Source organism: Pedobacter frigidisoli, from assembly GCF_004331675.1.
Classification (GTDB): domain Bacteria; phylum Bacteroidota; class Bacteroidia; order Sphingobacteriales; family Sphingobacteriaceae; genus Pedobacter; species Pedobacter frigidisoli.
This window is the reverse complement of the sequence record NZ_SJSN01000009.1, coordinates 115,343-173,013: the sequence shown is the minus strand read 5'-3', so window position 1 is coordinate 173,013 and position 57,671 is coordinate 115,343. Positions and strand designations below refer to the sequence as shown.

Below are 57,671 nucleotides of genomic sequence, written 5' to 3'. Positions count from 1 at the left end.
CCCTCTAAGACAAGCAACAAGTAAACTCCCTTTTAACTCTGGAAAAGCATTTCCCTTGTAAAATGTTGCTTCAGCTGGGCCAATAGATGGCGTATATTCTAAAAATGGTTTAACCATGCCATGTTTAGTCTCTTGATGATGGATAACTGGCCAGCCATAATTTGATCCTTTTTCAATAACATTCAGTTCATCGCCACCGGTTGGCCCATGTTCTGTTGCGTAAAGTTTATTAGTAAAAGGCTCGAAAGCCAAGCCTTGTGGGTTTCTGTGGCCGTAAGACCAAATCTCCTTTTTTGCGGTGTCGTTTTCTATAAATGGATTGTCCTTTGGAATGCTACCATCATCATTAATTCTTAAAATCTTACCATTGTACGTTTTTAAGTCTTGGGCAAGTATAGGCTGATCCGCATCTCCAGTGGAAATGTAAAGTTTCTTATCTGGACCGAAAACTAACCTACAACCTGTATGGTTTCTCGCCCCAGGAATCCCTTGTATTAAGGTTTTTGGGTTGATTAAGTTATCTTTCTCATAAAGATATTGAACCACTCTTAGTCTGATCTTATTATTTTCTCCGTAATTCTGAGCAATATAAATTAAATGATTCTTGATAAAGTTAGGATGCAAAACCGTGCCCAATAATCCAGTTTTTGATTCAGCTTTTATATCATTCACTTTAAGAACAGGTCTTTCGCTCAGTTTTCCATTTCTTATAAGCCTAACCTCGCCAGTGCGCTCGGTAAAAAGCATCGTTTTATCTGGCAAAAATGTAATTTGCCAAGGAACAATTAGATTGGCAGCAAGCGTGTCAATTTTAAAGAAAACCTCTTTACCATACATATTCTTTTTTCTGTAATTGAAGCCACTCAAAAATGCGAATCCTAATACTAAAGCTAGGCTAGCCAAATGGTTTATTCTCATATTCACTGGGATATCGTTAAATCGTTTTACTAAATAAATATAAAAATTATTGGATATAGTTGGTATGCTTTTGTATGGCTATTTAATTACCAAGATCGTTCCGTCATTCTTGAGCTTGTAGTAATATTGCTTTCCTTGTTTGCAATCTAAAATCTCAATATTAGATACCTCACCTTGTTTGCCTGTATCATCTTTTATTTCATCGCCTTCTTTAACATTCTCAAGATCTTGCATGGAACTTTTTTTGGTTAGCTTTTTCATATTAGGGTAGATTATATAGACCGAACACCTTAGTTTACAGATGGTTTTAACTAATTTCGCTCAACTCAATGGTTAATATCATAAAGATTCGGTATTCTAAATCAACTAAATTTGATTGTAAATCTATTTTTTACATATGAATGTCTATTTGAACAATTTTATCAATTTATTTTAAGCTATTTTTATATCGTCTTTTATCCTGATAACATTATGATTGGAGTAATTACAGCTTACAATAAGCAAAGAGGTTTTGGTTTAATTTCGCAAGATTTAGTGATAGAAAGTATATACTTTGATATTATAGATCTAAAAGCCAGAGGTTTATATATTGGAAGTACGGTTGAGTTCGAAACAACCTTTACAAAGAAAGGTGTAGTTGCGAAAAATATAACAGGCATGGCAAAGATAAAGGTCAGATCAACAAAATTTGTTTAATAAATTTACTGACTCAAAATCTATTAACCTCTCAATCTAATTAGTATCATTGCTCATCTCCGCATTAAATTTCGAATAACAATAAAAAGACACAACTATTGGTTGTATTTGTTGCAATTCATATTGTCAGTGTATTGTCATTCATCTTTTATGTGTACTTTACAAAATGGGCGATAAAGTAAATTTTATATTAGGAGTAATTTCAATCTTCAGTGGATTTAGTGTTTTCTTCATAATTTTTAGTGGTAAAAAACGTTAAGCTGATTTCTGATTCTCATTTCTATAGAGTTTTTCTCTTTGAAATGTTTAATTTTGAAAATGCAACAAAATCAAGTTACTGATAAATTATCAAATTCATTTTCTGGTATTCATATCGATCAAACTCAATTTCGGGTTGCAGGTATGAATGATGATAAGTGTAAGTTAACCTCTTTTAATAGGAGAGATTTTTATAAAATTTCTCTAATAACAAAAGGATGTAGCACTTTGCTTTATGCCAATAGAGATATAGAAATTTCTAAACCAGCACTTGTTTTTACTAATCCACTTATTCCGTATTCTTGGGATGTTGCTGCAGAAGATACCGTTTACGATGGTTATTTCTGTGTGTTTAGCGATGATTTTTTGCACAAAGGTGCCCGTATGGAAAGCCTGCAAGAATCTACCTTGTTTAAGGCAGATGGAAATCCTGTATATTTATTAGAAGACCATCAGCTGGAATATCTAAAAGGTATTTTTATTAGAATGCAGACTGAAATGGATGGTGACTACATTTACAAATATGATTTAATTCGAAATTATGTTAATGTACTTATCCACGAGGCCGTAAAAATGCAGCCTGCTGTAGCTTACTTCAATCCACCCAATGCTGCATCGCGAATTACTAATCTTTTTTTAACCCTACTCGAAAAGCAGTTTCCTGTTGATTCTCCTCAGCATCCGCTTAAATTAAAAAAGGCTAGTGATTATGCTGAGAAATTGGCGGTACATGTAAATCACCTTAATGCAGCAGTTCAAGGAGTTACCGGAAAATCGACAACAACGATTATTAATGAAGCAATTGTTGCCGAGACAAAATCCTTACTTATTCATACCGATTGGAGTGTTGCCGAAATTGCTTTTAGCTTAGGTTTCGAATACGCCTCTTATTTTAATAACTTCTTTAAAAAACATACCGGTTTTACACCAATGAAAATTAGAACTGGAATTTCTACTGTTTAACTAATCATTTGAATTGTGTAAGAAACACTTTGATTTGTTTAATTTCTAAAGCATCTCTATAAGTAACTTTGTTCATATTAAAATTTAAAGAATTTATATGAGCACAATAAAAAAAGTAGCCTTGGGAAGTCAAGGTTTAGAAGTTCCTCAACAGGGGCTTGGCTGTATGGGCATGACAACCATTGCTGGAGGAGATATTTATGGAAAAGCAAATGAAGCAGAATCTATCTCAACCATTCACAGGGCTTTAGAGATTGGTATTGATTTTCTAGATACGGCAGATTTATATGGCCCCCTACTTAACGAACGTTTGGTTGCAAAGGCAATTAAGGGCAATCGAGATCAATATACCATTGCTACAAAATTTGGTTATGAGATTGATGATCAAGAACAATTAACTTGGGGTTTTAATGGAAGGCCGGAATACGTTAATAAGGCAATAGATCGATCGTTAAAGAATTTGGGAACAGATTATATTGATCTTTATTACTTACATCGTGTTGATCCGAATACGCCAATTGAGGAAACAGTTGGAGCAATGGCAGAATTGGTTAAAGCGGGGAAAGTTCGTTACATCGGCCTATCTGAAGTTTCAGCAGAAACCATTAAAAGAGCAAATAAAATCCATCCCATTACTGCAGTTCAAAGTGAGTATTCATTGTTTGAGCGTGAAGCTGAAACCAATGGGGTGCTAGAAACACTAAATGAGTTAGGGATAGGTTTCGTTGCTTATTCGCCACTGGGTAGAGGTTTTATTTCTGGCGATATTAAAAGTCCGGATGATTTTGCTGCTGATGATTTCCGTAGAACCATTCCACGTTTTCAAGGTGATAATTTTTACAAAAATTTAGAGTTGCTGAAACAAATTCAGGAAATTGCTGTAAGTAAAGGAGTAACGCCATCTCAATTGGCACTAGCTTGGGTAATTTCTAAAGGAATTGTAGCCATACCAGGCACTAAAAGAATTAAATATATTGAGGAAAATGCTGCTGCATCGAATATTATTTTATCTGCTGAAGAGCAATTAAAATTAGAATCTATTATTCCTGTTGGTGTAACAGCAGGTAGCCGATATGATGATTCGCAAATGCAGTTTGTAAACGCTTAGTGTTATTTAAAAATTAGGGAAGTCGTGGTTTAAGGCCTGCGACTTTTTTTTATTTAAGCTGTTTTTAGCTCCTAAATTACTCATATCATCAAAAAATATTCCTTAATCTATTAATTTGTTTAACTAATCTATTATTTTAGATAAACTTTTTTGTTTTAAGTATGTTTATACATCAAAATTTAATTTAATGCAGGGAACAGTAAAATTTTATAATGAGTCTAAAGGATTTGGATTCATCACAACGGCAAACGGAGAAGAAGTCTTTGTTCATATTACATGTTTAGTTGATAAGATAAAGCAAGATGATAATGTGGAGTTTGAAATTACCCAAGGCAAAAAAGGACCAAATGCAGTAAATGTAAAATTGGTATAATATGAGGTTAGGTACTGTTAAGTTTTACGACAACGACCAAGGATTTGGATATATCACACCATCAAATGGGGGTAAGGAAGTAAATGTTTTTGCCCACGGTATTATTGATAAAATAAAATCGAACAACATTGTTCAGTTCGATTTAGCGTTTACACAAACAGGCTTAGAAGCGATTAAGGTAATTGTGTTAAGCAGCTAAACTACACATCCAAATTATTTTTTATAAATTGTAACCTCCAAATTATTATTAGTTTTGGAGGTTTTTTTATGCAATCGATTTACGATTATAAAATTAGTTTGTAACCAAGTTCAATTAGTTTGGTCTTATGTGGAAATTATAAGGCTAAGAATTAAATTTTTATGATACAGCTTGAACCAATCTCTGGTGTTTTTAAAAAAGAGCGGGCCTTACAAGCTGCATATCCAATGCGGGTATTAATTGTTAAAGAGGCAAGTGGCTTACTCTGTATGAACGCTGGCGACCACAGGCTTTTAAACCACAGAATCTTTTTTATCCCCGAAGAAGGACTTGTAAGACTTGAGGGCGAAATAAAATCTGGATACTGGTTGAGCTTTAGCAATAGCCTATATGCAGAGTTTTTATTGCAACATTTAGATCCGTTGGCTAAAAACCTGTTCCTAAATTTATCTTTTAGAGATTTAGAAAACGAATCAGCTCAAACTTACAACTTAATAAATCAGTTAAAAAAAGATATAGAAGCCCAAAAAGATTTACCCTTTTTAGCACAGTACATTTCACTTTTCTTAGGTTTTACATCAGGCTTAGATGGTTATCTTGCCGCCTGGACCTTAGATGAGTTACAGCAAGTTCTGCGTTTTAGAGCCATCCTTGAGCAGTTTTACAAACGCGAAAGAGCAATTCAGTTTTATGCCGAAGGGATGGGAATTAGCACCGGAAGGTTAAATTCATTTCTAGGAAAGGTATTGGGTAAAAGTCTTTCTTCACTTATTAAAGATAGAATTATGAGGGAAGCTGAAGAGTTATTGCTGCATAGCGACAATTCTGTTGATGAAATTGCACAAATCTTAGGCTTCGAACAAACATCAAGCTTCATTACTACGTTTAGAAGATATAAGGGAATTTCAGTTAACCAGTTTAGCCATTTAGGCTAGTGAAATAAAAATTGGTGCGCCTGTTAAAGATATGTTCTTCGCTGACTTTGTCTCTTCTAGAAAACAGGTTTCCTAATCTCACAACATTAAATCGCAATACTCCGAACGCGTAAGGCTTTGCTTACTGTAAGCTATTATTCAGCCGCACCAATTTCATATCGCTAATTTATAAAATCTATGTTTAAGTTAAATGCGATATTCCAACAGGTGTTAGGAAGTTGCATAAGTTTAAACTACAACATCGCTTAGCGTAAAAAAATAAAAAGTCTAGTAAATTTGTAGTCTATTCAAAATAAATTATATTTGGCAAAAATATAATCATTATGACACTAGAATTTACTAAATCAAAATCGGCTAAAAGTTTGCCATTCCTAAGTTTAAGAAGCTGTTATTGTTGTAGTTAACATATAATATATTGCTAGTATCCGTATCGGAAAAAGCAATAAAAAAGGAAAATACAAAAATGCATTTTCCCTCGGCTAGTTAACGAAACAGGAATTCAATTGGCGTTGCACCTGTTTCAATCAATTCAAATCACCTATTTCAAAGTTATGCAAAATTTTGAGAAAGTCAATCCCATATCTGGGGCTTTGGCTTTACGAAGTATTACATCCAAGCTGAGCTTGGGTTTCTGGCTAATCAGTCCAGCTTTATTATTCACCTTATTTTTTCTTTTCCCCAATTTTTCATCCGCTCAAAATCCAACAGAGCCAACCATTAATGCAACATTATCGGGAACAGTTATCGATGCAAAAACAAAGGAAACCTTAATTGGTGCATCCGTTAAAATTCAAGGAACAACCAATGGCTCGTCTACCGATCGAGATGGTAAGTTTCGTTTAATTACCGGACAGAAGTATCCCTTTACGCTTTTAGTAAACTTTGTAGGTTACAAGCAAACGTCAATTGTGGTTAATCAAAATCAAATTACCGTAGAGCTGGTAGAGGATTACAATCCACTAGATGATGTTGTGGTTGTTGGTTATGGTACACAAAAAAAAGTTAACCTAACCGGATCGGTATCTACCGTAGATGCGAAAGCCTTGGCTAATCGGCCGATTACAAATTCCACTCAAGCATTACAAAATGTACCAGGCGTTTTTACCAACCAAACCAAGGGTAGGCCTGGAGCAGATGCTGCAACCATTAGAATTCGTGGGGCAGGAACCTTAAATAATAACAACCCACTGGTTCTGGTTGATGGAATTGAATTTCCTTTGGGTGATGTAAATCCAAACGATATTGAAAGTATTACCGTTTTAAAAGATGCTGCATCGGCTGCTATTTATGGAAATAGAGCTGCAAACGGTGTAATTTTAGTAAAAACGAAAACGGGTAAAAAGGGAACTTTTTCCGTCGATTACAGCTATTACGTAGGTTCTCAAAAGGCAACTCAATTTCCAGATGTTGTTACCAATACGGTAGATTACATGGTTGGTAAAAATAGAGCATTGGCAAATGAGGGAAAACCGGCTGAAAGTAGTGAAGCTTTAATAAATGAATTTAGAAATGGTACCGACCCATTTATTTATCCAAATACGAATTGGTTCGATGTGATGTTTCGCAGTGCAACTATTCAGGAGCACAGCCTTCGGTTTTCTGGCGGAACGGAAAAAACTTCATTTTCAATTTCTTTAGGCTACTTAAATCAAGATGGGATTTTAATTGGCTCATCGGGGAAACGGTACTCATTAAACTCCAATATCAATTCTGATATTACCAAAAATCTTCGTGTTGGCGCCAGTTTATCGGCTAATTTTTGGAACAGCAGAGAAAGTGCTTACAGTGCCGATGATGGTAATGGTGAAGGTGGTTTAATGGGCTTAATTTATCGTGGCTTGCCTTTTCAAACAGATTATGCTCAAAACGGAACTTATGCCGATCAATGGATTCGTGTTCCTGGGCATAACTTTTTTAGAAATACAGTTGCGCTTGCCAACGAGGGTTTTAATAAAAATAATCAATACAGAACCTTGGCAAATGTATTTCTAGAGTACCAATTGCCATTCAATATTAAATATAAAACTACGCTCGGCGCTAATTTACTTTTCGGGATAAATAAATATTCTTATCCATCGATAAACTTAACGAATACTAAAACTGGCGTGATTACACCAATTGGAAATACGCCGGCTCGAGGCATCAGACAGGTAAGCCAAAACAACATCAACATTACCAATTTCCATACCTTAACCTGGGAGGGTAGTTTAGAGAAACACCATTTTGGCGCTCTAGCTGGTTTTAGTTTGGAACGTTTTGATGATGGAAATTTTTCGGCATACAATGAGGGTTATTTGGGCAACGATTTAACGGAGCTAAATGCTGGCAGTACCTCGCCACAGGTTACGGGAACCGGTGGCGCATCTCGACTACAATCGTATTTTGGCAGGTTTAATTATAACTACAATGAAAAGTATTTGTTCGAAGCTAATTTTAGGTACGATGGCTCATCTAGGTTTGCTGCAGATAAAAGATGGGGATTTTTTCCCTCATTTTCAGCAGGATGGAGAATTAGTGAAGAGGAATTCGTGAAGAATTTGAACGTATTCAGCAATTTGAAACTTCGTGCCTCCTACGGAAAACTTGGAAACCAAAATGTTGCGCTGTTTAGTTATGTTGATGCGATTGCACTCGGACAAAATTACAATTTCAATGGAACAATTGTAAGTGGTGCAGCCATTACACAGCTCAGCGATCCAAATATTACTTGGGAAACTACAACCATGAGCGACATCGGTTTTGAGGGTGGATTCTTCAAAAATAAACTAACATTTGAGATTGATCTATTTAATAAGCAAACCTCTAAAATTTTAAGGCAAATTAGTGTTCCGGCGCAGGTTGGAAATTTAACCGGACCAGTAAAAAACATTGGTGCCGTTAACAATCGTGGTTTTGAGGTAACAATAGGTTTTAAGGATGCTTTTAACGATTTTAGGTATAATATCGATGCAAATATTACCTACGTTAAAAATAAGGTGACGAATTTAAATGGACAGAAATACTTTGGCTCGGGTACTATTATTCAAGAGGGGTCGGCGATAGATAGTTTCTTTGGGCTACAAGCAGAGGGTATTTTTCAAACCGCAGATGAAGTTAAGGCACATGCTTTTCAAAATGCTGGAACCGTTCCTGGAGATTTGAAATATAAGGATATTGATGGAAATGGTGTAGTGGATAACAATGACCGAGTGGTGATAGGAAACAGCATTCCTAAATATGTTTATGGCTTTTCTGGTGGATTTGGTTATAAGAGATGGGATTTTAGCTTCATTTTTCAAGGATTGCAAGATGTTGATACTTACTTAACCGGCAACCTGGCGCAGCCTTTCAAAAATGGCGCCGGCGTTACTAACGATTGGTTAACAGATTCTTGGACACCAACGAATACAGGTGCGTCATTACCAAGATTAACAACATCTAATGGATATCCCCAAAATTTCCAAACCTCTAGTTTTTGGGTGAGGGATGCCTCTTATCTAAGGTTGAAGAATGTTCAGGTGAGCTATTCCTTTCCAACGAAATGGGTAAGTAAGGCAGGGATTGATGTTTTAAAGGTATTCGTCAATGCTCAAAATTACTTAACGTTTTCGAATTTTAAGTTTAGCGATCCCGAAAGGAATTTAACCCGTGCAGATTTGATTGAATATCCAAACGCAAAAACAATCAGTGCAGGAATTAATGTATCATTTTAAATAATACGCCATGAAAAAATATATTTTACTATTAATGATTTCATTCCTCTTGTTTGGCTGTAAAGATTATTTGGAGGTAACCCCAACAGATCGTTTTACGCAAGACACCTATTGGAATACCAAAGTACAGGCCGAAGCAGCGCTAAATGGTGCTTATGCGGCAATTTATTACAATGTTTACATTGCAAATTCAATTTATCTCGATGCCTTAACTCCAAACACTTACCAATACAATAACGATTACAATATCATATCTAGGGGATTGCACAATGCTGCTACAGGTTATTTTAATGAAACTTGGAATGGAAGTTATAAAGGCATTGGTAGGGCGAATAATGTTTTGGCCAATATTGATAAGGTAAGTATGGATGCTGCCTTGAAAGATAGATATAAGGCAGAGGCAAAGTATTTAAGGGCACTTTACTATTTTCCATTGTGGAATTTGTTTGGAGGAGCACCATTAATTACCAATGCTACAAATTTTGATACACAGGCTAATTTGCCTCGAAATTCTGCTGATGAATTATTGACCCAAATTTTAAAGGATTTGACAGAGGCATCATCAGGAACGGTTTTACCATTAAGCTATTCTGGTGCAGATAAAGGTAGGGCAACAAGAGGGGCAGCCTTAGCACTCAAGGCCAGGGCTTTATTATATGCAAAAAGATGGAAAGAGGCTGCTGAAGCTGCAAAAGCAGTAATGGACTTAAAAACCTATAGCTTGTTTGCAGATTACCGTGGTTTGTTCTATCTTGAGAATGAGGGAAATAGTGAAGTAATTTTCGATGTGCAATACAAATATCCAGAATTTACCCATTCGTTGGATATAAGTTTGGATCAGCAACTTGGATCGGCCCCATTACCAGATTTGGTAAATACTTATTATGCAACAGATGGAAAGCCCATCACTAGCTCATCGATTTATAATGCTGCAAAACCTTTTGAAAATAGGGATAGCAGATTGCAGGCCACTATCATTTTGCCAGGAACGCAGTTTAAGGGCGCAACGGTAACTGCAATTCAATATCCAAGTACGGGTTATGGATTAAAAAAATATACTATTTTTAAGGATTATGAAAAACCAGTCGCAGCGCCGACAAGTGGAACATCAGAATTAAATTTAATTTTAATTCGCTACGCAGATGTTTTATTAACCTATGCCGAAGCTAAAAACGAAGATACTGGTCCAGACCAAACCATTCTCGATGCCTTAAACCTGATTAGAGCAAGAGCAAAAATGCCAAATATTCCATCAACATTAAACCAAGCAGAACTAAGAGCAGAAATTAGGCACGAAAGAAGAGTGGAATTGGCAGGCGAAGGGCTTTATTATTACGATATTCGGAGGTGGAAAATTGCCGATCAGTTATTGAATGGCAACATCGCCAATAGCGCTGGAGCGAGAATAGATAGCCGCTTATTCGATGCCAACAAAGATTATTTATGGCCAATTCCGTCTATCGCGATTCAAAATAATCCATCATTAAAACAAAATCCTAACTACAATAAATAATATGAAACCATCATGATTTTTCAAACCCCATTAGGGCTCATTCGTGCCGAATAAAAATAATAATCCATTACGAATAATCACACAATGGGATGAATAAACCGAGCCTGCGAGTTCTTGAACACCAAAACACAACAAGAACTTGAATTTGTGAAAAAATCATGATAGCTTCATCACCTTTAAAAAACAATAATATACAGATGAAAAATGCATTCAAAATAATTGTATTTGCGGTGCTGGTGGGCAGTTATGCTACCTCGCATGCGCAAACTAAAAGAAAGCCAAATATCATTTTTATCCTTGCGGATGATTTGGGATATGGCAACGTCCAATCCTTTAATTCAAACTCCAAAATACCTACTCCGAATTTAGATAAACTGGCAGGAGAAGGAACCAAGTTTACGCGGTTTTACTCCGGAAATACAGTTTGTGCACCATCACGCTGTGCATTGATGACTGGCTACACCATGGGTCACGCTTGGGTAAGAGGGAACGCGAAAGGAAAAGATGGTTTGGGTGCATTACGTGCTCAAGATACCACTTTAGCGCAGCGACTTCAAAACAATGGATATAAAACAGGCATGTTTGGTAAATGGGGTTTGGGGGATGAAGAAAGTAAAGGGGCACCACATTTAAAGGGCTTCAATAGTTTTTATGGCTACCTAGATCAAAGTCATGCGCATGATTATTACACCAACCACCTTTATGAAATTGTGGGTGGCAAAACGGTAGAGATTCCAACCGATACCACAAAATATACGGAGGATTTAATTGTAAACAAAGCCGTAGATTTTATCAATGCGAATAAAGATCAGCCATTCTTTTTGTACATGCCATTAACAGTTCCACATGCAGAGTTGAAAGTTCCTGATGCCTTGCTTAAGAAATTTCAGAATGCTGATGGATCGAGCAAATTTCCACCAGAAACACCTTGGGAGAAGAAAGGTAATTATGATAGTCAGGCGCAACCCCATGCTGCTTTTGCCGCAATGGTAAATAAATTGGATGCCGATGTGGGAACAATTGTAGAATTGATTAAAAAATTGGGATTGGATAACGACACCTACATTTTCTTTACCAGTGATAATGGTCCGCATAAAGAGGGTGGGGCAGATCCTGTTTATTTTAATAGCGCCGGACCATTTAGAGGTGTAAAAAGAGATTTATATGAGGGTGGAATTCGCGTTCCATTAATCGTTAGGGCACCAGGAAAAGTTCCTGCTGGTAAAAGTGAGGCTTCACCTTGGGCCTTTTGGGATATTTTGCCAACATTTGGCGAATTGACTGGCACTGCTACTCCAAAAAACATCGACGGACTTTCATTCTTCCCTCTTCTAAGTGGAAAAAAACCTGTTAAAGAACACGAATATTTATACTGGCAATTTAATGAAAGCGGTTTAAAAGAGGCCTTAACCAAAGGAGATTGGAAATTGATTCGTTTTAAGGAAACCGGATCTCCTGAGAAATTGGAACTCTATAATTTAAAAAGCGATATCGGTGAAAAGAACGACATCGCAGCAAATAATGCCGCAACAGTAAAAGAGCTTTACGCCCTGATGAAAAAGGCAAAAACACCAGCTGAAAATCCTCGTTTTGATTGGTCGGAAGTAGAAAAATAATTTATTTGCTGGCCTGAGCATAAACTCAGGCCAGCTTCTTAAAACTGAATATGTTTAAACAATTTCCAAAGTATTTATTAGTTGTAGCCATTGCTTTTATTGCTTGCAAAACCAAAAACACTAAAGTGGTAAACTCCACTAAACCATTTCCAAAAGTAGTATCCTGCTGTGAATCGAATATGCCATCACGATTTGGGGTAAAAAAGTTGAAGCCTTTCGGCGAGGGTAATTTAGCAAAGAAAAAGCTATAGCTCCCCGATACCTAATCCTCAAAAAGATACCCGCTATAAGCCAATCCTTTGGCTACACTTTTAAAGTTATCGCCAGAATTTAATGGAATATGAGGAAATTTACGCTTGAATAAGTTTTGGATGGCTGATACCATTGATGTTCCTCCGGTTAAAAACAAACAATCAATTTCGTTGGCATCTATTTTATAGGTTTCCATAAACTGATCAAGGTAAGCCTCAATTTTATTCACATCTTTTTCGATAATGGCATTATATTGAGCCAATGAAATGTCCTCATCAATCTCAATTTCCATATTTGAGTAAGCAAAATTAGAAAGTGGTTGATCGGAAAGCTCGATCTTGGTTTTCTCAATTGATCTGAATAAGGAATAACCTAAATTGTTTTCGATAAGCGTAATTAGGTTCTTAAATTTTGGATCGTTTCCAGAATAGTAATAATATTCCTCAATCTCTTTCTGGATCTTCAATCCATTAAAAAAGTTCATTTTATCCCAAGTGCAAATATTGGCAAAAAGCGATTTTGGCACATTTAAAACTTTTCCAGGCGTAGCTTCGTACATGGTGTTCTTTCCGAAATATGGTGTTCCCTTATCCCACATAAAAGCAGAATCGAGACTGTCGCCACCAATATAAATACCACCAGATGCAATCATATCGTTTTTTCTATCCTTACTGCCAACTTTATCTGGATCCAGAATTAGGTAAGTAAAATCTGTGGTACCACCACCTAAATCGGCAACCAAAACCCTTTCCTTTTTGGTAATGGTTTTTTCATAGGCAAAAGCTGCACCAATCGGTTCAAACTGAAAACGGACATCAGTAAAACCAGCATTTTCAGCTGCCTTTTTTAACCTCGTTTGTGCCAAGGTATCTTTTTGGGTATTGTCATCATCAAAAAAAACTGGGCGACCAATTACTGCCCTTTCACAATCTTCGCCAATTATTTTATCTGCTTTTTCCTTTAAATCCTTTAAGATTAAGGTAACCAAATCAGAAGCTGTATATCTTTTATTGTGGATTCGGGTTTCGGTAAAAGTAGTTCTCGAAAGAATCTGTTTAATGGATTTGATAAAACGCCCTTTCATTCCATCGCTCAAATAAGCATCAATTGCCTTTTCTCCAACAATATGGCTTTCTCCATCTATAAAGCTTTTGGTTTCGGTAAAGTAGATTAATGATGGGATGGAAATGGTATCCACAATTTCTTTTTTCTCTTCATCATAAATGCTTAGCGCCGAATTGGTTGTTCCAAAATCGATTCCGTATAAAAACTTACTCATGGCTGGATAATTTAATTGGGTATTGCTGGAAATGGGGGCTGCGAAATTATCAAAAAAACTGCTTAACACATAATTAATTTAACAAAACTTATTGCCTTATCAAGCGTTATGTGCTATCTTTAACCATCACCCCAAACCATTATATTAAACGTCCCCTTGAAAATACTTAAATGCTTTCTGTTATTGGTTTTTGGCCAATTGTTCCTCATAAATAATAGCCTGTTTGCCCAAGCAATTAATCCAGATACTGTTAAAACCGGAATTTATGTTACGAGTATTCACGATATTAATTTTAAGGATAAGGAATATACTGTAAACTTCTGGCTCTGGCTTAAATATAAAAATAAGGATTTCAATTTTGTAGACAACCTCGAATTACCGCAGGCTAAAACAGTTACCAAGTCGTTTTCTACTATCGATACCAGTGGAAATGAAGTGTACCTTTTAATGAAATTGCAATGTGTAATGAAAGATTCTTGGGCGATAGACAATTTTCCGTTTGATCATCAAACGTTGAGGCTTTCCATAGAAAATTCGCAGTTCGATGCTCAATCATTAATCTTCGTTCCTGATACTTTGGGGAAACAATTCGATCCAAGGTTTACACTTCGTGGATGGAATATTGATAGCTTAAAGGCTTCATCTGGAATTAAGATTTATGAAACCGCATTTGGAGATCCAAGCGTGAAGGCTCCACACACAGAATACAGCAGTTTTAAGGTTAAGATTGGTTTGAGTAGGGATGCATTTGGGCTTTTCTGGAAGATGTTTTTGGGGATGTACGTGGCTTTTTTAATTGCTTACATGTGCTTTTACATTCATTCAGATAGTATCGATTCTCGCTTTGGATTGAGCGTAGGTTCACTTTTTGCTGTGATTGGTAACAAGTATATTATTGATGGTTCGTTACCTGAATCTACAACTTTTACATTGGTTGATACCCTGCATGGCATCACACTTATCTTCATTTTAATCGTGATTGTTTCTACGGCTTTTTCGCTTAAAATGATTAAAAAAGGTAATGTCGAAAAGGCAAATCGTTTTGATCGAATATTTTCGATTGGTTTGCTAATTATCTATATTCTGTTGAACATCTTTTTTATTTTGAGTGCCATTAATTCTTAGGTTTTTAGAATAATTCACTCGTTCCTAAATGTGTGTTAACGATTCTGGTAATGTACTGCCCGAGTTCTTTTGCGTTGCCAATACCCACACTTTTTATTGCCGCCAGCTGATCGGTTGTTCTCGGCATTTTTTCTGCAATGGAAAGTAATGCTAAATCAGAAAGTACGGCATAATCCTGTACGCCTCTTTGGGTCGCCACTGTTTTTCGCCATTCCGTTAAGTTTTTATATACCTGCGGATTTGTAATTTCCTTGGGTTTTATGCTCGATTTTATGGGTTTATTTTCAGCAGGTTTTCTGTTGCTGGCAGCGTGAAAAGTATCAATATATGTTTTAATCGAGAATGGAATCCAAGAGATCTTAAACAAGGCCAACTTCAATTTTAAGGCGTCATTACAATCTTTGAGTTTACTTAATAATTTCTCGGAATGGATGTCGCTGTAGAAATTCAGGGCAACAATTTTATCCATCAAGGTAATAGTAGATTCGAGCTTTGGAATAAAATAGGCAGATGCTTTTTGCAAACGTTCCATGAAAGCATTTTGGGTTGCTGGATTTTGATCTAAAGAAACCTTGGCATATTCTTGGGCGATGAAGTTTCTGGCTACTTTAAATATCGAGTTGACTAAAATTTCATTGTCCTGCTCGTACAAAGCTAAAAAGGCATTTTTTTCCTCCTTATCAATCAGCTTCGACCTGCCCAACTTTTCCCAATCTTTTGCCACCAAAGAAAAATCCAATAACTCGCGAATTAATCCCCAAACATACTCCTGACTACATTTTTCCAGTAATTCGGCATTGGGTTTCTGTTGATGGCTGTTTGCCGTAAACCGTGTTACTTTTTCATCCGTTATGATGTTCTCCAGCTTCACTGGCGATTTTAAAATCAAACCCTCCAAACTTCGGCAACGACTTAAAGCTACATATGCTTGGCCATGTGTAAAAGCCGTGCTTACATCAACAATGGCTTTATCAAAAGTTAATCCCTGACTTTTATGAACTGTAATTGCCCAGGCCAATTTAAAAGGATATTGAGAAAAAGATCCAGTACTGGTTTCGTTAATCTTGTTTTCTTCGGCGCTGAGGCTATATTTTACATTTTGCCAAATTTCTCTTTCTACCTCAATTTCGTTCTGTTCGGTTGTAAAAACTACTTTGATAGTGTCTTTATTAATCTCGGTAATCTTCGCTGCCTTACCATTATAAAATTGCTTTTTGCCCGATGAATCATTTTTGATAAAGATAATTTGTGCGCCTAATTTCAAATGTAATTTCTCATCTGTTGGGTACGCATCTTTCGGAAAATCGCCAGTAATTTGCGCATCAAACTCAAAAACTTCACCATCAAGCTTTGCTAAACAACCTTGGTTAATTTGCGAAACCAATTGATTGTGAGTAGTTAAAGTGATGTAATCGTCTTTCCATTCCTGATCTAAAGTTGGATCATAGCGCTCGTTTAATTTTTCAAGAAGCTCGCCATCCAAACTGTTTTCCCGCATTCCGTTTAAGATATTCAGAAATGTTGGATCCGATTGGCGATAAACCTTATCCAAAGTAAAAGTGATCATCGGTGTAGAACGAAAAATTAGGCTGTCGAAAAAATACGGACTCTTATAATGTGCGCTCAGAATATGCCATGCATCGTGGAAAATAGGGGATAATTGATACAAATCGCCAATCATTAAAACCTGTACGCCGCCAAATGGCCTGTTCGAACCCTTAACCGCTTTTAAGGTACGGTCGATAAAATCGATAATATCTACCCGAACCATACCAATCTCATCGATTATCAATAGTTCCAAACACCGCAGTAATCTTGTTTTTTCATCAGAATATTTAAGCTGCTGGCTTTCGTTACTTTCATCAATTATCGGCACTAATGGACCAAATGGAATCTGAAAAAACGAATGTAGTGTAACGCCACCTGCGTTAATTGCCGCAACCGCTGTTGGCGCCACAATAGCAAAGTTTTTCTTAGTGGTGTCTCTAATTTTACGGAGCAATGTTGTTTTTCCAGTTCCCGCTTTTCCGGTTAAAAAAACAGGTTGGTTGGTGGTGCTTAAAAAATCTAAAAAGAGTTGGTTTTCCGAATCGGGGGTATTCATATCTCATGCAAAAATAACCTATTCAATGCTCTTTTTAAGGAAGATAATAAGCCGTTTTATCAACATTCTAGTTTTAGAGCGATGTTGTTTAACCAAAATGTTATGAAATGTTCCATTAGAAAGATTTACATTTAATCCTTTAAATTTTCATTACTAAATCGATTAATTTAGTAAAATGATGGCAATTATGATTAAAGGAAAAAGACTTAAAAATTATTTGACCGTTTTGTTGGGATTAGTAACTTTCACTTCATTTTCGCAAGATTATGCGGGTGCAGGAAATCTTAAGTATGTTGATCCAAGAATAGGGAATGTTGGGCAACTTTTAGAGCCCACACGGCCAACTGTGCAGCTGCCAAATCAAATGATTAGGATGTTCCCTATGCGTAAGGATTATATGGACGATCAGATTTCTAATTTTCCATTAAACGTGGTTTCGCACAGGCTTGGTGAGGTTTTCTCAATTATGCCAACGGCTAACAAACTAAATGTTAATAGTTGGAGAAATAGGTCGACTTACGATCATGAACTAGAAATTACCAGACCTTGGTATTATTCTACTTTTCTAATTGATGAGGATATTAAGGTAGAATTTGTGCCGGGTAAAAAGGTTGGTTTTTATAAATTTGAGTTTGCAGATAACACACCAAAATCGATCTTGCTTGGTGTTTACAACGATGGCGAAAGCAATTTTAAATTCATTTCCGATACTGAAATAATGGGCTTGGAAACCTATCACGATAAAGTTAAGGTTTATTTATATGGCGTTTTTAGTGCAGGAGCAAGTTTGGGTATAGCGAAAGATGGTCAGCTTTCGAACGATCGTTCCGTTAATGGAAAGGGAATTAAGGCTTTCATTGCGTTCTCTCAAAGTTCTAGTAAAAACGTATCATTTAAATATGCTATATCTTATATAAGTGCAGCACAGGCCCGTAAGAATTTTGATAACGAATTTAAAAACCAAAGCTTTGAATCGTTAGTTAAAAACGGTGAAGAGGCATGGTCGAAAGTGATCAATCAGATTAAAACCACCGGCGGAACTGAAGCGCAAAAGCGATCTTTTTATACGGCACTTTACCGCACTTACGAGCGAATGGTGGATATTACTGAAGATGGGCAATATTATAGCGGTTACGATAATAAAATTCATAAAACTGTTCGCCCTTTTTATGTTGATGACTGGACTTGGGATAGCTATTTAGCACATCATCCGCTTAGAACCTTGTTAAACCCAAAACAAGAGGAAGATATGTTAAATTCTTATGTTTCGATGTATGAGCAAAGTGGTTGGGTGCCTACATTTCCAGTTCTGTTTGGCGATAATCCTTGTATGAATGGTTTTCATTCAACAATTGTTTTTCTAGATGCCTATAATAAGGGCTTAAAAAACTACAATGTTGAAAAGGCCTATGAGGGAATGAAAAAAAATGCTGATGAAGCCACGATGATGCCTTGGAAGAATGGAAAAAACGGGCCATTAGATCATTTTTATTATGAAAAAGGGTTTATTCCAGCATTAAAACCTGGAGAAAAGGAAACTGACACTGCGGTACATTCATGGGAGAAAAGGCAAGCCGTTGCGGTTACACTCGGAAATAGTTTCGATGACTGGGCATTAGGTCAATTCGCCAAAAACCTAGGTAAAAATGATGATTACAAACGTTTTAATGCTCGCGGTCAAAATTACCGTAATCTTTGGGATTCGAAAAATCAAATGTTTATGCCAAAGGATAAGGATGGAAAATGGATTAATATCGATCCAAGTTTTGATGGCGGAATGGGAGCTAGAGATTATTATGATGAAAATAATGGTTGGACCTACATTTGGCAAGTTCAGCATGATATAAAGGGCTTGCAGGAATTGTTCGGTGGATCTCAAAACTTTGAAAATAAGCTTGATCAGCTTTATAGAGAAAGTTTAGGAAGAGCAAAATATGCTTTTTGGGCAAAATTGCCAGATGCTACCGGTTTGGTTGGTCAGTATTCAATGGGTAACGAGCCGAGTTTTCATATTCCATACCTTTATAATTTTACAGCATCACCTTGGAAAACCCAAAAGCGCATCCGCTTTTTGTTAGATACTTGGTTTAAGGATAATGTTTTCGGCATTCCTGGCGATGAAGATGGTGGCGGAATGACAGCCTTTATGGTATTTTCATCAATGGGATTTTACCCTGTTACACCAGGAATTCCAATGTACACGATTGGTAGTCCTGTTTTTGAAAACGTAACCATCGATTTACCTAACGGAAAGAAATTTCAATTGATTGCGAATAAAAGCTCAGTGATCAATAAATATATTCAAAGTGCAAAATTTGACGGAAAGGTTTTAAATACGCCTTGGTTTTCTCACGAGCAATTGATGAATGGCGGTAAGCTAGAACTCGAAATGGGTGCAAAGCCAAACAAATCTTGGGGAGTAAGCAACTGAAAATGAGTTTATCTCGATTTTTTTAAAATTTTCGATAAAAACATTTTCCAAAATCGAATTCAAATTTGTAACATTGCACTCGCAAAAAACAAATGTTTTTTCCCGGGCCTATAGCTCAGCTGGTTAGAGTAGAAGACTCATAATCTTTTGGTCCCTGGTTCGAGCCCAGGTGGGCCCACTTGCTTCAAACCCCTTTAAGGATAACTTAGAGGGGTTTTTTGTTGCTTAGAAAAGTTGTTTTTGAGCTTTGTTTTCATTACACTTTATAAACCGTAGCGCTATTGAAACTTATGGCTGGGGGGCAACTATTTTTCAAATTAGTGAAAGGATGTTTATCAGCAGAAAAACTGATGAAAGTGCAACAAGAAGATTGATGGGTTTTATTGGAACAAAAAACAGTGTACAATTAATATTCTATGCATTGCGGAATGGAATTGTAAAATAAAAAAGCATATCGTTTGCATTGCTACCATTCTAAATCTCTAATTAAGAATATAATTAAGCTATCTGAAAAGAGATAGCCCTTTCATGGTTTTGCGGGGACAAACCTATAATCGTTCTTTCTTCCGAAAGTACAAAGGTCGCAAGAATTTTCTCATCGGAAAGGGAGTGATTGATAAGAGGCTCAATGGAATTTTTAAATACAGCGATACATAATGGTAATGTATTGCCCAATGTGCCGTCAAGGTCAAAGATCACGGCCTTAATTTTGTTCACACGAATGTTGTTTATTTGATCAGGCGTTAGGGCTATTCTTTCTGATTACATTGGTTTCCGAAAGCCACCACGTTTCCAGGTATGGAGCGGGTGACTACACTACCAGCTCCACTAACGGTGTTTTTCCCGAGGGTACCCCTGGAAGAATAATAACGCCGCCATCGATCCACACGTTATCCTCTATCCATAAAGGAAAGGCGAATGTTCGGAAATAGGGAATCCCAACAGTCCCTCCTCAGTTTTCAAGGGTGCATGGTTTTGAAGATTTTATTATTACACGAATTTTGATCATATTGCATGGTTTAAATTTAGCCGTTAATTAGGTAGCGAAACTCCATGCAAAAGATAAAGTCGGCGGTGAAAAAACAAAAGTTTTATCATATTTTTTCTATAATTGCGGTATCAATGCTGTTATCGATTCATGCGTTTGCAGATGTAGATAGCTTGCAAAAAGTATTGAATGGCAGACTTTCCAATCGTGGTGCTTTCGATCAAAAAAAGGTATTTTCAATAGAACGAATAAGGGCCAACTTAAACCAAGATTACGGATCTCTACCAAATCGTTACAAAAATTACGACAAGCTATTCAATGCCTATAAGTCTTACATCCACGATTCAGCTTATTTTTATTGTAAAAAACTGAATGCGACTGCTCGCTCGCTTAATGATGATCAAAAGATCAATCTTTCCAAGATAAAAATGGGTTTCGTGCTCGTTTCGGCAGGAATGTTTAAGGAAGGTTTGGATACCCTAAAGTTGGTAAATTTGTCTAAATTGGATGCAAGGGCAAGGTATGAATACTTGTTTTTGCAGGCGAGAAGTCACTTCGATCTAGCAGATTATGATAAGATTGCCGATTATTACACTCAATATAATTTGATAGGGTTGCGCTACTGCGATTCCATCTTACACGAATCTGAGCCTAAATCCTACGAATATCTTTCGGCTGCTGGACTTAAGTCGATCAGGATGCAGGAATATCAAAAGGCATCGAATATTTACGAGCATATTCTTGGATTAAAACAAACTTATCAGGATAGTGCAGTTAACCTGAGTTGCTTAAGTTTCACATATTTCGAGTTGAAGAAAACTCAATTAGGGTTAGAAATGTTGCTAAAAGCGGCTATTGTTGATAACACAAATTCTACAAAAGAGGGGGTGGCGCTAACAAATCTGGCCAATTATCTTTACCAGCAGGGCGATATTAAGACGGCTTTTAGTTATATTAATTATGCCATTGATGATGCCAATTTTTATGGCGCAAGACACCGCGAAGCACAGATTAGTAATATTATGCCCATTATCCAAAGTGAGAAGGTTAATGGTATTGAGAAGCAGAAAAATCTGTTAACAATCTATGCCTCTACCATTACGCTACTAATTGTAATTGTTTTTGTGTTCGCATACATCACCTTGAAACAACTCAAAAAATTAAGGGTAGCCGATCGACTCATCATCGAAAAAAATGCTGATCTGAATAATGCAAATGATTCCTTAAAACTGGTTAATTTTGAGCTCGATAAATCCAATAGGTCATTATCGCGAATTAATACCAAATTGGATGAGGCCAATCTCATTAAGGATGAATACATTGGAAATTTCTTCAATATCCATTCTAGCTATATCGAGAAGTTGGATAAGCTAAAAAGGGCAGTTGAAAAGAATATTAAGGCTGAAGATTACAGTGGAATTAGCCTAATGATGAGAAAATTGAACACTGATCTGGAGCGGGAAAACCTATCGCATAGTTTTGATAAGGTATTCTTAAACCTGTTCCCAAACTTCGTAAATGATTTTAATGCCCTTTTTATTGAAGATTTTCAAATCATACTTTCTGATAAAGATCTCTTAAATACTGAACTTAGAATCTTTGCCTTGATTAGACTTGGGATTGATGAGAACGAAACCATTGCCACCATTCTTAACTATTCCGTAAATACGATTTATACCTACAAAACAAAAGTTAAGAATCGCTCTTTCGTTCTTAATGAAGAATTTGAAGACAAAATTATGCAGATCAAAGCAGTTAAAGAATCTACCGAATAATTACTGCTTAAGTATTAAATAGGCATAGGGATTTAATAAAATGCTTTCGCCAAGCTGATACACCGCTCCCGTAATCGCATTTACCCATTTAGAATTGATGAGCTTTTTTGGAGTGGCAAATTGAACCTGTTTGTTCCGAAGATTTGATAGCACAAATACCTTTGCTTTACTTTTGATTTTTGTAAAAGCACAAACATCATTTGTGGTGTAAGAAGTTAATTTGCCAGTTCTCAATGCGAAACTACTGTTTCGAAATGCAATAATTTGTTTATATGATGCAGTATATGATTGATTAGTATTCCAATCGATTTTTTTACCAGTAAAGGGGAATACAAGTCGGTATGGTGTGCCAACTTCCTGCCCGTTGTAAATCATAACAATACTATTCATGTACGTAGCTACAACAAAGGCAGCCATTGATCCATCTTTACCTCCAAACAAATCTTGTGGTGTGCCATCAGAACCATTAACATCATGATTGGTAGTGTATCGAACAATTTGCTGCCCGTTTGAAGCACCTTTATGCTCAACTAAATTAATGGTGTCGATAGATTTTACAGATTTCTGTTTTGCGAAAATATCTTTTAAATCCTCGAAAAAAAGAAAGCCGAAATTATAATCAAAGCCAGCTTTGTAATGATCACTTCTTTTACCCTCGGCCAAAAACATCAACTTATGATTAGGAATGGCTCTCAAGGTGGCAATGGCCTCTTTCCAAAAATCGAAAGGCGGACCATCGGCATAATCACATCTAAAACCATCTACATTGGCATTCGTGATCCAATATTTCATGTCCTTAATCATTTCAGTCCTCATATCCATGTTCTTGAAATTTAGCTGGGCAACATCCAGCCAATTTGTTCCCGGTGGACTTAAAATTTTGCCAGTGCTATCCTGCAGATACCAAGATTTGTTCTTTATCCAGCTGTGATCGAAAGCGGTATGATTTGGAACCCAATCTAATATAACCGCCATTTTTTTACTATGAATACTATCAACTAGTGTTTTTAGGTCGGCAAAATCGCCAAATTCTGGATTCACCGACGTGTAATCGCTCACACAATAAGGTGAATTCACAGAATTAATTTTACCAATGGGGTAAATGGGCATGAGGTAAACTACATTTATTCCTAAATTTTTAATGGAATCCAGTCGCGGTAGAATGCCTTTTAAATTGCCAGTTTTACTAAAAGTGCGAATATTGATTTGATATAAAGTAGCATCACTTCGTTTAGGTAAATGCGAAACAGTTTGCTGCGCTACCGTACTAATAATTAAAGTAAAAAATAAGGTTGTGGTGGTAAGTATGGTTTTAATTTTTCTCATGTTATCATTTCTGCATTGAATTCTACTAAAGTACCATTCGTTAAAATCAAATTTGCCTCACAAATCTGCGGTATAGAAATTACATACACTAATATCGATTAAGGCTTTGGAAATAAGTTCTTTGTGGTGATCGCGAATCTGAATCAATATCAAAAAAATAAGTCAAAATCTTTAGACTAAACTAATTATGAAGCCCTCAATGTGGTTAATAACTATCTATATTATTGTATTGCTGAAAAAGATTTAAATTACTGTATATCAGTATTTTAATGTTTGTATTCTCTTGATATTTTTAATATTCAACTTTTAGGATATTGATTGATCTCTAAATCCTCCCTTTCTTTGATCTATAGCAAAAAACCATACGCTATACTAATCCAATTAATAACCAAATATAATTACTATGAAGCAAGCGTACTTATACAAGTATGGTCTGGCCATTCTGGCACTCCTTTTTTCAATCAATGTTTTTGCACAAAGCAATACTTTCAAAGGTAAGATCGTAGATGAGCGAAATCTTCCTCTTCCTGGCGTAAGCATAAAGGTTAAGGAAACCAATCAGGGAATTACCACTGGCAATGATGGTAACTTTCAATTTACCTCAGCTGGCAAAGGCCCACTAACCTTAACGATTAGTTATGTAGGCTATGATCCGATTGAGAAAACAATACTAGCTGATTTAGCAATCACTGTTGCGTTAGTTCCTAACGCAAAATCACTTTCTGAAGTGGTAGTTGTTGGATATGGAACGGTTAAAAAATCTGATTTAACGGGTGCGGTTTCCACAATTAGCAGCAAGGATTTGAACCCAGGTTCCATTACAAACCCATTGCAACAACTTACAGGTAAAGCTGCTGGCGTTAACATTAGCCAAACGGGAAGTGAGCCAGGAACTTCACCAAGTGTTCGTATCCGTGGTATCACTTCCTTAATTGGTGGAAACGATCCATTGGTGGTAATCGATGGCGTTCAAGGAAATATGGATCTTTTAACCCAGGTTCCGCCAAGTGAAATCGAATCAGTAGATGTTTTGAAAGACGCCTCTGCAACAGCAATTTACGGTTCTAGAGGTGCTCCAGGTGTAATTATCATCACCACTAAGAAAAATAGGGCAGGCAAATCTAGCGTAGAATATACGGCCAACGCTTCTGTAGATGTTCTTCCAAAGGGAATAAAATTGCTCGATGCCGATCAATGGTGGCAACAAGCACAACTTTACAGTGTTCCAGCATCTGCAAACCATGGCTCAAGCACAGATTGGTATAACTTGCTTACACAAACTGGAGTTACTCAAAACCACACCATTGCTTTTGGTGGTGGGGCAAACAGTTTCAATTACAGGGCCTCGCTTTCGGCTATTCTACAAACTGGCTCGGTTATCAAATCAAACTACAAAAACTATATCGGTAGAATTCAAGCAACACAAAAGGCTTTTGATGATAAATTAACCTTAACCATGAACCTGAATAACGGGATTAATAACACTAATTATAGTCCGACGGGAGTGGGTAGAGAAAGCTTTCGTTCCAATTTAATTTCGAATACGTACGTAACTCGCCCAACAGATCCTGTTTACAATACCGATGGTAGTTATTACTCAGATCCAAATGTTTTTCAATATGTTAATCCTTATGCAGTTGCCAATACGGTTGTAAATGAAAACCACATTAACAGTTTGTTCGGAAGTCTTCGTGCAGATCTGCAATTATACAAAGGCTTAAGTTTGGGCTGGTTTGGGAGTTGGAGAAAGGTTGATGGAAATTCTGGATATTATCTTCCTGCAAGTTCAACGGTATCTTCGGCTATTGATAATCAGGGTATTGCAAACATCAATAACTATCATAATGATGAGAAATTGATGGATATCAGTTTAAACTACAAAGTCAATTTTGGTGACCACAACCTTGATGCTGTTGCCGTTTACGAAACGCAGGGACAAACTTACAATGGTAATTTTGCACAAGCGAAAGGTTTCATTAATGATATTGCAACTTATAACGCACTTCAATTGGGCGATCTTTCTAAAGTGACTCCTGGTGATATGTCATCTTATAAAAATGATAGAAATCTTGTTTCTTTCTTAGGGCGTGTAAACTATTCTTATAAAAATCGCTACCTCATTACGGCAAGTTATAGGAGAGATGGTTCTTCAGTATTTGGCGTAAATCACAAATGGGGTGATTTTCCATCAGCGTCCATAGCTTGGAAAATAGATGAGGAATCTTTCATGAAAGATCAGAAAATCTTTACCTCACTTAAGTTACGTGGTGGTTTTGGGATCACCGGAAACCAACAAGGGCTATCTCCGCAAGGATCGTTGCAATTGGTTGGCTATTCTGGGGTAACTTATTTTGGTGGTGCACCAATAACCAATTTTGTAGTAAGCCAAAATGCAAATCCTGATTTACGCTGGGAAACTAGGAAACAGACCAATATTGGTTTGGATTTCGGATTGTTGGGCGGCCGCATCAGTGGAACTATTGATGCCTTTACGGCAACTACTGATAATCTTTTATTTGGCTATACGGTACCTCAGCCACCTTTTCCTTACCCAAATATTACGGCTAACGTAGGCAGTTTGGAAAACAAGGGTTTGGAGCTAACTTTAAGTTACGATGTGATCAAAACTGAAAATACGGTTTTAACGTTAGCGGGTAATGGTTCGTTATTGAAAAATAAGGTGTTGAGCCTAAGCGGTAGCATTGCAGGTGTTCCATTAAATACAAACTACGTTTCGTGGGGCATTAATTCATACTTAATTGAGGGTATGCCAATCGGAACATTTAATATTTTGCAACATAAAGGTAAGGATGCCGCTAATGCAGAAACCGTTGTAGATCAAAATGGCGATGGTATTATCGATCAAGGAAATCAAAGTCCTGATCGCGTAATTGCAGGTTCGGCTATTCCAAAATATACTTACGCTTTTACCCCAAGTTTCAGGTATAAAAACTTCGATGCCTCCATGGTTTGGAGAGGATCAGGTGGCAATAAAATTTATAACACCTTGCGCCCAAGCCTAAGTTATTTTGAGAGTTTAGGAAAATCGAACGTATTGGAAAGTGCCATTCCCCTTGGTTTGTACACTTCGCAATATAGCTCAGATTTATGGCTGGAGAATGGCGCATACTTAAGATGGGAAAACCTTTCATTCGGCTACACAGTGAAAACGGAGAAAATCAAATATGTAAGTTCTTTAAGGTTATCGCTTACTGGATCGAACCTTTTATTGATTACGAAATATACAGGAATAGATCCAGAATTAAATGTAAGTGGCGGAAGTGGATCTGGCTCTGATGGCGGAATTTATCCAAGAACAAGGACATTTTCTTTGGGTTTAAATGTGGTTTTTAAATAGAAATTAAGATGAAAAAGATATTATTAAGCTTAATCGTTATCACATTGGCAACACAGGGTTGCAAAAAGATTAATGAAAGTGTTTACGACAAATATTCGGCTACAGAATTTTATGGCTCTTCGAAAGGAGCAGATGTAGCATTGGCGAATGTATATTCGCAGGTTTCAGGAAATTGGGGCACAGGTTATGCTGGCGCAGATAACTGTTGGTACGATTTGAATACCATGTCGTCTGATGAACAGGTAATTCCTCACCGAAATACTGGAGATTGGCAGTTGGATTTTGCCCAGCTTTATCAACGCCAATGGTTGCCAAGTTCAGGCATCATTAACAACACTTGGAACTGGCTATACAAATCCATTTATACTGCAAATTTAGCGGTAGATCAATTGCAACAATCAAATGCGGAGGCATCGAAAATTGCCGAGGCAAAAGTGTTAAGGGCTTTCTTTTATTATCTTTTGATAGATGATTTTGGATCAGTTCCATTTTACACCGATAACAACATCACGGTTGATAAAATTCCGCAGGCCAGTAGGGCAACGGTTTACAATTTCGTTGTTAAGGAACTTACCGAAAACGTTGATAAACTTGTACAAACCAAGGGTGGTACGTATTACGGTAGATTTAACAAGTGGGCCGGATATGCATTATTATCAAAAGTTTACCTTAATGCTGAGGTTTATACTGGCACGCCGAAATGGGCTGAATGTTTGGCTGCATGCGCTGTTGTGGGGCAAGGTGGTTTTACACTTCACCCGGGAGGCGCAAATGCTGCAAGTCCGCTAGGTTACCAATATTATGAATTGTTTGGAGATAAACTTCCAGAAGATGAAACCATTCTTTCGATCTATGCAACAGCTGATATCGTTTCCAGAAATATTTATGCCTTGCGTAGCGTTAACGGACCGAATGGGGTTGCTTTATTCGGTTTTAGTGGATGGAATGGTACAATAGTTCCGAGGCCCTATTACGATCGTTACGACAATAATGATATTCGGAAAAAACAATTCTTAGTTGGCGCACAGCCAGGCGGCGTTACTTACACGCTTGATGTAACCTCGCTAGATAATCCTGGTGCGGGCCCAAATGAGGGCATTAGGGGCGTGAAATTTTTTCCGGTTCCGCCACAGAATGGAAGTGGAGAATCAAATGATTTCCCCATTTACCGTTATGCCGATATTTTATTGATGCAGGCAGAATGTAATGTGAGGTTAAACAATGCAGCATTGGCTAAACCATTTATCGATCAAGTTAGGCAACGTGCTGGTTTAGGTGCGTTGGCAGCAAACCCAACCTTGGAAGATGTGTATAACGAACGTGGTTTCGAGCTAAATTGGGAAGGACACCGCAGACAGGATATGATCAGGTTCAACAAGTTTTTGCTGGCACATGATTTCGCTCCAGCAGTGCCGGCGTTTAGGTTATTGTTCCCAATTCCAACCAGTGCGCTTAATGCAAATACAGGTTTAAAACAAAATCCAGGCTATTAAATCTACAACGATGAAAAAATCTATATATCTATTTATAATTCTTTGTGCAGGGCTTTTTCAATCCTGTAAAAAAGAAAGGGAATTAACGGTACTAAAATCAGTATCATTTAGTTCCTCACTAACCGCAAACAAATCAGCTGTGATATTGTCTTCGGCTACCGATACCTCATCTGTAGTTACGTTTTCGTGGCCGGCGGTAAGTTTTCCCATTAAGGCATCTGTAACTTATACACTCGAAGTGGATGTTCCTGCCGATACCGTTGGTGCGGCTGCATGGAGCAAGGCTACCAGTGTGGCGGTGGGTAATGATGTGTTAAGCAAATCGTACAAGGGGAAAGACCTTAACGATTTGGCTTTATCCATGGGAATTGCAAGTGGTGCAACGGGCAATCTTGTATTTCGTGTTAAAGCCTACCAAGATCGTGCAACTTATAGCAAGGCTGTTTCTCTAAGTGTAAAAACGTATCAGGCGCAAGCAGTTTATCCGTTATTGTACATTCCAGGCGATTACCAAGGCTGGTCGCCATCTACAGCGCCAACTGCTGCTGCATTGCTGCCAAAAATTTATGAGGCCTATATTTATATCCCGGCAGGAGGAACCAATTATTTTAAAATGACCTCAGCAAAAGATTGGGATCACATTAATTATGGCGATGGAGGCGCAGGAAAAATTTCAGTAGATGGTAATGCCGCAGGATTAATCGCACCAGCATCGGGTTACATTCAGGTTTCGGTAAACCTCAACACCAACACTTGGTCAGCAACCAAAACAACTTGGTCTATTTTAGGCGATGCCTCACCGGGAGGATGGAGCACCGATACGCAACTTGTTTATAATACGGCAACACAGGTTTGGACAGTTACCGCAGATATGGTTTCAACTGGATCATTTAAATTTCGAGCAAATAATGCTTGGACAATTGATTTTGGCGTAGATGCCAATGGGAAATTAGCTTATGCAGATAGCCCCGTTTTTGGCTATAATGGCACGGTGAACAACATTACCGTACCATCGAGTGGAAACTACACCATTACTTTAGATCTTCATGATCCATCGAACTATAATTATAAGCTAAAGAAAAATTAATATTTCCCCTATAGCTTGCCATAGGGGTTTAAAATAAGCCAAAATGAAATATAATAAAAAGCATATCATGCTGAAGACTTTCTTGTTCTTAAGCATATCCCTTTTTACCTTTTGCAAAAAGGATGGGGCAGAGGTGGTTTCCGATTCCTCGTACCCACAATACGGTACACCATTCGCTGCCGTTCCAGCGACTACCGATGCGGTAATTTATCAGGTAAATTTAAGGGCTTTTAGTCAGGATGCTAACTTTAAAGGCGTTACTGCGAAAATGGATTCCATCAAGGCATTGGGTATAAATGTTGTATACCTTATGCCAATTTATCCAGTAGGTATTTTAAAATCTGCAGGTGGGTTAGGTTCTCCATACGCCGTTAAGGATTATAAAGCGGTGAATACCGAATTTGGTAATCTTGAGGATTTGAGAGCATTGGTTAACGCAGCACATGAGCGAAATATGGCCGTTATGTTTGATTGGGTGGCCAGTCACACTTCTTGGGATAATGCTTGGATGAGCAACAAAAGCTGGTATAAACAAGATGCAAACGGTAATATTATTCCGCCAACAGGAACAAATTGGACCGATGTAGCAGCGTTGAATTATAACAACCAAGATATGAGGTTGGCCATGATTGATGCGATGAAGTATTGGGTTTTTACAGCAAATATTGACGGTTTCCGTTGTGATGCTGCCGATTTTGTTCCACTCGATTTCTGGAAACAAGCCATTGATGCGCTAAAGGGAATTACTACACATAAACTACTTATGCTTGCCGAAGGAACCAGAAATGACCACTTTAAAGCAGGTTTTCAAATGGTTTACGGTTTTGGTTATTATTCAACTTTGGAAAATAAGATTTTTGGAAATGCAAACTCAGCAACCCTGTTGCAGGATTTGAATACTAGCGAATATGCACCTGCATTGTCCGGATCGCAAGTGGTGAGGTACATTACTAATCACGATGTTTATTTAACAGGTGGAAGTCCAGTGAGTGTTTACGGCGGAAAAACTGGATCAATGTCGGCATTTTTGATTACCTCATTTATGAAAGGGGTTCCAATGATTTACAATGGACAAGAAGTTGGTTGCACTAGAGGTATTGATTTCTTCTACCGTACACCAATTGATTGGACAACCAATCCTGATATGAAAGCAGAGTATAAGAAAATAATCAACTTTAGAAAAGGTAGTGATGCAGTTAAAAACGGCGATTTGGCGGTTTACAGTAGCGATGATGTTGCTGCTTTTACCAAATCTTCGGCTACACAGAAAGTATTTGTAATTGCAAGCGTTCGCGGTAACGCAACAACTTATGCTATTCCTACTGTTTTGCAAGGTGCTTGGAAAAATGGATTTACGGGTGCTGCGGTAACTTTAACCAGCCAACTTTTCCTTCAACCATATCAGCACATGGTGCTCACCAAATAAAAGGATTCAAAATTATTTAGCCTAACCCCATTATACAAATTCAATGATATCCTTTAAACGAATCCTTTTTCCAACTGTTGCCTTTTACTTGCTTTCAATAAGCGCTTTTTCGCAACAGTCCTCTAAAATATCAATAAGCATGAAATATGTTGGATTGAATTTACACTCAATTCAAATGGTACACCGCAATATTCGGTTTATTATGGTAAAGATAAAGCTGTTCTTTCTTCCTCAATGGGATTTAAATTGGATCAAAACATTTCTCTTACCGAAAATTTTAAGGTTACCAAAATAGATTCTACATCAGTTGATGAAACTTGGAAACCAGTTTGGGGAGAGGTATCACAAATTAGAAACCATTACAAGCAGTTGACCGTTCATTTGGCGCAACAAGGTGAAAAATCTATTCTATTGGATATTATTTTTAAGGTATTTGAGGATGGAGTAGGGTTTCGTTACGAATTTCCATCTCAGCCGAATTTGAAATCTTTTATTGTAAGGGATGAAGTGACTGAATTTAATATGGCGGGCGACCATAAGGCGTTCTGGATTCCGGCAGATTTCGATTCCAATGAATATAAATATACAACCTCGCCGTTAAGTCAGGTTGATGCACGAAAATGGGGATTAATCTCCAGCGGAAAAATTGAGGTAAATATTCCTGATCAATATGCGGTTCAAACGCCGTTAATGCTGAAAGCTGCTAATGGATTATACATTAACATTCATGAGGCTGCTTTGGTAGATTATTCATCAATGCAGATGCATGTAGATAGAACAAATTTCAAACTTACTTCTAGCTTGGTGCCCGATGCCCGTGGAAATAAGGCCTACATGCGTGCGCCCTTTAAAACACCATGGCGTACCATTATTGTAAGCAATAAGGCCACAGATATTCTTTCCTCAAAAATAATTCTTAACCTAAACGAACCTGCCAAAATCGAGAATACATCTTGGATAAAACCGATGAAATTTATGGGCGTTTGGTGGGAAATGCAGGTCGGCAAAACCAGTTGGAACTATACCGATCAAATGGATAGTTTGTATCTAAAAGGAAAATATATCCCAAACGGACGACATGCGGCCAACACTGCAAATGTTAAGCATTATATTGATTTTGCATCAAAAAACGGTATTGAAAGTTTACTTGTAGAAGGTTGGAATAAGGTCTGGGAAGAGTGGACAGATGATAAGGAAGATAAATTTGATTTCGTAACGCCGTACCCAGATTTTGATGTAAAAGAAATCTCAACCTATGCAAAAGAAAAGGGTGTAAAAATGATTATGCACAATGAAACTGGTGGTGGTGCAACAAGTTACGAAAGGCAGATGGATACTGCTTTCCGCTTTATGAATAAGTATGGTTATGGATCATTAAAAACTGGTTATGTTTCAGGCATTATTCCGCATGGTGAGCATCATGACGGCCTGTGGATGGTTAATCATTACATCCGATCAATTAAAAAGGCTGCAGATTACCACGTGATGATTGACATTCATGAACCCACTCGCCCAACAGGCTTGCAGCGTACCTATCCAAACTTTATGGCCTCTGAAGCTGGTAGAGGCAACGAATGGAACTTTTTTGCAGATGGAAATCCACCAGAGCATGAAACTATATTGCCATTTACACGCTTAATTGGTGGTCCGATGGATTATACACCAGGAATATTTAAGTTGAGGAATTATGCGCCCGGCGTTCCAGATAGGCAAATGCATTCTACATTGGCTAAGCAATTGGCGCTTTATGTTACCATGTATAGTCCACTTCAAATGGCTGCTGATATTCCTGAAAATTATGCAGCCCACATGGATGCTTTCAAGTTTATTCAAGATGTAGCTGTAGATTGGGATGATACGAAAATTGTTGAGGCAGAGCCTGGCGAATTTCTTACCATCGCCAGAAAGGCGAAAGGGAAAGTGGATTGGTTTATTGGTGCAATTACCGGAACAAATAGTAGAGAATCAGTTATAAGCCTTGATTTTCTTGATAAAAACCGTACTTATATGGCAACAATTTACGAAGACGGGAAAGATGCTAACTGGAAAACCAATCCAGAATCTTATCAGATTAAAAAAATAAAGGTCACCCATAAAAGTGTGCTTAAATTATTGCTCGCTCCAGGTGGGGGAGCTGCGGTTTCAATTAAGCCTATTAATAAATAGAGGTTTGTTGGATAGGTAATAGGCATAATTTTTATGCTTAAAAAACTTAGATTGCGATCTAAACAACTCAAATAATTACAAAGGGGCCGAAAAAATTTTATCTGATGAAAAAAAACAGGCCTTTGCTTCTTTCTTAGTAGTTATCCAAGCTTCAATAAGCAGAAATAGACAAAGTATGAAGTAAGTTTCTTTTTGCCAAATAACAAGCGTTATCATTTTTTTAGTATGGAGATTAATATCATCATCTAAAACTTAAAAAATGATATCCACCAACAAAGCAACTTAAAGTAGCAACATAAAACCTGAAACAACAATAGTATTGAACACAAATTCTCAAATTGATAAAGCATTTTCTGATGACTATAATTCATTCAATGCTGAAAAATGTGCTGACGATTGCTAAAAATGATTGGAGAGTGGACAATTAGAAAGTGGGTCTGTTTGGGAATTATAATTTCTCCAGGTTATCTGAATCTGCCAAACTAGCCAATGAAGTTATAAGGTGGTTCGAGAATTGGCCTCTTACCGACCCTAAGTTTTGAAAGCAGTTCTGCAAAGAGCTGCTTTTTTGTTTTCGTGCGCCAAGCATGGCAATCGACTATAGGATTCAATTCCCGAACACGATTTGCAGTAGGAAGTGTTAGCCAGAGACATGGGTGTGGTGTGTAACTCCTAGCCTGAAATAAGTTTGCGCAAATATGGAACTTTGGGAAACAGAGCCCCAAAACCGTCACATTTCACATCTATAGGGCTGGTATCCAGCGCCATTAGTCTTCTCAATAAAAACATTGCAGCTTGCTGATGCTACAAAAGAAATTTTAGAGGTGAGGAGCGATGATGGCTTAAGCTTGTCAATCGCTGCTATTGACCCCGAATGAATGGAAAGCTTTCGTTAAAATTGCCGATGTTAGGGCACTTGGCAACCTTACCCTCGATTTTGAGTGGAAAGACGGAAAAGTAACTACATACAAAGTTTATAGCCTGTTGCCAACCAAATTAAAAATCAGGATTAATGGTAAAATGATTAATATTACGAGTCAAAAATCTTAATGAAAATGAAATTTTTATCATTGTTCAGCAGCAGTTTTATGATCACATTTCTGTGGTTACTCAGTGTTACTTGTCTGGCGCAAAAAATTCCCTATGGAAAAAATTCATTTGTCAATTATAAAACAGATCAAGGTACTTTTGATGTTTTTGTGAACGGAAAGCAGGTTTTAAGAGATGGTTACTCTGAGGTTTTGGTTAACAAGAATAAAGTAACTTCTAAGGATTATGTTACAAGAACAACTTCCAGAAGTAGTTTTAGAAATGCAATTGGCAAAGGTCTGCTGTATAAGTTTAAAACTATAGATAAGTCTGGATTTGGTATGGTACAATCAATCTTTGCTTACACAGACCAAGATTTTTTTGTGATTGATGTTACGGTTTTTGGTACAGATCTAAGTAGCAATCAAATGTTTCCATTAAAGGGTGAATTAATAGGAGTGAATGATTTTTCAACTCAAACTAGCCTATTCGTTCCTTTTGATAACGATACTTTCATTAGCTATCAAGCCAATTTATTAACCTTAAAAAAAGAAAATGTTAGTGCTGAGATCACCTCTGTTTATGATAACGGAAGCCGAAAGGGCTATGTTGTAGGCACCTTAAATCATAATGAATGGAAAACAGGGCTAAAGACTCGAATGTTGAATCAGTCTAACTTGCAATTGGCAACCGAATGTGGTTACACCAATTATGATATTACCCGAGATAAGATTGAGCATGGTTATTTAAAAGGAAACTCCATTTCATCCTCAAAAATCCTATTTGGTTATTTTGACGACTGGCGTAACGGAATGGAAATTTATGCGAAGACTGTTAGGGCAGTTGAGAAACCTATAGTTGCCAATTGGAATGGCCCAACGCCAGTTGGATGGAACAGTTGGGGTGTAATACAAGAGAAGCTTTCTTATGAAAAGGCAACCCAAGTTGTTGATTTTTTTGCCACCAACCTGAAAAGCTTTCGCATAGGGAATATTGCATACATCGACCTAGATTCTTATTGGGATAATATGCTTAAAGGCAATGATTATACGATGTTGAAAAAGTTTGCCGATTATTGTAAAAGCAAAGGGTTAAAACCTGGCATTTATTGGGCACCCTTTACCGATTGGGGCTTTCATGGTGGGCCGCAAAGAAAAGCTCCAGGCAGTGATTATACCTTTGGAGAGATGTGGACGAAAATTAATGATGGTTTCCACGATTTTGATGGCGCCAGGGCTTTGGATCCTACCCATCCTGGTACACAAAAAAGAATAAATTCCGTAATTTCGCATTTAAAGGAAAGCGGTTTCGAAATGATCAAGATTGATTTCCTAGGGCACGCAGCTGTAGAGTCTACCCAATTTTATGATCCAAAAATTACCACTGGAATGCAGTCTTATCGCATAGGAATGGAATATTTGTTAAAGTGTTTAGATAATAAAATGCTTGTTTATGCAGCCATTTCTCCAAGTATGGCATCTGGAAAATATGTGCAAGTAAGAAGAATAGCTTGTGATGCCTTTAAAAGCATTAAGGATACCAAATATACCCTAAATAGCGTAACCAATGGCTGGTGGCAAACCTATCTTTATAATTATATTGATGGAGACCATGTTGTTCTTGCCGATGAAAGCGAAGCAGCAAATGTATCCAGAACCCTATCTGCAATAGTAACAGGAACATTAATTGTTGGTGATGATTTTTCGGTTGATGGGCAGTGGAAAGCAAGAGCCGAAAAACTATTTCAAAATGAGGATCTGCTAAACATTATTATTGATGGGAAAGCTTTTAGGCCTGTAGATGGAGATATGGGAAAAGGCGCCTCGAACCAATATATAAAAGACCTAGGGAAAATAAAATATGTTGCGCTGTTTAATTTTGAGAATAGCCATGCAACCGCAAAAATTGATTATTCCAGACTTGGGATTGATGAAAGTTCCATCATTTCAATCGAAGATTTAGTTGATCATCAGATCGTGAATCCTGAAAATTATCACCAGAAAGAACTAGGAGCGGCACAGGCAACTATGCTGAAAATTAACATAAAATAGTAAATATTACTAGCATGAAAAATAACTACATCCATAAATTTAAACGCCAATTTTTAGTATTAGGTCTACTGGGAATGTGCCAGTTTGGCTTTTCGCAGGAAATTATTTCCATAGAAACGGCAAATAATGCCATGGTGCTAGAGGCTGTGGTTGGCAAGGACATCAACACCATTTACTTCGGCCAAAAGTTACATTCAGCTATCGAATATGCACAGGTTAACTCCACATATAGGCAAACAAGTGATTACACAGGGCAACTCAATTCTGCTTATACACCTTCAGGCTCCCGCAATTTGGTAGAGCCCGCCATAAGCGTTACGCATGCCGATGGGAATAAGGGGCTTAACTTAAGTTTTATTCGATATCAGGTGGAGAACATTAACGCGAATGTGCGTTTAACAACAATTGAATTAAAGGATCCTATCTATAACTTTAACGTTAAGTTGTATTATAAAAGTTTTTTTAAAGAAGATGTAATTGAACAATGGACGGAAATAAGCCACAATGAAAAGGGTTCGATTACCTTAGAGAAATTTGCATCCGCAAACTTATATTTAAAGGCACAAAGTTATTACTTGAGGCAATATCATGGCGATTGGGCCAAGGAAATGCAACCTGAGGAAAGTCGCATTACACATGGCATAAAAACTTTAGACAGCAAGTTGGGTACACGGGCGAACTTATTCCAGCCATCTGTTTTTATGGTATCGCTTAATGCTCCAGCAACCGAAACCCATGGAGATGTGCTTTATGGTGCAATGGAATGGAGCGGTAATTTTCGTGTCGACCTAGAACTGGATTACCAGGATAACCTGCGGATTATCGCCGGAATAAACAATTATGCTTCTAACTTTAAACTTAAACCAAATGAGCGTTTCGTTACGCCTAAGTTTTTATACACATTTTCCAATAAAGGCAAAGGCGATGCAAGTCGTAAGTTGCAAAGTTGGGCAAGAGATTATCAGCTTCTGGATGGAAAAGGAGATCGTTTAACCTTATTGAATAATTGGGAAGCTACTTATTTTGATTTCAATGAACAAAAATTAGCCGTTCTACTAAAGAATACGAAAGCACTGGGCGTAGACATGTTCTTATTGGATGATGGTTGGTTCGCTAATAAATATCCACGTAATGATGATCACGCAGGTTTGGGCGATTGGCAAGAAAATAAACAGAAATTGCCCAATGGTATAAGTTCCTTAGTTAGCGAAGCTGATAAGAATAATGTGAAATTTGGTATTTGGATAGAGCCTGAGATGATAAATCCTAAAAGTGAACTATATGAAAAACATCCGGATTGGGTTGTAAAGCAACCCAAAAGAAACGAATACTATTTCCGTAACCAACTGGTTCTGGATTTGTCTAATCCAAAAGTTCAGGATTTTGTATTTGGTGTGGTTGATGGTCTCTTTACCAAAAACCCATCTTTAGCCTACATTAAGTGGGATTGTAATGCGGTGATCTACAATGCCTACTCTTCACACTTGAAAGATCAGGCATCGTTTTATATTGAATATGTTCAAGGATTGTATAAGGTGCTGGAGAGGATAAGGGCCAAATACCCTAAAGTGCCTATGATGCTTTGCTCAGGTGGTGGCGGTAGGGTAGATTATGCCGCCCTAAAATATTTCACTGAATTTTGGCCAAGTGATAATACCGATCCAATGGAGCGGATTTTCATCCAATGGGAATACTCTTACTTTTATCCGGCTATTGCCAGCTCCAACCATGTTACCGATTGGGGAAAGCAGCCCATAAAATTTCGAACTGATGTGGCGATGATGGGAAAATTGGGCTTTGATATCGTGGTTAGTAAATTGCCAGAAAACGACCTTAAATTTTGCCAGCAGGCGATTAGAAATTACAATGATTTAAAACAAACCATTTGGCAAGGAGAACAGTACCGTTTGGCAATCCAACAGAAGGTAGTGTCGCATCCATGTTATATGTGAGTCAAAATCAGTCCTCAGCAGTCAGCTTTAATTATTTGGTTAATAACCGTTATAATGAAGGGAGCAAATTGCCGGTAAGGATGCAGGGATTAAACAGTGAAAAAAAATATCGTTTAACTGAAATCAATCTTTATCCAGGTACAGAATCAACCATTAAGCCAAATACAATCTACAGTGGCGATTTCTTGATGAAAGTTGGCTTCAATCCGAATTTAAAATCTGAAAGGACCAGTGTGGTAATTAAAATTGAGGAAGTTAAACCTTAGGGAAGTTTTTTAAAAGGTTTTGGTTCAGTTATTTAACCTTTAGAATATAGCCTTGGTCATATACATTTTCAATGCTAACCATTGCCGAGGCTTTGAACAGTCGCCTTAATCTCGAGATAAAAATCGCAAGGCTTTTTCCGTTAAAATAATCATCACTGCCCCAAAGGGCCAAAAAGAGGTCTCGCTTTTTTACCACCTGATCGATATTTCCAGATAGGTGCCAAATTTAGAAAAGTTATTGATCAATGAAAAAACTAAAGCACTTTTACTCTTATTTTATTGTTATCGTTTTATTAGTATCCATAGGATATGTTTTTCATGGCCGTTAATTGTTTCCTTTTATAATTCGAGCGATATATCAATATAAAATGGTAGCGAGACGGGATTTAGTTAAATGATTGTCTAAATGCAGATGGGGAGAAATCTGTCTTGGTTTTGAAGAGCTTGCTGAAACTTTGTGGATGTTCAAAGCCTAACGTATAGGCAATCTCGGTAACAGATAGATTAGTGACCGACAATTTTTCTTTCGCTTTATCTATCAATTTTTCGTGGATGTGTTGTTGGGTATTTTGGCCTGTGAGTACCCTCAATAAACTCCCGAGATAACTAGCGGAAAGATTTAAGCTTTCCGCGATGTATTGAACTGTTGGTATGCCTTTCGCAATCAGGTCATCATTATCGAAATAAGCTGTTAATATCACTTCCAAACGTTCTAGGATTTGATGATGGTTTTTTTCTCTTATGGTAAACTGGCGGTTATAAAATCTCTCAGCATAGTTGAGTAGGGTCTCAATGTGAGACACCATAATCTGTTTACTAAATTTATCAATGTTGGAATGATACTCCTGCTTTATATGCTCAATGATTTCAAGGATTACCTTTTCCTCTTTTCCCGAAAGAAACAGCGCCTCGTTAACTGAATAATCAAAATAATCGTAATGCTTTATATTTCTTGCAAGCGATGTGTTCCAGAGAAAATCTTCGTGAATAAGTAACATCTGGCCAGTTGGGATTGCAGTACGATCATTTATCTCCAAACCAAGAACCTGATTGGGCGACATAAAAGACAAAATGCCTTCGTTCAGGCCGTAGGCTTGTTGTCCATACTTAGCTTTTACGTTCATAGAATGTTTAAGGGATATAAGGTAAAAATCGAAAACCATTTTTTCTGCTGTGGCAAATACCTTAATATCCTCCATATCCACCACGCTAACCAATGGATGTTCTGGCTGAGATAAACCCCTTAGGGAATGAAACTCACTTATTGATCTTATTCTCCTCATCTGTCTTAAATACAAGTTACAAATTTAATCTTTTACTGTGAATGATGCGCTGTGAGTAGCTCTTTACTAAGCAGCCACAGTTGCTTGCCAACTGACTTATCAAAATTATTACGCATCTGAATGATGTTGCCTTTTTCATCAAGGAATTGTCCATTTATGGATTTGGCATCTTTTTTTGTTGCAGCATATACGCCACTTTCACATGTTTCTGGAGCATTTCTTACTGACGAGGAAAGACTGAGGATGAATTTGAGCCACCAGGGTGCGCCACTTGCCAGATTTGATTTAACAAAGCCAGGATGAATTACCACAGCACTAACAGAAGTGCCATTTAGTTGGTCTGCCAATTCGAACCCAAAATAAATTCGGGCAACCATTCCATATCCCGCCGCCTTTAGTCCTCCGTACGATCGCTGAAGTTGTATATTGTTTAAGTTAAGTTTTGGTTTTTTTAGAAAAAGTGGATTTCCACCTATAATGACTACACGTGAGTCATAAGTTGCTTTCATTATGGATAGCAAGCCGTTAGTAAGCGCAAAATGGCTTAGGTAATTAACGGTAAAAGACTTGTCGAACCCTTCGGTTGTTAGCGATTTCTTAAAATACCAGGCGCCTGCAGCATTTACCAAGCCATGTAGTTCTTGGTGTTGTAAGCTGAAATCCTTGCAAAGTTGCGCAACGGATCCCATCAAACTTAGATCGGCTATAAGAAACGAAATGTTCTTGTTTAATGTTTTTTCCGAAATTTCCTTAACTATACTTACAGCTGTTGCTGCATTGCGGCTAACGATAACTACTTTTGCGCCCGTTTCGGCAATTCCAGTGGCTATAGCCTTTCCCACACCAGAAGTTCCACCGGTTACTAGATATGTTTTCATCTTTATAATTTATCTTCTTACAAAATTACTCCAGAGATTTGGTATGGGTGAAGCTTAAATGACTGTATCTGTAGTCAAATCGATTTATTGTCATCAATATCAAATGCTGATCTGAAATATTTGGTGGACTAATAATTTTCGGCAAGCCTTATAAATTAATGCTATTCAATAATGCTAAATCTGCTGTATAAATATCAGACAAAAGAAGCGCTTATAAAAGATAAGCCCTAGCTTTGCAGCAGTGAGAAATGCAAAAGAGAGAAACATTACATTAAAGGCGCTAGACTTCAATAATCAGGATCTGGCCGATGCGGTACGGAATACCATCACAGTAATTGTACCCTTTTCAGTTTTCTTTTTTTTAGGGATGCCATCGGCCGCTATGGGAGTAGGTACGGGTACGCTTTTAATATGTCTGACTGATCTTCCGGGCAACCGGGCAGAGAAAATGTTTAGTGCTTGGTTAAGTACGCTAACTTTTTCATTACTGGCCGTGTTGATATCGTTGTTGGTTTCAAACATTTATGCATTGCCCTTTGTGGTAGGTGGCCTTACATTCCTGCTCCTTATGATGACCTCGCTTGGTCAACGGATGGGCGTAATCGGAATGATGGGCCTAGGAGTGGCTGCATTTACGATCGGTCTCCATCCAACAAATCCGCTAGCGTATGGGATGTACATTGCAATTGGTGGTATTTGGTATTCTCTGGTAAGTTTAACCCAGGCTTGGCTTTTTCCATATCATTCTCTAAAAAGGGCATTAGCCAGAACTAAAAAGAATACTGCTGCCTTAATGCGTTTAAGGTCAATTGGCTATGACATGGAGGCATCTCTCGCAGGCTTTAATGCCAAAAATATCAAGCTTCACCTAAAGCTGACCACCGATCACGAATTGGTGCGGCGATTACTGCTCGGCGATAGATTCAACATCAGTTTTGAGGATATTTCTGGAAAGCAACTATTAAAGGAAAGCATCCTATTAATTGATCTTTATGAAAAGGTTAGCGCCCTACATTATGATTATACTAGTATGCGCAATACTTTGGCGGGATCAGGAATATTGGAAAAGATTAGAAATTTGATTGGATTCACGGCAGATAAACTGGAAAGTAATACTCCTGTTCAAGCAAATTTTGATGAATTTATTGCTGAGATACACCGCTTGACTGTAGCATCAGAAAAACACAGAGACCTTGTTGCGGGTATTGTCGTGAATCTTGAGGAAACTGGAGCACTTGTATTTGCACTTGATGATCAAAGGGATTTGGATACGAAGATGCTTTCCAAGCAATTTCCGGCTTTTTTAACCGAGGGTAAGATTTCCTTTAAGATGTTAAAGGCACATTTGACTTACGATTCCCAGGTCTTTAGGTTTGCTTTAAGGATTTCGCTCTTGATGATGGCCGTTGTACTTGTGGTTGCAATGTTACCTAAGGGTAGCTATGGATACTGGTTGCCGATTACACTGATCGTGATCAGTAGACCGAGCTACGGGATGACGATGAAGCGGAACATAGAGCGTGTAATCGGTACTTTTGCAGGGCTAATAATTGGCTGGTGCCTGATTGCATTAAACTTGCCCATTGCTTTGCAACTCTGTATTGCAGTTTTGGGTTTGTTCCTTTTCTTCGGTTTTCTGCTCCTAAGATATTGGGTAAGCGCAATGGGAATTACCTTAGCAGTTGTTTTATGTCTTTCCATCTACCATGGGAATACCACTCAAATTCTTTCAGAACGACTGCTATTTACCCTTTTGGGATGTTTAATTGGACTAGCCGCTACCTTTCTGTTCCCTGTCCGGCATAGCTTCAACATAAAAATAGCTGTTCAACAGGCAATCTCTACCAATAGTGATTATTTATCGGCAGTCATTAATAACGCTCATCAGGACGTGATTCAAATTAAATTGGCAAGGAAACAGTCTTACCTTGCACTTTCTGCCCTTAATGAGGCAATATCTCTTGTGGCAAGGGAACCAAAATGGAAAAGAAAAGAGTTAAGAACATTAAGACAGATAGAACTGCTATGTTTTCAGGTCAACGCCTTAACCGCAGCATTATCAATTGCGGATAAAGATTTAAGTTCCCTAAATATAAAACCGATTGCAGATCTAAATTATTGCGTTGAAAAGTTGAACGAAATGCAGCACGGGCAGGTATTTGCCTTAATGCCCCTAGAGCGTTTAGATGGGCAGCTGAATCTCAGTAATGTCGCCGTAAAATTAAAGACCATCTTTTCAGCAAGTTAATAGCCAATTAAAACAGAATAATTTGGATGTGAGAAGCAAGCAAATTATAGCTCGAGCTATGACGAAAATCTCCTTTGCATAATAATTTTATCTACCTAATTGACTAATTAATCTATCCTATATTCCTTACTGTCGCTTCAGCGAATCTTTCGCACGTTTCTTAAAAAAGCCACGTAGTAAAAAATTGCTTTGTAGTGCCTCAAGGTCCTCGTCTAGCTTCTTACTGCTTTTTTCAAGGTTGAGCATAATTGCTTTTACTTGTTTAGCGGTAGCTTCATCATTTAGCAATAAACCAGCAGCATTATCAGTAGTTTTGAGTTTTCCTGAAGCGGTTTCTAGGTTTGCAGCCATCATCGAAGCCGATTGGGCAGTCTTCTGCAGAGTTTGGGCTGATCTCTCTAATTTTGCGAATACGGACGTGTCTGTAAGCATTTTATCCATCAAGCCATTCTTGGTATTCAATGTCTTCCCAAATTGACTTAGCTCTACTGCTGTTTTGGATGTAGCAAGCGAGGTACGGTTCAGGTTGGATACCATTGCCTTAAAGTCTTGTGCCAACTGCTCATCTGACAATAGAGCACCTGCTGCACCCTTACCATCAATAAGATTACGAGAAAGCACCTTAAAATCTGAGGTTACATCCACAAGGTTTTTATTGTTAACCTGAAGGGTCTTCATAATGTCGTCTGTCGAGAGTGAGTTGTTTACCTTGAGCATATCACCATCCTCCACAAAAGGGAATTTCGGAGTTCCGCCAGTGATCACAACAATTTTGTTTCCAATTAATCCGTCTGCACTGATGCTTGCACCGGCATCTTTATGGATGTATTTATGCACATCCTCCTCAATACTTAGGAGCACCTTTACCTGGGAATCGCCAAAAAAATCTATCCTTTTGATCGTACCGATTTTAACTCCAGAATACCAGACGTTATTTCCCTTTTTAAGCCCTTGTATGTCTTTGAATACCACGCTGAGGTTGAAACTTTTAATAAAAGTTTTTTTCTGGCTTCCCAGTGTGAATATTGCCAATACAAATATTAATATTCCGATGGCAATAAATATGCCTACTGTAATCTTTTTTCTATTATCGGTCATGGTTATTGAATGAAATTATAATCAAAAAATGGTTGTGCCTGCTTATCTCCCGAACTAAAGATCTCATCGAAACTTCCTTGCCGTTCAAAACGTCGTTCTACTAACATGGCAACTCTATTGCCTACTTCTTTTGCACAGGTTAAGTCATGCGTAATAACAATGGCACTGGTATGGTAGCGTTCCTGAACATCGTTTATTAATTTATTTATTTCCTTTGAGGTGATGGGATCTAATCCTGCCGTAGGCTCGTCATATAGCATAATTTCAGGCTTTAAGATCAGTGTTCGGGCAATACCAATGCGTTTTCTCTGTCCTCCAGATAGTTCAGATGGCATTTGGTTAATGGTTTGCGATAACCCAACTGCATCCAACATTTCTTCTACGGTTTCATTTACCTCTGGCCTTGTCATATCCCTACGGTTGCGTACCAGCGGGAATTCGAGGTTTTCCCTGACCGTCATACTATCATATAATGCACTATTTTGAAAAGAGAAACCCACACGTAACCTAAGAGCTAGCAATTCTGCGTAGGAGATCTCATCTATTGTTTGTCCTAATACTTTCACCAATCCTGCATCGGGACTTAATAAGCCAATTATAATCTTAATCAATACCGATTTTCCGGTTCCACTCTTACCCAGCACCACTAGATTTTCACCCTTGTAAAGGTTTAGCGTGGCATCCTCCAGCACATCATAATCTCCAAATGATTTATATAGGCTTTTAATCTCTATAACCTTTTCGCTATGCTCATCAGTTCTTTCCTTTGCTAACATAATCTAGGTATTAAATAAGCTAAATATCTGAACACATACTACTTCCTCCACAAAAATGAGGAACATTGCGGTAACCACTGCCGAGTTTGCAGCTTTGCCAACGCCCTCAGTACCCTTTGAGGAGTGATATCCTTGGTAACATCCCACAATGGCAATGGTAAAGCCAAAGAGGATGGCTTTTATGGTGGAGGCGATAATATCAAGATAGGTAATGCTTTCTAATGCACTCTGGAAAAAGGTTACAGTACTAGTACCCTCATTTACAGATACATTAAGCAATGCACCTAGCATACCAACCATTGCGGTGTAAAATGTTAAGATGGGCATTGTTATGGTAGCGGCAAGTACTCGAGTGCCTACCAAGAACTTAAATGGATTGGTTGCGCTAACTTCCATAGCGTCTATTTGCTCGCTAACCTTCATCGAACCCAATTCGGCGCCAATACTCGATCCTACCTTACCTGCTGAGATCAATCCCGTTAATAGTGGGGCAAGTGTTCTCAATAATGCAATTCCCACTAATGAGGGTAGCCACGAAGTAGCTCCAAATTCAGACAATGATGGCCTAGATTGTTTAGTAAATACCATCCCAGTTATAAAACCTGTGGTCGAAATAAGCAACACTGAGCGATACCCAATTTCGTAGCATTGGCGCATCAGCTCCTTAAATTCGTATGGAGGTAAGAAAGCCTCTTTAAAAAACCTGGCAATGAAACGATAGACCTCATAAAGCCCTATGAACCAATTTGCCAATTTTCCAGGAGGTGGAGCGGATTTAGGCATTTCGGTTTTTTCTTGTTCTTTTATTGCCATCGCATAGTCTTTTCTAAGTTCAGGGAGTCGGTTGACCGCTCTTTCATTCGCTTGTCTCTGTAATTTGTAATATTGATGGTATCGCTAGGCGATAGGCTATGGAATAAAATTTTATAGGTTGCCATCAGGCTTTTATACCGTTCGGAAAATAATGATTCGCTTAAACTGCCATTTTCTCTTTTTTTTTGTAGTTGGATCGCTTGGTCGATAATCGCCTTTGTAGAGTCTACAATTGATGCATTAGATAGGGTAGTATTTTTCTCAACCTTTTTACCACCAGAGCCCTGATCAGGATTGGTATTGTGGCAACCAAGCATCAAAAGAAGAAAGGGCAGCGCAAATATTTTTCCCATATTTGTAATACAGATTAATGGCTTAATTGTTTGCTGTTTAGGTGATTATTTTTCCCTTGTTTGATCATCACTTTTGTCGCTCAAAAAATCTTGATAATTCTAATGAACTACCTTTTTTCATTTACTTTATGTTGAATTTTCAAGCTATTCAATTTGGTAAACAATCTTCACAGGTCCCAGCAGCCCAGATGGCAGCAATGGACTATCTCTATTATACTGCTTGCTTGTAGTGAAAGTATAGCGACCACTTTTTCTGGGTTGGTTATTGAGCAACCATTCTGGCCATGCATCTCCAGTAATTCCATCGTAAGGTTTCTGTTCATCCCCAATGAGGCGGTTTGGCCAGAGATTGGCTACTTCTATCTCAATTTCGTTTTGCCCTTTTTTTATAAATTCCGATAGGTCTAATTGCCAAGGTGCTGTCCAAAGTGTGCCGATAAGCTTCCCGTTTAACCTTACCTTTGCCATATTTCTCACCTCTCCAAGGTCGATCATTACTCGCACTGAATGATTATGGTTAAACACGAATTTTTGATGGTAGGTAGCTATTCCTGAATAGTATTTTATACCATCAATGGTGATTTTACTCCAATCTGATAATGTATCCATTTTAACTTGATTCGGACCGCCCCACTTTTCATCAAAGTTCACTACCCATCGACCATCAAGTGGCTGCATTGCGAAATCTCTGGATACAGTTTTTTGACTGGTATCTACTCTGTTATCTTTTGAGAAGACAATGAAAGCGCTTTCGTAGGCATCAAGATTGATCAGAATATTACTTATATTATTTGCTAGCTTATAATTTCTTATGCTTTTTGTTTTCCCATCTATTGGATTCCAAAGCTCTGGTATGCCTTTTACACTTCTAAACTTTGCATTCGCCGTAATTCGATCTGGTGTCGTGTTCGAAATAAAGTAAATGTCCCATTCATTCGAAGTACGGTGTGTGTACCTAATTTTTGAGTCAGAACTAAAATCCTCCTGAAGCCCTCTCGTTCTTAAGATATTTGTGGTGAGATTATAGTTGGGGTAAAGCTTATCCTGTGCGTTAAGGATTGGTTTCCCCCAAATTACGGTACCCAAACCATAACGTCGATGGGTAAGGGTTGCTGGCACTGAGAAATTTCCCCATATCTTTTTTACAAGCTCTTTAATCTTTTCATCGCATTGCGGATAATTGGTTAAACTGGGTGACCTCAACGGCGGATTACCGATAACTGTTGCACCCTGTCGAATTAAGTTCCCAATTTTCTCTAATAATTCTGGAGTCATGGTTTCGTAAATTGGCAACACCAATATTTCATATGAAGCACCAGATGGAAATCTAATTTTTTTTTGCCCTGCAGTTGCTGCAAGTAATTGTTGGGGTGCTATGCCATCGAAATTATATCCTTTCCGGTCTCCAATGGTATCACCCAAAATTGCGGATGACGGTGGCACAAATACATGAGGTGAACCCTCTGGGGTGAGGTAAAGGAGATCCGCAACCGTTCTCCCTTGCTGTAAGAGATATTGGCAGCGGGTAACATAATTGTGATAACTATCTACCATTGGCCACCAAGTTTGGCTGCGATCCCAATGTACACCGTATGGGCCCATAGTTGCTCCCGGTTTTAGGGTGTCTGGCAAAAACTGATTCTGAAAAGTATGGTAAACGAAACGATTGATACCCGCTGCAAAGGCCCAATCCCCCTGATTTTTCATTGAGCCAGGGTATTGTTTCCATCCTTCATTATCCTGTGCCGTAAAGGCTTCTGCGGGCACTAATGTTCGTCCCATAACGTGGGCGATAGATGTTGCCTCTATAACACTATAGGTTGAGTTAAAACCAAAACCCTTGCTCCAAAATTCTGCCATTGGTACATCCGCAACACTCCCAAGTTCAAGATCGGATGTGGGATTCATGTCGTAAGGCTCGATCGATAGCGTTAGGTTGTGTTTTTTCGCATAGGCTTTAACGTGTTGAGCGTGTTTCTCCAGCACAAGCTCCTGACTGGTCTGTCTAAGATCCCATAAAAAGCGCTCGCTTTCACTTACACTGCCAACAATATTTCCGGAGTATACAGGATAATACCTTAAGGGATCATATCCTCTTCGTTTCGTAAATTCCTGTCTAAATGTTCCAGTCCAATTTTGTGCACCCATTTCCCAGCTATCCATGTGCAGTCGTTTCAGGCCACCAATTTGATTTTTTTCTATCGGATTTATCTTGTTCAAGATCTTACCCAAGTATGCATCTAGATGATTATTTAAGGCGGTTGTATCAAATTTATCTGATTCAAAACCAATACCAGGAAGCGGTGCAGGTCGGGTAATTGCTCCATTATTTCTACTGCCAAAACGCATAATTTTCCATTTTCCAGCTGGAGGATTCCAATTTAGGTATCCATCTGTATTGAGCTTTCCGGTTAAATCGATAATGCTCTTTTTAGTAATCGCGGATATCGATTTATCGTTCAATTTACTTGGTGCCTGTAAGTTTGCGGTTACTGTACCAGAACTGTAGGGCGCACGTTGGTAAAGTGCCACTTCATCGATATTATTTATTTTCTCCTCCGATTTCGGAAGTGGAAATGCTAAAATCGCAACGTCTTCATAGTATTCTAGCCACTCTTTTCTAAATTCGGGAATAAAACCACCCTCGCCGAAAAAAGGTGCCTTAGGCTTTGGAATAGGGAGCAAAATTTTTTTCTTGTCTAACGATGAAACAATTACTTCGCTTGATACAAGGTGTTTCATTGATTGCTTTCCTTTTACCCAAGGACCTCCACTACCTGTCCACCCGGGGCCAATTCCGAGTGTAACTTCTATTCCCAATCTTCGAGCTTCTTGCTCTGCATGAGCGAAAAGTTGCAGCCACTGCTCACTCAAAAAATCTACCTTTCCTCTTGGTATGCCAACATTCACCTCTAAAAAGATCAGGTTTCCTATGCCCGATTTTTTCATGGATTCTAGATCCTTAGTCATTGTTTCAGCGCTCATGTTGCCATCCATAAAATACCAATAAACACCAGGCTTGTATAAATCATTAGGGGTTAAAAATTCCGATTTCATTTTCTTAACCTGTGCGGAGGATAGGGAAGCTAAAAAGAGGAAGAATGCGAGTGGGATGAGTGATAGTCTCGGCTTCATGATCTTGTTTTATATCTTTAAATTGAATTTACGTCGTAATCGGCAAGATATCTCCAACCATTTTAATTTATCCAAGCTACATACTTTTCCGAAAACTTGTGGGTTTGATTAGCGTCTTTATTTTTTAAAACTCTTTAGGGATAACATTGTACCTAATAAAAACGAAATTGGGTTTGCGGCTAGGCTAGCAAAACCTATTCAGATCATAATTATTTAAGCATTATCAACTACACGAATCTTAATTGAACTTTTCCATTGTATTTATTTCTATATATTTCTGCAGAAACAGAATATGATTCTTATCACTATCTACTACATGGTATAATCTACGATAGCAGATAAATCACTTTGAAAATAAAAAAGAGCATCCTGTTAGATGCCCTTTGTGTTAAATAAAATCTACAGAAATTTATCCCTCATTGATATGACGGTGCATGTACTCTTCCACATTAATCAAGTCATTGTCTACTTGTTCTTTTGCCGTTGCAGAATCGTAATGCAAAGAATCTTCTGCAAATTCGCTAAATAAAGTAACCTTAATTTTCTCTTCCTCCGAATCACTATCCACATTAGCCGCTTGGCCAACAACTGTAAAAATTCCTTCTAAGCCATCATGCACAAAGCTATATTTTACTTCAAACTTGTCTTCATCTGTGGTTGGCACTTCTGCAATTTCAGTATATTCACGCTCTTCAACAGTTTCTAGTCCCTGCTTTAACAATTTAATTGCTTGTTGTTTTTTCTTTTCTATCATGCGTTTATATTTTAATGTCATATACATAACAGCCCAAATGCACTTAAGTTTTATAACCAGAATTCGAATACAGAAATTGCCTGGATCTGTTTTGATTTTTCAGATATAATTTACCTAAAAACCAAACCTTAGAATATTGGTTATAATAGGCGCAACTAACATAATTTTTAATACTAAGCTTATGATAATTTTAGCTATCAATTGGACTGAATTTTTTATTGGCAAAGAGGATTGGGAATTTCTGCTGGAAATTGCCCTAAGAACTTTTGCAATGTATGTTATCATTCTAACTGGATTACGGCTTTTGGGTAAGCGTGGAGTTAAACAATTATCTATATTCGAGCTTGTTGTGATTATCTCATTAGGATCTGCTGCCGGAGATCCCATGTTTTACAAGGAGGTAGGGTTAGCCGTTCCCGTTATCATTTTTGCAGTTATCGTATTGAGTTATAGATTAACAACTTATCTAACGGCAAAAAGTCAGACTGTCGATGATATTATTGAGGGGAAATGTGCTTATTTGATTGAGGATGGCGAATTTTCTGTTGATAATTTTAGTAAGGAAACTCTTGCACACGATGAATTCTTTTCTGAATTGAGGCAATACAGCATCTCACATTTGGGCCAGGTGAAAACAGCTATCTTAGAAACTTCTGGATCTATAAGTGTTTATTATTTTGAGGATGATGAAGTAAAATATGGTTTGCCCATATTGCCCCGTCTCTTCGATGCGGGCTGTTGTGAGATATTGGAAAGGGCGCATTACGCCTGTTGCTTCTGTGGAAACGTTGTTCTGTTAGCGCCTACAGAAAAAAATGAATGCAAAAAGTGTGCGCATGACAAATGGGTAAAAGCTATTTCAGATTTAAGGGTGAAATAGATTTTTAACAAACCACTTCTATTTACCAGTAATTGCTTTACGATGGGCAATTCCCCATTCGGCCAAGTTGCTAATAATAGTTTGCAATGTTTTGCCGTAATCTGTTAGTTGATATTGGACAGATATGGGTTGAGTCGGTAACACCGTTCGCTGAATCAGTTTATTGAGCTCCAGTTCTTTCAACTCCTTGCTCAACATCTTGTTGGATATTCCTTGCACATCATTTAATACATCAGAAAATCTCCTTTTATTATGATAACAGATTGAGGAAATGATGGATATTTTCCATTTCCCATTCAGCACATCCATGGCATCGTGAACAGCCATTACCTCTTTCTTGTGCCCTAATATACATTCGTTCTCAGTCATAAGTTACTTTGTTACCCTTAAGTTACCATTACTTTTGGTTACAAAGTAACTAAAATAAACTTACCTATGCTAGCTTTGCAGCATAAACAATTAGAAATATAATAATGGATTTTAAAAACAAAAACGTCGTTATAACTGGCGGAACTACCGGAATAGGATTGGCAACTGCAAAAGCATTTATTAACGCAGGAGCAAATGTGTGGATAACAGGAAGAAATACTGAAAATTTAGCAAAGGCAAGTGCGGAGATTAACAGCCCAAAATTGATTACCGTGGTATCGGGTACATCGATACTTGCGGATATTTCAATTTTGGAAAATACAATCGCTGCCAATGGAAGTAAGTTGGATGTTCTTTTCCTAAATGCTGGAATAGCTAAATTTGAATCAATAGAATTGGTTACCGAAGCAAATTTTGATGCGCAATTCAATACCAACGTAAAGGGACATTTTTTTACACTGCAAAAATTACTTCCATATCTGTCAGATGGTGCAGCAGTAGTATTTACATCATCAACAGTTGCAACAGCTGCAAACCTTGGAGCCAGTGTATATTCTGCCACTAAGGGAGCGCTGAATAAAATTGCGCAAATAGCAGCAAACGAATTGGCTGGAAGAAAAATTCGTGTAAATATTGTAAGTCCGGGCCCTGTTTCAACACCTGGTTTAGAGTATGCAGTGCCTGCGGAGGCAAAAGATTTTCTAGCAGGTGCTACAGCCATGCAAAGACTTGGTAATGCTGATGAAATTGCTAAGACGGTGTTGTTTCTCGCTTCAGATGCCGCAAGTTTTATCACTGGCACAGAGCTAATCGCAGATGGTGGTTACCTTAACTACGCATTAAAATAAGCTGTATAATATCGGGTAAGAGAGAGCGGCAAATGCCGCTCTTTTTATTTATATAGGTTGAAAATAGAGATCAATAAGCTTTCATAGTTTGATGAAATTTACTAGTCCATATCAACCCAAGGCATATGAAACGAAGTGTACCCAAAATTATGTAGCAGTCGTGAATCGGAGGTTTAAGAAAATTGGAATCAATTCAAGGGAACTTTTTTAACTATTTTATGTTAATCTCAAAGATTTGTCGTCACGTAATCGCATAGCGAAATTAGAGATCGTTATGGAGAGTACTAAAATGCATAAGCCTCTATCTTATAATAGGCATAAAAAAATATTAAATGAAAAAACGAGGCTTGGTTTGGTTTAAGAATGATCTCAGGGTTCATGATAACGAAACGTTGATTAGGGCGCAAGAGGAATGTGAAGATTTACTTTTTTGCTATTGCATAGAAAAGAATGATTTTGAAAATCTTGATCTTGGTTTCCGAAGAATAGATGTTAACAGATTTAAGTTTTTGGAGCAGTCGGTTATCGATTTAAGAAAAAAATTGGAATCCCTTGGTGGTCATTTAATTATTGGAGAAGTTTCGGCACTTGTTACCTTATCAGAGTTGGTTAAGGAATATGGAATAACCGAGATTTATGCTGAAGAGGAATATGCGAGTTATGAAATTAATCTTGTTAACAAGGTAGTGAATGCCTTGCCAAATATAAATTTTCACTTTTTTTGGGGGAAGACACTTTATCACAAAGATGATATTCCTTTTGAGATCCCTAAGCTTCCACTTACCAGTAAGGCCTACAGGATTCCCGTTGGCTCAAAGTCTAAACCTCGACAAACTTTTAGGCAGCCCAGTAAATTAAATTCTGTATCGCAACTAAAAACTAATGAATTTCCATCTTACACCATTTATGGATTTAGTGACGATGAATATGAAAACGCTAGTCCTTTTGTGGATGGTGGAGAAACCGCGGCGCTAGAAAGACTTGAATATTACACATTTAAATCCGAATGCTTAACAGGATATAGATGGAGTAGAAACAAATCAGATGGTTTGGACTATAGTACTAAACTTTCGCCATATCTAGCATTGGGCTGTATTTCGGCAAGAGAAATATATGAAAAGGTAAAAGCTTACGAAGCTGAAATCAAAAAAAATCAGAGCACATGGTGGCTGGTTTTTGAATTGGTTTGGAGAGATTACTTTACGTTTAAGGGAATGCGCTTCGGTAATTCTATCTTTCTAACTAAGGGTTATAAAAATAAGGATATTGATTGGGAAAATGATCCTCTTAAATTTGAGAAATGGTGCGTGGGCAATACTGGGATTCCCTTTATTGATGCGCATATGCGCCAATTGAATCAAACCGGATATATGAGTAATCGAGGTAGGGTTAACTGCGCAAGCTATCTTGTACACGATTTGAGGATAGACTGGACTTGGGGTGCATCATATTTTGAGGCCAAATTGATCGATTATGATGTGAGCTCAAATTGGATGAATTGGCACATGCAGGCATTTGAGATTTGGTACACCAATCCAGTGCATCAATCCAATAAATACAAGGCACAACATTTCATCCGTCAATGGATTCCTGAGCTTTTGGATCGTAATGATATCGAGGTTTTGATTCCCTGGGAATTCGATATTCCCGCTTATCCAAAGCCTATTGAGGTATACAAAAAGTGGGGTAGGGCTATCGGTTTAATAAAGAAAATAGCCGTTTAAGAAATCAATAAATTATTATCTGTTGATCATTTATTTAGATAGATACTTACGAGATGCAAAACAGAAAAAGGATAATCATTAAAAACTCCATGTAAACGATACTCACATCTAAAGAAAATCTGATGATGAAATGGAGACATCGAAAGGTGATTGTTTTCTATAGACCGTATTAATGATATTCAAAAACTAGCTTATTATCTTCAACATAAATATAAGTGGTTTGGTTACCTAAGTAATTATGAATAGGATATTTGCTATCCATATCTTTTATGGAATTAACTAAGCTTTTGGTAACCATTTGGAGCCGTTGCTTGCAAGTATACCTTTTTGTTTCCAAATCTGTAATCTCCGTCTCATCGATAGAAGCATCAATGTCATGACCAAGATTGTGGATTTTATTTAGAAGATCTAAATATTGATTAAATTGCTCTTGAATGGTGTAGGTACTCATATACTGCCATTAACGAAAAATTTGCGCAAATAGTTTTATTTTAAATAGAAAACCCACCAATGATATAATTTTTTTAAGAGCGCTGAAAGCCTGCTTATAAAATAACGGTCATCGTTCCAATATTTCAGAGCATGTATGTATTAGAAACTTGAAGCTGAGGATAGAAGTTTAGCATATTTAATCCCCATCCTATAAATGCCTTAAGCATAATTTTAAATCTTTATTCGTATTCTTAAAACTGAAGTTGAATACTAGAAGTGGGGATCTTAGCCACACCCTATCCAAGAAGTGGCTACTCACCCAAAAAGATCATATGCTCCCGTATATGAATTATAACAAATGTAAGGCTAAGTTTAATACTGATATATAGCCCAAATAGGCTATATTTTATTAAAAAAAAAGACCTTTCAAATTTGAAAGGCCTAATGATGTAAAATCGTCCCATTGATTTAACAACTACATTTACGGCGTAAGGATTGGTTTGGATTTGCTTAGTGTAATTTAGACACTAATATGATATTTGCCTAAAAAATATTCAGCCGTCTTCAAAGGTTTTAACAAAAGCCAATTGTAACAATAAGTTATCCAAGTAATCAAACTAAAAACAATATTTATGATCATTCTGAAATCAGACTATTTTTCAAGCCACGAACGGCTGACGAGGTTTATCAATGAAAATCAGATCAAGCGTGCTGATATTCTTGTAATTACGCAGGATTCGGGCATGCTTATAATCTTTTTTTATGCTGAGGATACCATTAAGGAAATTACTCACGGAATATTTTCTTAGGGAAATTTGGTTTTTCTACAAATATTCAAATGTCGATATTATGTTACATGCTGAAATTTCAAATTGATTTCTTACCTATCATTCGATCATAAATACTACATAGGAAATACATAACCTCCTACTCATTTTTAAGTATTTTTTATTTCTACAAAACTATTTTTTATCCCTTACGTATTTTTACGTACTATGAGGAAAGGAATTATCATATCCTATAATCGAGCAAAAAGGGTTGGTTATATAAAAGATTTAAACGGACAGAAAATTAGGTTTTATAACGAATCTAAGATTGATTTGAAACGAAACGACTTGGTCGATTACAGTACAAAAATCAATGATGGCGTGTTGCTCGCAATAGAAATCAAGGTAATTAAGGTGAATATTGATGATTCGATTGTCTCTCTAACTAAATTAAAGAATTAGCTTAATTCCCAATAGAATACAAAAGAGTTCAAGCCCCCGTATCAAAAAAAAAAATGAAGCTAAATCAAACGGTGAATTTCTTTCTATCGCATTGATTTCGATAACTCTTGTGTACCTTTATTTCCATTTATGCCGTAGCAATATAATAGTGAAAGGCTAACGGATAGCTGACAAAAAGTTTAAATATAATTAGAAAACCAGCAGGAAATATCAATCCTCCTTGCTTCATCCAAAATAAAATGAAAAATATATTATTAATTTTTGCTTTTGTAACCACATTGGCATCATACACTTATGCACAAAAAGGATTAACAGCAGGTTCGATTGCGCCTAGTTTTAGTGGTGTCGATCAAAACGGCAAAAAAATTAACTTAAAGGCTTTACTTAAGAAAAATAAATCTGTGGTATTGTTTTTTTACCGTGGCCAATGGTGCCCTTATTGCAACAAGCACATCGAAGAACTTCAAGACTCTCTACAATTACTCACCGCTAAGAATGCTTATGTAATCGGTGTAACGCCCGAAACAACGGAAAATATTGCGAAAACCATACAAAAAACCAGTGCAGGTTTTTCTATCATTCAAGATAAGAATGATGACATTATTAAAGCCTACGGCGTAAACTTTGAGATGGATAATGCAACTTTTACCAAATATAAGGGCTATGGCATTGATCTTGAAAATAACAACGGCAATACGAGGCATACGCTTCCTGTACCTGCAACTTACATTGTAGATCGTTCAGGGAAAATTAAATATGTGCATTTTGATCCCAATTATCAGAAAAGGGCATCGGTAAAGCAATTATTAACAGCGCTTTAAATTATAAATTGCTGAGCTAAGAACTTGATTTACAATCCCTTTAAGCGTAGCCTATGATGCCGTTAAGTTAAATTGATTTAAGATTAACATTAGGTTCACATGGCGATGTTTAATTTGTAGCTAATAAATACCAATTCAATAGTATTGCTTTATTACCTTGAATTGTAAATCATTTCAAATTATGGCTAATAGACGATTATTTCTTAAAGGCAGTTTAGCTGGGGTTGCATTGGCAGGTATTTCTCCTTTAATTTCATTAGCCGATCAAAGTCATGATCACACTCCATCTTTAGGGAAGAAAGTAAAATTGCGTTTTGCAATTGCATCAGATGGCCACTACGGTCAGCCAGGTACCGATTTTAAAAAAGATCACGAAAACATTGTGAAATGGCTTAACGAAGCTCACGATAAATCGCCACTCGATTTGGTAATTATCAATGGAGATTTGGTTCACGATCGGCCAGAATTGCTAGCAGAGGTGAAGAAAGATTATTACGATAAATTAAAAGTTCCATTTTATGCAATTCCTGGTAATCACGATCATGCAGATGCGAAGATATGGAAATCAGTTTTTGGTTATGAGGATAATTTCTCATTCGAAAAAAATGGAATCGGCTTTGTTTTGGCCAATACTTCAGATACAAAAGGCACCTATCTTTGTCCTGATAATAAGTTTTTAAAACAGGAGTTTGAAAAGTTTAAGGATTTGAAAACGGTGTTTGTAATACTGCATATCCCGCCTCACTTTTGGGTTCCTGAGAGCCCTTTTATAGAATGCCCTGAAACCATTAATCTATTGCACAGCTATCCAAATATCAAAGCCGTTTTTCATGGGCATGACCATAGTTTGGATGCTGTTTTTTATACAAACAAGCTGCCGCATTTTTTTGATGCGCATATTGGTGGCAATTGGGGAACCGCATATCGAGGTTACCGCATCGTGGAGATAGCAGAAGATAATAAAATTACGACCTACCAGGTTAATGCCAGCAAAAATCCACAGCTTAACGAAACTACACTGTAATACGGTTTTTCGAAAAGGTGTTGCCCTTTCTATTATTTTTCGATTTTTGGCACAACCTTGCCGAAAATCTTTAATCCTGTTTTGAAAATATCATTATTTAACGCTCGATTCAAATCCATGTGGCGGGTAATTATTAGCTTTTAAGCCAGTCTGCAAAACAATTCGACCTAATTTTATAAGAATATGCCTAAACAAAATAGGGCAGGTGTTGTTAATGGTACTGGTTACACGAATATGGAAAACTACACAATAAGCTTGAGGATCGAAGAAAGCGAACGGCATTTTGAGATCGGGGAATACATGCATCATGACGGGGAACGTTGCCGATTTAAGGTGTTTGAAAACAAATCGCTCGTTGCCAGTTTCGATCCCGATAAACATCAAATTCTACAGGTGTGTACAAATCCCGCAAAACTTGATATGGAAATATTGGATCTCCTTGCTGAAGCCATAGAAGAACATCATCCACATGGACCAACAAGACAAAACTCCCTTGAGCATGATGATGCAGAGACACAATAATTAAATAGTGTTGGAAATTCGAAATTGATGATTGAAAGTTTGTTTAAATATGAACAAACTAGAACAATTTCAATTGGGAGATAATACAAAACAAATTGTTATTTT

At 37.5% G+C, this 57,671-nt stretch carries 49 protein-coding genes and 1 tRNA gene (2 of these 50 running past the window's edge); 33 read left to right on the top strand and 17 right to left on the bottom strand.

Annotation, left to right across the window (positions count from 1 at the left end; translation table 11 throughout):
* Together EZ449_RS13020 and EZ449_RS13015 are read right to left on the bottom strand one after the other, a co-directional pair.
* Window positions 1–918: the 5' portion of a PQQ-dependent sugar dehydrogenase gene (locus tag EZ449_RS13020; RefSeq protein WP_165499757.1), read on the bottom strand. It extends 501 nt beyond the left edge of the window; 918 of the gene's 1,419 nt are visible here — the first part of the coding sequence; it begins with the start codon at window positions 916–918; the stop codon falls past the left edge of the window.
* A 78-nt stretch (window positions 919–996) separates the two neighbouring features.
* Window positions 997–1,179, bottom strand: coding sequence for a hypothetical protein (locus EZ449_RS13015; protein WP_131559431.1), 183 nt, complete (start codon window positions 1,177–1,179; stop codon window positions 997–999).
* 210 nt (window positions 1,180–1,389) lie between these two features.
* On the opposite strand from EZ449_RS13015, the gene EZ449_RS13010 reads away from it, so the two are divergent.
* The 10 genes from EZ449_RS13010 (at window position 1,390) to EZ449_RS12965 (ending at window position 12,522) form a co-directional block, all read left to right on the top strand.
* Window positions 1,390–1,614, top strand: coding sequence for a cold shock domain-containing protein (locus EZ449_RS13010; RefSeq protein ID WP_131559429.1), 225 nt, complete (start codon window positions 1,390–1,392; stop codon window positions 1,612–1,614).
* A 318-nt stretch (window positions 1,615–1,932) separates the two neighbouring features.
* Window positions 1,933–2,835: a helix-turn-helix domain-containing protein gene (locus tag EZ449_RS13005; RefSeq protein ID WP_205943000.1), complete on the top strand. Its 903-nt coding sequence runs from the start codon at window positions 1,933–1,935 to the stop codon at window positions 2,833–2,835.
* 97 nt (window positions 2,836–2,932) lie between these two features.
* A complete protein-coding gene (locus EZ449_RS13000; RefSeq protein WP_131559426.1) occupies window positions 2,933–3,943 on the top strand; it encodes an aldo/keto reductase in 1,011 nt (336 codons plus the stop codon).
* A 187-nt stretch (window positions 3,944–4,130) separates the two neighbouring features.
* Window positions 4,131–4,316, top strand: coding sequence for a cold-shock protein (locus tag EZ449_RS12995; RefSeq protein ID WP_131559424.1), 186 nt, complete (start codon window positions 4,131–4,133; stop codon window positions 4,314–4,316).
* A 1-nt stretch (window position 4,317) separates the two neighbouring features.
* A complete protein-coding gene (locus EZ449_RS12990) occupies window positions 4,318–4,515 on the top strand; it encodes a cold-shock protein (RefSeq protein ID WP_131559422.1) in 198 nt (65 codons plus the stop codon).
* A gap of 161 nt (window positions 4,516–4,676) precedes the next feature.
* A complete protein-coding gene (locus EZ449_RS12985; protein WP_131559420.1) occupies window positions 4,677–5,450 on the top strand; it encodes a helix-turn-helix domain-containing protein in 774 nt (257 codons plus the stop codon).
* A 551-nt stretch (window positions 5,451–6,001) separates the two neighbouring features.
* Window positions 6,002–9,142 carry a SusC/RagA family TonB-linked outer membrane protein gene (locus EZ449_RS12980; protein WP_131559417.1) on the top strand — a complete coding sequence of 1,047 codons (3,141 nt, stop codon included), beginning with the start codon at window positions 6,002–6,004 and terminating at the stop codon, window positions 9,140–9,142.
* A 10-nt stretch (window positions 9,143–9,152) separates the two neighbouring features.
* Complete coding sequence (locus EZ449_RS12975) at window positions 9,153–10,655, top strand: RagB/SusD family nutrient uptake outer membrane protein (RefSeq protein WP_131559415.1); 1,503 nt, start codon at window positions 9,153–9,155, stop codon at window positions 10,653–10,655.
* Between the two features lie 197 nt (window positions 10,656–10,852).
* Window positions 10,853–12,271: an arylsulfatase gene (locus tag EZ449_RS12970; RefSeq protein ID WP_131559413.1), complete on the top strand. Its 1,419-nt coding sequence runs from the start codon at window positions 10,853–10,855 to the stop codon at window positions 12,269–12,271.
* A 50-nt stretch (window positions 12,272–12,321) separates the two neighbouring features.
* The gene (locus EZ449_RS12965; RefSeq protein ID WP_131559410.1) at window positions 12,322–12,522 is read left to right on the top strand and encodes a hypothetical protein; all 201 of its coding nucleotides are present in this window, start codon (window positions 12,322–12,324) and stop codon (window positions 12,520–12,522) included.
* A gap of 11 nt (window positions 12,523–12,533) precedes the next feature.
* Here EZ449_RS12965 and EZ449_RS12960 read toward each other — a convergent pair whose 3' ends face one another.
* Window positions 12,534–13,802 carry an Hsp70 family protein gene (locus tag EZ449_RS12960; RefSeq protein WP_131559408.1) on the bottom strand — a complete coding sequence of 423 codons (1,269 nt, stop codon included), beginning with the start codon at window positions 13,800–13,802 and terminating at the stop codon, window positions 12,534–12,536.
* Between the two features lie 156 nt (window positions 13,803–13,958).
* On the opposite strand from EZ449_RS12960, the gene EZ449_RS12955 reads away from it, so the two are divergent.
* A complete protein-coding gene (locus EZ449_RS12955) occupies window positions 13,959–14,927 on the top strand; it encodes a ligand-gated ion channel (RefSeq protein WP_131559406.1) in 969 nt (322 codons plus the stop codon).
* A 4-nt stretch (window positions 14,928–14,931) separates the two neighbouring features.
* Here EZ449_RS12955 and EZ449_RS23385 read toward each other — a convergent pair whose 3' ends face one another.
* Window positions 14,932–17,031: an HRDC domain-containing protein gene (locus EZ449_RS23385; protein WP_131559404.1), complete on the bottom strand. Its 2,100-nt coding sequence runs from the start codon at window positions 17,029–17,031 to the stop codon at window positions 14,932–14,934.
* Window positions 17,032–17,218: 187 nt separating this feature from the next.
* Here EZ449_RS23385 and EZ449_RS12945 point away from each other — a divergent pair, with 187 nt between their 5' ends.
* Entirely contained in the window at window positions 17,219–19,462 is a 2,244-nt protein-coding gene (locus tag EZ449_RS12945; protein ID WP_131559402.1) for a GH92 family glycosyl hydrolase, read from the top strand.
* Between the two features lie 104 nt (window positions 19,463–19,566).
* Window positions 19,567–19,640, top strand: a tRNA-Ile gene (locus tag EZ449_RS12940).
* A gap of 320 nt (window positions 19,641–19,960) precedes the next feature.
* Here the strand turns inward: EZ449_RS12940 and EZ449_RS12935 are convergent.
* Complete coding sequence (locus EZ449_RS12935) at window positions 19,961–20,179, bottom strand: HAD hydrolase-like protein (RefSeq protein ID WP_131559400.1); 219 nt, start codon at window positions 20,177–20,179, stop codon at window positions 19,961–19,963.
* 336 nt (window positions 20,180–20,515) lie between these two features.
* On the opposite strand from EZ449_RS12935, the gene EZ449_RS12925 reads away from it, so the two are divergent.
* On the top strand, window positions 20,516–22,225 hold the full coding sequence (locus EZ449_RS12925) for a DUF6377 domain-containing protein (protein WP_165499756.1): 1,710 nt from the start codon (window positions 20,516–20,518) through the stop codon (window positions 22,223–22,225).
* On the opposite strand, the gene EZ449_RS12920 is transcribed toward EZ449_RS12925, so the two are convergent.
* A complete protein-coding gene (locus EZ449_RS12920) occupies window positions 22,226–23,551 on the bottom strand; it encodes an alpha-amylase family glycosyl hydrolase (RefSeq protein WP_131559395.1) in 1,326 nt (441 codons plus the stop codon).
* A 403-nt stretch (window positions 23,552–23,954) separates the two neighbouring features.
* On the opposite strand from EZ449_RS12920, the gene EZ449_RS12915 reads away from it, so the two are divergent.
* The 9 genes from EZ449_RS12915 to EZ449_RS23075 all read left to right on the top strand — a co-directional run bounded on the left by EZ449_RS12915 (window position 23,955) and on the right by EZ449_RS23075 (window position 38,379).
* Window positions 23,955–26,909 (top strand): SusC/RagA family TonB-linked outer membrane protein, encoded by a 2,955-nt coding sequence (locus EZ449_RS12915; RefSeq protein WP_131559393.1) that lies wholly within the window; start codon window positions 23,955–23,957, stop codon window positions 26,907–26,909.
* A gap of 8 nt (window positions 26,910–26,917) precedes the next feature.
* Window positions 26,918–28,402, top strand: a complete 1,485-nt coding sequence (locus tag EZ449_RS12910; RefSeq protein ID WP_131559391.1) for a RagB/SusD family nutrient uptake outer membrane protein — start codon at window positions 26,918–26,920, stop codon at window positions 28,400–28,402.
* A 10-nt stretch (window positions 28,403–28,412) separates the two neighbouring features.
* Window positions 28,413–29,489, top strand: a complete 1,077-nt coding sequence (locus EZ449_RS12905; protein ID WP_131559389.1) for a SusE domain-containing protein — start codon at window positions 28,413–28,415, stop codon at window positions 29,487–29,489.
* A gap of 43 nt (window positions 29,490–29,532) precedes the next feature.
* Window positions 29,533–30,915, top strand: a complete 1,383-nt coding sequence (locus tag EZ449_RS12900) for an alpha-amylase family glycosyl hydrolase (protein ID WP_131559387.1) — start codon at window positions 29,533–29,535, stop codon at window positions 30,913–30,915.
* A 129-nt stretch (window positions 30,916–31,044) separates the two neighbouring features.
* On the top strand, window positions 31,045–33,081 hold the full coding sequence (locus EZ449_RS12895; protein ID WP_131559385.1) for a glycoside hydrolase family 97 protein: 2,037 nt from the start codon (window positions 31,045–31,047) through the stop codon (window positions 33,079–33,081).
* Between the two features lie 864 nt (window positions 33,082–33,945).
* Window positions 33,946–34,131, top strand: coding sequence for a hypothetical protein (locus EZ449_RS12890; protein WP_131559383.1), 186 nt, complete (start codon window positions 33,946–33,948; stop codon window positions 34,129–34,131).
* Window positions 34,132–34,136: 5 nt separating this feature from the next.
* The gene (locus EZ449_RS12885) at window positions 34,137–36,161 is read left to right on the top strand and encodes an alpha-amylase family protein (RefSeq protein ID WP_131559381.1); all 2,025 of its coding nucleotides are present in this window, start codon (window positions 34,137–34,139) and stop codon (window positions 36,159–36,161) included.
* Between the two features lie 14 nt (window positions 36,162–36,175).
* Complete coding sequence (locus EZ449_RS12880; protein ID WP_225872310.1) at window positions 36,176–38,113, top strand: alpha-galactosidase; 1,938 nt, start codon at window positions 36,176–36,178, stop codon at window positions 38,111–38,113.
* Window positions 38,110–38,379: a GH36 C-terminal domain-containing protein gene (locus EZ449_RS23075; protein WP_262711133.1), complete on the top strand. Its 270-nt coding sequence runs from the start codon at window positions 38,110–38,112 to the stop codon at window positions 38,377–38,379. The genes EZ449_RS12880 and EZ449_RS23075 overlap by 4 nt, the downstream gene beginning before the upstream one ends.
* A 28-nt stretch (window positions 38,380–38,407) precedes the next feature.
* On the opposite strand, the gene EZ449_RS12875 is transcribed toward EZ449_RS23075, so the two are convergent.
* The 3 genes from EZ449_RS12875 to EZ449_RS12865 all read right to left on the bottom strand — a co-directional run bounded on the left by EZ449_RS12875 (window position 38,408) and on the right by EZ449_RS12865 (window position 40,540).
* On the bottom strand, window positions 38,408–38,605 hold the full coding sequence (locus EZ449_RS12875; protein WP_131559592.1) for a helix-turn-helix domain-containing protein: 198 nt from the start codon (window positions 38,603–38,605) through the stop codon (window positions 38,408–38,410).
* 160 nt (window positions 38,606–38,765) lie between these two features.
* Entirely contained in the window at window positions 38,766–39,662 is an 897-nt protein-coding gene (locus tag EZ449_RS12870; RefSeq protein ID WP_131559379.1) for a helix-turn-helix domain-containing protein, read from the bottom strand.
* Window positions 39,663–39,694: 32 nt separating this feature from the next.
* Window positions 39,695–40,540, bottom strand: coding sequence for an SDR family NAD(P)-dependent oxidoreductase (locus tag EZ449_RS12865; RefSeq protein WP_131559377.1), 846 nt, complete (start codon window positions 40,538–40,540; stop codon window positions 39,695–39,697).
* A 241-nt stretch (window positions 40,541–40,781) separates the two neighbouring features.
* On the opposite strand from EZ449_RS12865, the gene EZ449_RS12860 reads away from it, so the two are divergent.
* Window positions 40,782–42,788: an FUSC family membrane protein gene (locus EZ449_RS12860; RefSeq protein ID WP_131559375.1), complete on the top strand. Its 2,007-nt coding sequence runs from the start codon at window positions 40,782–40,784 to the stop codon at window positions 42,786–42,788.
* 126 nt (window positions 42,789–42,914) lie between these two features.
* Here EZ449_RS12860 and EZ449_RS12855 read toward each other — a convergent pair whose 3' ends face one another.
* The 6 genes from EZ449_RS12855 to EZ449_RS12830 all read right to left on the bottom strand — a co-directional run bounded on the left by EZ449_RS12855 (window position 42,915) and on the right by EZ449_RS12830 (window position 49,717).
* Entirely contained in the window at window positions 42,915–43,886 is a 972-nt protein-coding gene (locus EZ449_RS12855; RefSeq protein WP_131559373.1) for an MlaD family protein, read from the bottom strand.
* A gap of 2 nt (window positions 43,887–43,888) precedes the next feature.
* Complete coding sequence (locus EZ449_RS12850; RefSeq protein WP_131559371.1) at window positions 43,889–44,662, bottom strand: ABC transporter ATP-binding protein; 774 nt, start codon at window positions 44,660–44,662, stop codon at window positions 43,889–43,891.
* 3 nt (window positions 44,663–44,665) lie between these two features.
* Window positions 44,666–45,475: an MlaE family ABC transporter permease gene (locus EZ449_RS12845; RefSeq protein WP_131559369.1), complete on the bottom strand. Its 810-nt coding sequence runs from the start codon at window positions 45,473–45,475 to the stop codon at window positions 44,666–44,668.
* The gene (locus tag EZ449_RS12840) at window positions 45,466–45,828 is read right to left on the bottom strand and encodes a hypothetical protein (protein ID WP_131559367.1); all 363 of its coding nucleotides are present in this window, start codon (window positions 45,826–45,828) and stop codon (window positions 45,466–45,468) included. The genes EZ449_RS12845 and EZ449_RS12840 overlap by 10 nt, the downstream gene beginning before the upstream one ends.
* A gap of 144 nt (window positions 45,829–45,972) precedes the next feature.
* Window positions 45,973–48,963 (bottom strand): glycosyl hydrolase, encoded by a 2,991-nt coding sequence (locus EZ449_RS12835; RefSeq protein ID WP_131559365.1) that lies wholly within the window; start codon window positions 48,961–48,963, stop codon window positions 45,973–45,975.
* 409 nt (window positions 48,964–49,372) lie between these two features.
* Window positions 49,373–49,717, bottom strand: coding sequence for a hypothetical protein (locus EZ449_RS12830; protein ID WP_131559363.1), 345 nt, complete (start codon window positions 49,715–49,717; stop codon window positions 49,373–49,375).
* A gap of 181 nt (window positions 49,718–49,898) precedes the next feature.
* On the opposite strand from EZ449_RS12830, the gene EZ449_RS12825 reads away from it, so the two are divergent.
* Window positions 49,899–50,597: a DUF421 domain-containing protein gene (locus EZ449_RS12825; RefSeq protein ID WP_165499755.1), complete on the top strand. Its 699-nt coding sequence runs from the start codon at window positions 49,899–49,901 to the stop codon at window positions 50,595–50,597.
* Between the two features lie 18 nt (window positions 50,598–50,615).
* On the opposite strand, the gene EZ449_RS12820 is transcribed toward EZ449_RS12825, so the two are convergent.
* Window positions 50,616–50,966 carry a winged helix-turn-helix transcriptional regulator gene (locus tag EZ449_RS12820; protein ID WP_131559361.1) on the bottom strand — a complete coding sequence of 117 codons (351 nt, stop codon included), beginning with the start codon at window positions 50,964–50,966 and terminating at the stop codon, window positions 50,616–50,618.
* A 104-nt stretch (window positions 50,967–51,070) separates the two neighbouring features.
* Here EZ449_RS12820 and EZ449_RS12815 point away from each other — a divergent pair, with 104 nt between their 5' ends.
* The gene (locus EZ449_RS12815) at window positions 51,071–51,814 is read left to right on the top strand and encodes an SDR family oxidoreductase (RefSeq protein ID WP_131559359.1); all 744 of its coding nucleotides are present in this window, start codon (window positions 51,071–51,073) and stop codon (window positions 51,812–51,814) included.
* Between the two features lie 332 nt (window positions 51,815–52,146).
* Window positions 52,147–53,538 carry a DASH family cryptochrome gene (locus EZ449_RS12810; RefSeq protein WP_131559357.1) on the top strand — a complete coding sequence of 464 codons (1,392 nt, stop codon included), beginning with the start codon at window positions 52,147–52,149 and terminating at the stop codon, window positions 53,536–53,538.
* A 169-nt stretch (window positions 53,539–53,707) separates the two neighbouring features.
* Here the strand turns inward: EZ449_RS12810 and EZ449_RS12805 are convergent, their stop codons facing one another.
* The gene (locus EZ449_RS12805; RefSeq protein ID WP_131559355.1) at window positions 53,708–53,989 is read right to left on the bottom strand and encodes a hypothetical protein; all 282 of its coding nucleotides are present in this window, start codon (window positions 53,987–53,989) and stop codon (window positions 53,708–53,710) included.
* A gap of 613 nt (window positions 53,990–54,602) precedes the next feature.
* Here EZ449_RS12805 and EZ449_RS22680 point away from each other — a divergent pair.
* The 6 genes from EZ449_RS22680 to EZ449_RS12780 form a co-directional block, all read left to right on the top strand.
* Window positions 54,603–54,779: a hypothetical protein gene (locus tag EZ449_RS22680; protein ID WP_165499754.1), complete on the top strand. Its 177-nt coding sequence runs from the start codon at window positions 54,603–54,605 to the stop codon at window positions 54,777–54,779.
* Between the two features lie 186 nt (window positions 54,780–54,965).
* Window positions 54,966–55,199 (top strand): hypothetical protein, encoded by a 234-nt coding sequence (locus EZ449_RS12800; protein WP_131559353.1) that lies wholly within the window; start codon window positions 54,966–54,968, stop codon window positions 55,197–55,199.
* A gap of 239 nt (window positions 55,200–55,438) precedes the next feature.
* Window positions 55,439–56,020 (top strand): peroxiredoxin family protein, encoded by a 582-nt coding sequence (locus EZ449_RS12795; protein WP_131559351.1) that lies wholly within the window; start codon window positions 55,439–55,441, stop codon window positions 56,018–56,020.
* Window positions 56,021–56,201: 181 nt separating this feature from the next.
* The gene (locus tag EZ449_RS12790; RefSeq protein ID WP_131559349.1) at window positions 56,202–57,044 is read left to right on the top strand and encodes a metallophosphoesterase family protein; all 843 of its coding nucleotides are present in this window, start codon (window positions 56,202–56,204) and stop codon (window positions 57,042–57,044) included.
* A 183-nt stretch (window positions 57,045–57,227) separates the two neighbouring features.
* On the top strand, window positions 57,228–57,566 hold the full coding sequence (locus tag EZ449_RS12785; protein ID WP_225872309.1) for a hypothetical protein: 339 nt from the start codon (window positions 57,228–57,230) through the stop codon (window positions 57,564–57,566).
* A gap of 95 nt (window positions 57,567–57,661) precedes the next feature.
* On the top strand, window positions 57,662–57,671 hold the 5' end (the start) of the coding sequence (locus EZ449_RS12780) for a DUF808 domain-containing protein (RefSeq protein ID WP_317130435.1). Its footprint extends 890 nt past the window's final position; only the first 10 of its 900 coding nucleotides appear in the window; the start codon lies at window positions 57,662–57,664; its stop codon lies beyond the right edge, outside the window.

What these genes read in the sequence shown, in the direction of transcription:
- EZ449_RS13015 (WP_131559431.1), bottom strand. Translation starts at nt 1,179, where the DNA reads ATGAAAAAGCTAACCAAAAAAAGTTCCATGCAAGATCTTGAGAATGTT.
- EZ449_RS13010 (WP_131559429.1), top strand. Translation starts at nt 1,390, where the DNA reads ATGATTGGAGTAATTACAGCTTACAATAAGCAAAGAGGTTTTGGTTTA.
- EZ449_RS13005 (WP_205943000.1), top strand. Translation starts at nt 1,933, where the DNA reads ATGCAACAAAATCAAGTTACTGATAAATTATCAAATTCATTTTCTGGT.
- EZ449_RS13000 (WP_131559426.1), top strand. Translation starts at nt 2,933, where the DNA reads ATGAGCACAATAAAAAAAGTAGCCTTGGGAAGTCAAGGTTTAGAAGTT.
- EZ449_RS12995 (WP_131559424.1), top strand. Translation starts at nt 4,131, where the DNA reads ATGCAGGGAACAGTAAAATTTTATAATGAGTCTAAAGGATTTGGATTC.
- EZ449_RS12990 (WP_131559422.1), top strand. Translation starts at nt 4,318, where the DNA reads ATGAGGTTAGGTACTGTTAAGTTTTACGACAACGACCAAGGATTTGGA.
- EZ449_RS12985 (WP_131559420.1), top strand. Translation starts at nt 4,677, where the DNA reads ATGATACAGCTTGAACCAATCTCTGGTGTTTTTAAAAAAGAGCGGGCC.
- EZ449_RS12980 (WP_131559417.1), top strand. Translation starts at nt 6,002, where the DNA reads ATGCAAAATTTTGAGAAAGTCAATCCCATATCTGGGGCTTTGGCTTTA.
- EZ449_RS12975 (WP_131559415.1), top strand. Translation starts at nt 9,153, where the DNA reads ATGAAAAAATATATTTTACTATTAATGATTTCATTCCTCTTGTTTGGC.
- EZ449_RS12970 (WP_131559413.1), top strand. Translation starts at nt 10,853, where the DNA reads ATGAAAAATGCATTCAAAATAATTGTATTTGCGGTGCTGGTGGGCAGT.
- EZ449_RS12965 (WP_131559410.1), top strand. Translation starts at nt 12,322, where the DNA reads ATGTTTAAACAATTTCCAAAGTATTTATTAGTTGTAGCCATTGCTTTT.
- EZ449_RS12960 (WP_131559408.1), bottom strand. Translation starts at nt 13,802, where the DNA reads ATGAGTAAGTTTTTATACGGAATCGATTTTGGAACAACCAATTCGGCG.
- EZ449_RS23385 (WP_131559404.1), bottom strand. Translation starts at nt 17,031, where the DNA reads ATGAATACCCCCGATTCGGAAAACCAACTCTTTTTAGATTTTTTAAGC.
- EZ449_RS12945 (WP_131559402.1), top strand. Translation starts at nt 17,219, where the DNA reads ATGATTAAAGGAAAAAGACTTAAAAATTATTTGACCGTTTTGTTGGGA.
- EZ449_RS12925 (WP_165499756.1), top strand. Translation starts at nt 20,516, where the DNA reads ATGCAAAAGATAAAGTCGGCGGTGAAAAAACAAAAGTTTTATCATATT.
- EZ449_RS12920 (WP_131559395.1), bottom strand. Translation starts at nt 23,551, where the DNA reads ATGAGAAAAATTAAAACCATACTTACCACCACAACCTTATTTTTTACT.
- EZ449_RS12915 (WP_131559393.1), top strand. Translation starts at nt 23,955, where the DNA reads ATGAAGCAAGCGTACTTATACAAGTATGGTCTGGCCATTCTGGCACTC.
- EZ449_RS12910 (WP_131559391.1), top strand. Translation starts at nt 26,918, where the DNA reads ATGAAAAAGATATTATTAAGCTTAATCGTTATCACATTGGCAACACAG.
- EZ449_RS12905 (WP_131559389.1), top strand. Translation starts at nt 28,413, where the DNA reads ATGAAAAAATCTATATATCTATTTATAATTCTTTGTGCAGGGCTTTTT.
- EZ449_RS12900 (WP_131559387.1), top strand. Translation starts at nt 29,533, where the DNA reads ATGAAATATAATAAAAAGCATATCATGCTGAAGACTTTCTTGTTCTTA.
- EZ449_RS12885 (WP_131559381.1), top strand. Translation starts at nt 34,137, where the DNA reads ATGAAATTTTTATCATTGTTCAGCAGCAGTTTTATGATCACATTTCTG.
- EZ449_RS12880 (WP_225872310.1), top strand. Translation starts at nt 36,176, where the DNA reads ATGAAAAATAACTACATCCATAAATTTAAACGCCAATTTTTAGTATTA.
- EZ449_RS12870 (WP_131559379.1), bottom strand. Translation starts at nt 39,662, where the DNA reads ATGAGGAGAATAAGATCAATAAGTGAGTTTCATTCCCTAAGGGGTTTA.
- EZ449_RS12865 (WP_131559377.1), bottom strand. Translation starts at nt 40,540, where the DNA reads ATGAAAACATATCTAGTAACCGGTGGAACTTCTGGTGTGGGAAAGGCT.
- EZ449_RS12855 (WP_131559373.1), bottom strand. Translation starts at nt 43,886, where the DNA reads ATGACCGATAATAGAAAAAAGATTACAGTAGGCATATTTATTGCCATC.
- EZ449_RS12850 (WP_131559371.1), bottom strand. Translation starts at nt 44,662, where the DNA reads ATGTTAGCAAAGGAAAGAACTGATGAGCATAGCGAAAAGGTTATAGAG.
- EZ449_RS12845 (WP_131559369.1), bottom strand. Translation starts at nt 45,475, where the DNA reads ATGGCAATAAAAGAACAAGAAAAAACCGAAATGCCTAAATCCGCTCCA.
- EZ449_RS12840 (WP_131559367.1), bottom strand. Translation starts at nt 45,828, where the DNA reads ATGGGAAAAATATTTGCGCTGCCCTTTCTTCTTTTGATGCTTGGTTGC.
- EZ449_RS12835 (WP_131559365.1), bottom strand. Translation starts at nt 48,963, where the DNA reads ATGAAGCCGAGACTATCACTCATCCCACTCGCATTCTTCCTCTTTTTA.
- EZ449_RS12830 (WP_131559363.1), bottom strand. Translation starts at nt 49,717, where the DNA reads ATGATAGAAAAGAAAAAACAACAAGCAATTAAATTGTTAAAGCAGGGA.
- EZ449_RS12825 (WP_165499755.1), top strand. Translation starts at nt 49,899, where the DNA reads ATGATAATTTTAGCTATCAATTGGACTGAATTTTTTATTGGCAAAGAG.
- EZ449_RS12820 (WP_131559361.1), bottom strand. Translation starts at nt 50,966, where the DNA reads ATGACTGAGAACGAATGTATATTAGGGCACAAGAAAGAGGTAATGGCT.
- EZ449_RS12815 (WP_131559359.1), top strand. Translation starts at nt 51,071, where the DNA reads ATGGATTTTAAAAACAAAAACGTCGTTATAACTGGCGGAACTACCGGA.
- EZ449_RS12810 (WP_131559357.1), top strand. Translation starts at nt 52,147, where the DNA reads ATGAAAAAACGAGGCTTGGTTTGGTTTAAGAATGATCTCAGGGTTCAT.
- EZ449_RS12805 (WP_131559355.1), bottom strand. Translation starts at nt 53,989, where the DNA reads ATGAGTACCTACACCATTCAAGAGCAATTTAATCAATATTTAGATCTT.
- EZ449_RS22680 (WP_165499754.1), top strand. Translation starts at nt 54,603, where the DNA reads ATGATCATTCTGAAATCAGACTATTTTTCAAGCCACGAACGGCTGACG.
- EZ449_RS12800 (WP_131559353.1), top strand. Translation starts at nt 54,966, where the DNA reads ATGAGGAAAGGAATTATCATATCCTATAATCGAGCAAAAAGGGTTGGT.
- EZ449_RS12795 (WP_131559351.1), top strand. Translation starts at nt 55,439, where the DNA reads ATGAAAAATATATTATTAATTTTTGCTTTTGTAACCACATTGGCATCA.
- EZ449_RS12790 (WP_131559349.1), top strand. Translation starts at nt 56,202, where the DNA reads ATGGCTAATAGACGATTATTTCTTAAAGGCAGTTTAGCTGGGGTTGCA.
- EZ449_RS12785 (WP_225872309.1), top strand. Translation starts at nt 57,228, where the DNA reads ATGCCTAAACAAAATAGGGCAGGTGTTGTTAATGGTACTGGTTACACG.